This window comes from Nocardioides humilatus (assembly GCF_008373755.1).
Lineage (GTDB): Bacteria > Actinomycetota > Actinomycetes > Propionibacteriales > Nocardioidaceae > Nocardioides > Nocardioides humilatus.
The window spans coordinates 963497-1019537 of record NZ_VUJV01000001.1 but is presented as its reverse complement, the minus strand read 5'-3'; the positions used below and the strand labels follow the sequence as shown (position 1 = coordinate 1019537).

Sequence of the window (56041 nt, the reverse complement as noted above, 5' to 3'; positions counted from 1 at the left end):
CGCGTCGGCGAGGAGCTGACGCTGCTCCGTGGTGAGCGCGGCGAGACCCGGCGGCAGCGGCCCGCCGTACTCCTGGGCCAGGGTGTCGGCCGACTCGCTCATCCATACTCCTCAGGTCTGACGAAAATTGGCCAAAGTTGAGTGGAACAGACTCAACTTTCGACGCGTTGGATTGAATGATTCCAACCACCGTCCCAACATGCCAGGGGGAGCGCCGCAGATGAGCCAGTTCGGGGCCGACAAGTTCACCACTCGTAGCCGTCAGGCGATCGAGGCTGCCCAGCTCGCGGCCACCACCGCGGGCAACAGCAGCACCGAGCCGATCCACCTCCTGGTGTCCTTGCTCCTCCAGGAGGGCGGCACCGCTGCATCGATGATCCAGAAGGCCGGCGCCGAGCCGTCCGTGCTGGTCCGGGGGGCGGCTGAGAAGCGAGACGCCCTCCCGTCGGCGAGCGGCGCCACCGTCCAGCAGCCGGTCGGGTCCGCAGCGCTGACCCGGGTGCTCGCGCAGGCGCTCGACCTCGCGACCTCGTTGAAGGACGACTACGTCGCCACCGAGCACCTGCTCATCGCGCTCGCCACGGTCGAGAGCAGCGCCAAGGACGTGCTGACCGACGCCGGCCTCAGTGAGGCCGGGCTGCGCGACGTGCTGACCGCCGTGCGCGGCAACCGTCGGGTGACCTCGCAGGAGGCGGAGTCGACCTACGAGGCGCTGGAGAAGTACTCCGTCGACCTGACCACCGCGGCCGAGGAGGGCCGACTCGACCCGGTGATCGGGCGTGATCAGGAGATCCGTCGCGTCGTACAGGTGCTGTCGCGCCGTACGAAGAACAACCCGGTACTCATCGGCGAGCCCGGTGTCGGCAAGACCGCGGTCGTCGAGGGGCTCGCCCAGCGGGTCGTCGACGGCGACGTGCCCGACTCGTTGAAGGGGCGCCGCGTGCTGTCCCTCGACCTGGCGGCGATGGTCGCCGGCGCGAAGTACCGCGGCGAGTTCGAGGAGCGGCTCAAGGCCGTCCTCGAGGAGATCAAGGACGCCGGCGGTCAGGTCATCACCTTCATCGACGAGCTCCACACGGTCGTCGGCGCGGGAGCCGGGGGCGACTCCGCGATGGACGCCGGCAACATGCTCAAGCCGATGCTCGCTCGCGGTGAGCTGCACATGATCGGTGCGACGACGCTCGACGAATACCGGGAGCGCATCGAGAAGGACCCCGCGCTGGAGCGGCGCTTCCAGCAGGTCTTCGTCGGTGAGCCGTCGGTCGAGGACACCATCCAGATCCTGCGCGGGATCCAGGAGAAGTACGAAGCGCACCACGGCGTGCGGATCACCGACGCTGCTCTGGTGGCGGCCGCGAGCCTGTCCGACCGCTACATCACCGGCCGCCAGCTGCCCGACAAGGCGATCGACCTCATCGACGAGGCTGCCTCGCGACTCCGGATGGAGATCGAGTCCTCGCCCGAGGAGATCGATCAGCTCCGGCGCCAGGTCGACCGCCTGAAGATGGAGGAGTTCGCGCTCGCCAAGGAGAGCGACGACGCGTCGCGCGAGCGCCTCGACGCGCTGCGCCAGGACCTCGCCGACAAGGAGGAGTCACTGCGCGGGCTCGAGGTGCGCTGGGAGCGGGAGAAGGCCTCTCTCGAGGGGGAGGGCGAGCTGCGCCGTCAGCTCGACCAGCTGCGCATGGAGGCCGACAAGCTGCTGCGCGAGGGTGACCTCGCCGGCGCCTCCAAGATCAACTACGAGTCGATCCCTGCGCTGGAGAAGCAGATCGTGGTCGCCGAGACCACCCAGGAGGAGGTCGTCGACAAGCTGGTCGGCGAGGAGGTCGGCGCCGAGCAGGTCGCGGAGGTCGTCGAGGCCTGGACCGGCATCCCCACCGGACGGATGCTGCAGGGCGAGACCGAGAAGCTCCTGCGGATGGAAGAGGTCATCGGGGCGCGCCTCATCGGCCAGGCAGACGCCGTACGAGCAGTCAGTGACGCCGTACGCCGGGCCCGGGCCGGCATCGCCGACCCCCACCGCCCGACGGGCTCCTTCCTCTTCCTCGGACCGACCGGCGTCGGCAAGACCGAGCTCGCCAAGTCGCTCGCCGACTTCCTGTTCGACGACGAGCGGGCGATGGTCCGCATCGACATGAGCGAGTACGGCGAGAAGCACGCCGTCGCCCGTCTCGTCGGTGCGCCTCCGGGCTACGTCGGCTACGAGGAGGGTGGTCAGCTCACCGAGGCCGTACGGCGCCGGCCCTACTCGGTCGTGCTGCTCGACGAGGTCGAGAAGGCCCACCCGGAGGTCTTCGACGTGCTGCTGCAGGTACTCGACGACGGCCGGCTCACCGACGGCCAGGGCCGCACGGTCGACTTCCGCAACACGATCCTGATCCTGACCTCCAACCTCGGGTCGCACTACCTGGTCGACCCGACGCTGGAGCCCGACAAGCAGCGCGAGTCCGTGCTCGCCCTGGTGCGGCAGAGTTTCAAGCCGGAGTTCCTCAACCGGCTCGACGAGATCGTCACCTTCGACGCGCTGTCGAAGGACGACCTCGGCCACATCGTCGACATCCAGCTCGGCCTGCTCGAAGAGCGCCTGGCGGTGCGCCGGATCACCATCGAGGTCACCGCTGCTGCGAAGGCTTGGTTGGCCGAGACCGGCTACGACCCGGCCTACGGCGCCCGGCCGCTGCGTCGCCTGATCCAGACGGCGATCGGCGACCGGCTCGCCAAGGCGATCCTGGCCGGCACGGTCACCGACGGTGGTCAGGTCGTGGTCGACACCGCGGCCGAGGCGGACGGCGGGCTGGAGCTCAGGATCGGCTGACTCGCGGGCCGATCATCAGCGTCAGCAGCTCCTCGCCGACGTCGGCCACGTGGTCGGCGTCGATCGAGGGCTTGGCGAGCTCACGCACCATCAGCTCGTGGATTGCACCGACGAAGGCGACCGCCATGTCCTCGCTCAGGGGTCGAAGCTCGGGGTGCGCGACCCGCAACCGGTCGACGCCTTGCCGGATGGCGTCGACGAACGCCTGGTGAGCGGCGTCGCGCGCCGCCAATGAGAGCGGTCCGGTCGCCGCCAGCTCGACCAGGATGGTGCGGGCGAGGCCGGGGTAGGCGGCGAGGCCCTCGACGAACGCGAGGACCGCACGGCGGAGCCGTTCCTCCCAGGTCTTCGGGCGCCGGCCGGCGTCGGCGAACCAGGTGTTGAGGTTGCCCACGGCGAGCGCGTAGAGCGCGCGCAGGGCGTCGTCCTTGCTGGAGAAGTGCTCGTAGAAGGTCCGCTTCGACACCCGGGCGTGGCGCACGATGTCGAGGACGGTCGTGGCGGCATAGCCGCGTTCCTCGATGGAGAGGAGCATCCCCTGGACCAGCCGGTCGCGCGCGCGGACGTCGGTGCGCTCACGCTCGGCCGTTGACCCGGTCATGAGCGGTACGTTAGCGTACCGCCCACATCGGTACGAACACGTACCAATCGGGAGGGGTTTCGCCATGGTCCACGGTCGTCTGCGTTCGTTCCTGGGAAGTGCTGCGGTGATCACCGCGGCGGTCGCGTCCGTCGGAGTGCCGGCGCCGGCGCAGACCGCGACCGAGAACAACCGCTACGTGGCCCTCGGCGACTCCTACTCGGCCGACTCCGGGGTGTTCCCGCTGACGCCGGGGGTCAACCCGGCGTGCCTCCAGTCCGCACGGAATTACCCCAAGCAGGTTGCCGCCCAGCTCGGTCTCGACCTGACCGACGTGACCTGCGGCGGAGCCAACGTCGGCCACATGACCAAGGCGCAGTACAAGAACACGCCCCCGCAGCTCGACGCCCTCGACGGCACCGAGGCAGTGGTCACCATCGGCATCGGCGGCAACGACAACAACCTGTTCGCCAGCGCCATCTTGATGTGCGGTGCGTTCGCGCCGGTCGCGGTGCTCGACAAGGGCGCGCCCTGCCAGCAGGCCTACGGCGACCGGTTCGACCAGCTCGTCGACGCCGATGCCGCCAACATCGGTGCTGCTCTGCAGGCGATCCACGACCGCTCGCCCGACGCCGAGGTCTACGTCGTCAACTACCCGACGATCACGCCCGCCTCGGGGCGTTGCTTCGGGAAGCTGCCGCTCACGACCGGCGACACCGCCTATCTGCACGCTCTCCAGGTGCACCTCAACGACATGCTCGCCGCTCAGGCCGCCGCGCACGACGCGACCGTCATCGACGTCTTCTCGCAGTCGATCGGCCACGACGCGTGCAAGGCGCGCGGCGTCCGGTGGGTCGAACCGCCGCTCTCGGGCCAGCCCGTGCACCCCGGCCTGGTCGGCGCGACCGCGCAAGCGCAGATCGTCGCGGCTGCCTTGTCGCACTGACCCGCGGCCGCCTGCGGCACGTCACGGTACGTCTGATCCAATGGAGGCATGAGCGAGAAGGAGGCGCCGCGCCCGGGACAGGTCACCTTCGCCGGGTGGCTGATCATCGGCGGCTCGGTGATCTTGGTCGCGACAGCCTGGCAGCGCATCTCGACGCTCCACACCCTGGAGTTCCAGGAGCAGCTGCAGAAGGTGCTCTCCGAGCAGCCGTTCGAGGGCACCGGGCTCGGCACCAACACCCTCGAGACGACGATCCGGGTCCTCTGCATGATCGCCGCCGGAGCGGCGACCGCGTCGACCATCCTGGGCTTCCAGGCACTGCGCCGCTCGACCAGCGCTCGGCTCGCCCTCACCCTGCTCGCGCCGCTGGTCCTGATCGGTGGCTTCGCCACCGCCGGGTTCTTCGCGCCGATGGTGATCGCCGGCATCGTGATGCTCTGGCTGCAGCCCTCGCGTGACTGGTTCGCCGGGCGGCCGTGGGTGCCTCGGCCGCTGGTGCGCACCGGCCCGCCGGCGCCGCGTCGACCCGACCCGTTCGCACCCCAGCCGCCCGCCGCGTCGGCCCCGCCGCCGCCTCCGCCCGCTCCGGCGCCGCCCGCTCTTGCGCCGCCCGTCTCCGCTGAGCCCGGCCCCTACGGCCAGCCCTTCGGTGCGCCCCCGCCGGTCTATCCGATGCCGCCCGCAGCTGCCGTCCGCGTGCGACGGCCGGGCGCGTTGATCGGCGCCTGCATCACGGTCTGGGTGCTCTGCTCGCTCGTCGCGGGATCGATGCTGGTCACCTCGCTGGTGATGGCCTTCGCCCAGGACGAGCTCTTCGACATGATCGAGGAACAGCAGCCCGACTTCGACTACGCCGGGCTCAGCCGCGGCGAGCTCGCGACCAGCGTCTACATCACCACCGCAGTCGTCGTGGTGTGGTGCCTCGCTGCGATCGTCCTGGCCGTCCTCGCGTTCCGCCGCGTCGGTTGGGCGCGCATCGCCCTTGCCGTCTGCACCGGGGTGACGGCGGTCCTTGTCCTCGCCGCGACCCTGGTCAACCCGGTCCTGGTGGTGCTGCTGGTCGCCACCGCCACCACGCTGTGGCTGTTGCTCCGCGCCGACGTCGCGGCCTGGTTCAAGCGCTAGGTCTGTGTGAGCTGACCTTGTTCGGGGCGATGGCCGCGCCCCGGGGCTGTAGCCCGTTGTGCGGCATTAGCGTGCGACACCGCGCACACCGAGCGGCAATAGCGTGCGGTTACTGCTCGCAATGTCAATCCGGTTCCCCTCGACCGCCCTCCCGAAGAAGAACCTGGAACCCGCACCGAACCAATGGCGTCCCAGGGAGCATCTGAGTGTCAGAGCACCGAAGGGCCAGAGGCAAGGAGTGGGCGGTGGCAGAGCAGGAGGCCGACTTCGTGGCGTTCTACGCCGCGACCTGGACGCGCCTGTTCCGCACCGTCTATGGCGTCGCAGGAGATCGACAGCTCACCGAGGATGCCTTGCAGACCGCCTATGCACAGGCCTGGTCGCGGTGGCCGAAGGTCTCTGCTGCCGATGACCGACTTGCCTACTTACGCCGGATGGCCGTCAACGCCGCACTCGCACGGCACCGCAAGGCGTCGAGCCGGCGCGAGTCGAGCGTGCCCGTCGTTCAGGACGCTCCTACTTCAGACGACGACTGGCTCGAGCGGGATGCGACCTGGCAGGCCGTCCGCGCGCTCCCACCGCGCCAGCGCGCCGTGGTGGTGCTCCGTTACTACGAGGGCCTAAGCGAGCGGGAGATCGCCGAGGTGCTCGGATGCCGACCAGGGACGGTCAAGTCGCAGGCCGCGGCCGCCCTGGCCACTCTCCGCACCACGTTCGAGACGGAAGGGACACGACGATGAATCTCGAGGAACGGCTGACCACCGCCCTGCGTGAAGACCTCGACCGCCTCGACGCCAGCCCGGGCGACCCCCATCCGGCATTGGTGGCCGGTAGCAGGATCATCCGACGCCGCACAACGCTGCGGGTGGTCACCACCGTTGCGGCCGTCGGTGCCGTCACACTCACCACCGGCATCGCGCTGCGCCCCGGGGACCGCTCGGACGACCAGGAGCCAGCACCCGCGCCGCGAGTGGGTGGCTGGACGAAGGCGGCAAGATCGCCGCTCACTCCCCGCTACGCGCCCCTCATGGCGTGGACGGGTGACGACGTGCTCGTCATTGGTGGACATCAAGACACCCCGTGCCCCCCGACCGCCGACTGCGCCCAAGCGAGCGACCCGCTGTCGGACGCTGCGGCCTACAACCCCCACACCGACACCTGGCGGACGATCGCCGCACCACCGCTCCGGGTCGACAGCGGCACCCCGGCCGTTGTGAGCGACGGCGTCGTCGTGACCGGCAACGCCCGCGACTGGTGGACCTACGACCCCGGCGCCGATCGATGGAACGAGCTCTACACCCCCGCGACCGTCAACGCCGGACCCTGGACCGAGCTCGACGGCAAGGTCTACGCGGTCAACAGCGCCCGGACCGTGTCCGTCCTGGACGTGGCGACCGGTTCATGGTCGACCCTCCCCTCTGACGACCTCGCCCCTGCCCTGACGGTCGATGGCCTCTTCGCCACTCCAGCTGGCATCGTGCTGGCAGGCGTGAACTACGACGAGGCGGCCCCCGACGAGCCGACCCTCACCCAGGCCGACATCTGGGACGGAGAATCCTGGTCCCGCCTTCCGCGCACCGGCATGATCGGCTGGCTCTACTACTGGACCGGCGAACGCATCATAGGAATCGAGCCGGGCAGCGCCGATGGAGGACAGACCAACAACTGGGGCCGGTCCTACCCAGCCGCGGGGGCGCTCGACCCGGCCACCGGCAAGTGGGAGCCTGTGCCCGGCCTCGACTACGAGGACCGGGCCACGGGTCCGGCGTGGAGCGTCGAGGCAGCCGACGGCCCCCTCGTCGCCACGCAAGGCCGGGTCTTTGACGACACCACACGGACCTGGACCGAACCCGGCATCCCCGATTCCGCGGTCGACAGCAACCTCACCGCGACCTGGGCCGACGGCCGGCTGGTGTTCTTCGGCGGCTACGACCTCGACGCCCAGCAGTTGTCGAGCGAAACCTGGATCTGGACCCCCGGAGCCGAACCACAGTCCTCCCCGCCCACGACCGCAGCGCAGGAAGCCCCTGTGGGCGTCATCGAGGACCTCAGCGGCCAGTGGCGCCTTCTCGAAGCCGAGATCGACGGCGAGCAGTACTCACCAGCGCGAAACGCGGGCGTCGAGCTGGTCGTTCACGCCAGGGCATCCCAAGCGTTCGTCGGCTGCGAACTCGTTGGCCTTCGTCCACGGGTGGATGGGGACGAAGTGTCCCTCAGACCAGCAGCCAAGTCAGGGTTCATGCTCAGCTGCCCACCGTTCTTCGAGGACTCGCCAGTGTCATCGGGCCTCTACTTCGACGCATTGCGATCAGTCGAGCGTGGAGAGCGGGACGGTCGGACACTCGTTCTCACAGGCCGCGACATCGTTCTCACCTTTCAGAAGCATCGCTAGACCTGAAGGTGTGTGCGTCCCGGAATCGGCACGGCCGCGCCCTTCGAGCGGCATTAGCGTGCGACACCGCGCACGCCGAGCGGCATTAGCGGACGACACCGCGCACGGCCCTAAACGATGGGCGCGCCGATCCAGAGCGCGAAGAGGATGAACGCGCCGAAAACCCCGTGAACAGCGACGGCAGTTACACCTCCGCGCCGGACTGCTAGAGCGACCTCCCCGCAATATGAGAAGACCAAGAAGATCGCGGCCAACCTCGCGCGCAGTCTGTCGCTGGTAGTAGGGCTGCAACCGCCCATGCACTCATCGCCTAGCGCGGGGCCAATCAGCACGAACAACAGGATGAGCGAGAGAAGAGTGAGAGCGATCTCCGCGCCTGTGGCACCCGCGCGTGCCTGGAGATCAGGATCGTGGGTCTCGCCGTCGGTCATCACACGAGGATGCCACGTCGTCGCCAGTCCAACCGGCCTAACTGCGAGCCGGACTTGCATCGCCGCGCACGCCGAGCGGCAGTAGCGTGCGACACCGCGCACCTGTGAGGTTGCGGCCAAGTACGCATATACCTTTACGCCGTTTCCGATGCCCCGCCAACGGGATGCCCTTGTGCGAGCATCGAGCATGAGCAGACGGATCGCGGTTGTGATGGGTCTCCTCACGGCCGCACTTGTTGTCACGACCGTCGGGTGGATCCGGTCGTCGGACAGCGTCCGGTTGGGCGAGGACAAACCGGCGAGATTCGACAGTTGCACGTTCGATGGCAGTCTTCTCGTACTGCGTTGGACCTACGGCGTGAGCGAACTGGTGGCACCGTCCGTCGATACCCGTCCAAGGGGCAAGGTTGTCGTCGAGCTTGTCGAGAAGACTCAGGACGAGCCGACGATCTCTATTGGTCTCCTCGGAGAGGCTGAGTTCACGATCTACGGTGGCGACGAGGGCACCACGTTTGAATACGCCGACGGCAAGCGCCTGGAATGCGCGCGCCCGCCCCGACATCAGCTCACGAACCTGCGTCCGCCAAGGCCATAGCGTGCGACACCGCGGGACTCTGCCAACGCGCTGGTTGTGTCAGTTCGGCACAGTGAGCAGAGTTGGGTCATGGCCAACGATCCGCGTGCGACAGAGCACTGCCGTGACCTGATCCCTCGGATCGCGTCGGCGCTCAACGATCACCTCAGCGCGTGCCTGGCGGACGCCCCGCCAACCGAGGTCGTGGCGCGTGGTGAGGAGCTGACCGAGCTGGTCCTCCAGTACGAAGAGGCCCTCACGCGTGCGACCGGGTGGTCTCTTCCGGTGAGGCATCTTCCTCCGGCCCTGGCGACACGCGGCAGGTAGGAGGCGGCACCGCGACCGCCGAGCGGCTACTTGTTCCATTGCCGTAGGACCGGTGTCTGGCGAGGCTCGGTCTAGGCGTCCGGTCCGTCGCTCTCGGTTGCGGCTGCCCACGACCCGTCGTGTGGCTCTCTAGTGGCATGCGCGGGCCGGTCGTCGCCAGGGCCAGGAGAGGCTCAAGAGGGGACTGCCCAGCTCTAAGTAGCGTTGCCCTCCCGGCTCGACAACCCATTGGTTCGAGCATCGGAGAAGCGCAGTGAACGAGACGACGACGCGGGTCGTGATCGGGATGGATCCGCACAAACGGTCGGTCACGATCGAGGTGATGGAGGCCGACGAGACGGTCCTTTGCGGTGAGCGGTTCGGCACCGATGAGGCCGGTTTCGCCGCGTTGATGGATTACGTCAGCCAGTTCGAGGACCGCGTCTGGGCGATCGAGGGCTGCAACGGGATCGGCCGCCATGTGGCGGTCCGACTGGTTGACCGAGGTGAGGAGGTGGTTGATGTTCCGCCAAAGCTCAGTGCTCGGGCGCGGGTCTTCACGACCGGCCAGGGTCGCAAGACCGACGCGACCGATGCTCACTCGATCGCCTTGGTCGGGACCCGGATGACGGGCCTGCGGCCGGTGGCCAACGACCAGGACCTGGCGGTGCTGCGCCTGCTGGTCGACCGCCGACGATCCCTCGGGGAGGAGCACACCCGCAAGGTCAGCCAACTGCACGCATTACTGCTGGAACTGATCCCGGGCGGGGCGAAGAAGGACCTCTCCGCTGCTCAAGCCAAAGCGCTGCTGGCCACGGTCCGCCCACGTGACCTGGCCGGCAAGACCCGACGCCGCGTCGCTGCGGAACTGGTCGGCGACCTCGAGCGGATCTACACCCGGAAGAAGGCCGCGAACAAGGAGCTCGTCGAGCTGGTCGCTGCCAGCGGCAGCACCCTGCTCGACCTGCCCGGCATCGGGCCCTCCGGTGCCGCTCGACTTCTGGTCGAGGTCGGCGACATCACCCGGTTCCCCACTCGCGGCCACTTCGCGTCCTGGAACGGCACCGCACCCATCGACGCCTCCTCCGGCGACCATGTCCGGCATCGGCTGTCGCGCAAGGGCAACCGGCAGATCAACAAGACCCTGCACATCATGGCCACCGTGCAGCTGCGCCGGCCCAGCGAAGGCCGTTCCTACTTCGACCGCAAGACCGCAGCCGGGAAGAGCAACATAGAAGCGATGCGATGCCTCAAACGCAGGCTGTCCGACCTGGTCTACAAGACCATGCTCGACGACCTCGTCACCATCAAGGCGACGGGTCCGGGAGGACACCGGGGCAACGTCTCTCAATCCAGCGCGACCGGCTCACAACCCCACACCGGCTCTTCGGATCAGTCACTTCCCGAACCCGCCACCACCAAGCCTAAACCCGCACTTCCCGCTGCGTCTTGACACAGAGGGGTGCCATTAGCGTGCGACACCGCGCACGCCGAGCGGCAATTTCGGGCGCTTGCGAAGCAGCCCCGCGGGTTACTGGCGGCGATCCGATCAACCTGGTTGATTCGATCAGCGCCGATCAGCTCGACACGCACCGAGCGTGCTCTCGGCAGTCGGCTGCGGGCGTCTCGATACGTCCTCGCGCCAGAGCGCTCGGACTACTCGACGAGCGGAAGTCGGCATTAGCGCGCGTTCGGGCATGCCTGTAACCCCGCTGGTGGGCGGGGTGTCGGGCTGTGGCGCCTACTTGGATTCGAGTTGGTCGGTGCCGGGTCGGCTGGTCAACGGGTAGGTGCCGGTGGGGTCGACGAGGTAGGTGCCGGAGGGGGTGGTCCAGTAGTAGACGCCGGGTCTGAGGATCCGGACTTGTGCGTGGCCGCTGGTTTTGAACCTGTGGTGGCCTCGGCATTCGGGGCAGAGGTTGCAGGCACAGGTCGGACCGCCCTCGCCGTAGGGGACGGCGTGGTCGAGGTCGCAGGCTTCGGCTGGTCGGGTGCAGTAGGGGTAGCCGCAGTGGTGCCTGGCCAGTTCGACTTGGCGGCGGAGCCGGTCAGGGATCTCGTAGGAATCGACCGGTTGGCATCCGGCGAGGTCCTGGACCGGGCGCACGATCACAGTGCCGGAGGGCCCGCGGTCCTGGGTGAGCCAGGTCTTGATGGTGTCGACGGTGAGTGGGGTGCGGGTGTTGCCGCAGCGGGCGACGACGCCGTCCTCGGACAGGTGGAAGACGAGCTCGGTTTTGCGGGCAGGGATCTTGCGGGTGATCTCGCCGGTGTCGGGGTCGATGACCTCGAGGTCGAGGGCCAGGTCTTCGCGGGCGATCTCGCCGAGGGCTTTGGCGCGGCGGACGTCGAGGGTGTCGTCGTCGCCGAGCTGGCCGAGGAGCTTGGCGCGGCGTTGGACGGCATTCTCGAGGTCGAGGGCGTCGGGGAGGTTAAGGGCGGTGGTGCCGTGCGCGATGCCGATGGGCCCGACGTCGGTGATGCCGAGGTCGACGTGGCGGGTCTCGGCGTCCTCGGCGGCCTTCGCGGCGGCGGCGTCGGGGTCGAACCGGATCAGCGCTTCGTCGACGAGGCGTTCGATCTGGGCCCAGGAGCAGGAGTGCGCGAACGGTGCGAGCTGGGCGTCGACGTAGGCAGCGGCGTCGGCAGGCAACGAGCGGGTGTGGTCGGCGATCCGCAGTGCCTTGTAGACCGGGACAGCGCCGGCCAGGACGCGCTCCCAGGTCTGGGGGAGACGCCAGCACAGTTCGACGACCTGGCCGACGTAGTTGCGGCCGGAATCCACGGACCGGCCCAGCACGGTGGCGAGGTCCATGACCGCGAAGTCACTGACCAGGGGTGCGCCGGGTCCGGCGACGGGGAGGCCGGTGTCGAGACCTCGTTCGGTCAGGGTGGCGGCCATGGTCTCGTCGGTGACGGTGTGGAGCTCGGCGTAGTGGGCGATGCAGGCGAGTTCGCGGATCGCGGCGTTGGTCGCGAGCACGCGGATGTCGCGGAGGTCGTCCAGCAGGGTGTTGCTGGTCGTGGTCCCGAGGTTCATGTTCTGTATTAAACACGGGACCACCGACAGAACCCCTGGATCGGCGTCAGGGCTGTGGAGAAGGCCGTGGGCCGGTGCGGGCGTCTCGATACGCGGCTCGCTTCGCTCGCCGGCTACTCGACGAACCAGCAGTGAAACGGCTACTCGACGAACCAGCGGCGGGCTCGCTGGAGTCAAGCCTGCAGGTCGGCTGATGCGAGGCGGCGCAGCGCCTCGTCGATCACCGCGGTCTCCTTGCAGAAGGCCCAGCGGACCAGCTGCCGCCCGGCGCCCGGGGCGTCGGGGTCGTCGTAGAACACCTCGAGAGGTACGGCGACCACGCCCGCCCGCTCCGGCAGGGCCCAGCAGAAGTCGCGACTGCTCGCCCAGCCGAGGTGGGAGATGTCGGTCGTGGCGAAGTAGGTGCCTTGCGGGACGTTGGCTGGGAGCCCGGCCGCCGTCAGGCCGGCGACGAGGTGGTCGCGCCGCTCCTGGAGGCTGCGGGCCAGCTCGGCGGGGAAGTCGGGGCAGTCGTCGAGTGCGGTCGCGACTGCCGGCTGGAGCGGAGCGCCTGAGGTGAAGGTCAGCCACTGCTTCGCGCCGAGCAGCGCCCGCACGAGCGGTGCCGGGCCGGTCGCCCAGCCGACCTTCCAGCCGGTGAACGAGTAGGACTTGCCGGCGCTCGACAGGGTCAGCGTGCGCTCGCCCATCCCGGGGAGCGTCGCGAGCGGCACGTGCTCGCTGCCGTCGAAGGTGAGGTGCTCGTAGACCTCGTCGGTGACCACGACGAGGTCGTGCTCGATCGCGACGGCGGCGACCGCGTCGAGCTCGGCGCGGGTCAACACGGTGCCGGTCGGGTTGTGCGGGGTGTTGAGCAGGATCAGCTTCGTCCGCGGACCCACGGCCGCGCGCAGGGCATCGGCGTCGAGCCGGAAGTCGGGCGCCCGGAGGGTGACGGGTCGTCGTACTCCTCCGGCGAAGGTGATCATCGCCGTGTAGGAGTCGTAGTAGGGCTCGAGCACGACGACTTCGTCGCCCGGGTCGACCAGGCCGAGCAGCGCGGCGGCGATGCCCTCGGTGCAGCCGGTGGTCACGACGACCTCGGTGTCGGGGTCGAGGTCGATGCCGTAGTGGCGCTGCTGGTGGCGGGCGATCGCCTGGCGCAGGGCCGGGATGCCGGGGCCGGGTGCGTACTGGTTGGCGCCCTGCTGGAGGGCCGCGACCGCGCGTTCGATGACCGCGGGCGGGCCGTCCTGGTCGGGGAATCCCTGGCCGAGGTTGACCGCTCCGGTGCGCACCGCGAGCGCCGACATCTCCGTGAAGATCGTGGTCCCGATGCCGTCGAGGCGACGCGCGGCGCGCGAGCGCGGGGAGTCGGTCATCTGGCCATCCAACACCACTTGTGGGCGCTCCAAGTCGACCCCAAGTCGTTCCGAAGTGCGCGCGGGCAAGGTCTGGTCAACCAAAGAAGCAGACCAAGGAGCACCACGATGACCACGAATCGCACCCGCCGTATCGTCGCCGGCGCACTGCCGCTCGCCACGGCGCTCTCGGGAGCGTTCCTCGCGACCGCGGCGCCCACCCACGCAGCCCCGTCGGCCCCTACGGCTTCCCTCGCGGGCGCCACCAACGGCGTGATCGCCTTCTCCGACGACCGCGACGGCAACCGGGAGATCTACACCGTCCACGCCGACGGCACGGGTATCACCCGGCTGACCAACGACGCCGCCCCCGACGTCCAGCCGCGCTGGTCGCCCAACGGGCGCCAGATCGCCTACCTGCACGCCTCCCAGCTCTGGGTGATGGACGCCGACGGCACCGACGCGCACCAAGTGACCGGCTACGCCGACGACGCCCAGCTGTCCTGGTCGCCGGACGGCACCCGCCTCGCCTACGCCAAGAACGGCTCGATCTGGGTCGTCGATGCTGACGGCACCGACGCCCACGTCGTCGTCGTCCAGGTCAACCCGGGCTACTCCCTCGAGTCGCCCGACTGGAGCCCCAACGGCAACCGGATCGCCTACCTCCGCGGCACGGGCCCGGGCGCGGCCACGGTCCACAGCGTCCGCCCCGACGGCACCGGTGACGTCGAGGTCAGCGCCAGCTTCGGCCACACGCCGCGCTGGTCGCCCGACGGCAAGCAGATCGCCTTCGAGGAGCTGGGCCTGACCGTCCAGACCCCGGGCGTCGACGACGCCGACCGCGTCTACTTCCTCCAGGGCAGCGACGGGATCCTCCGCGGCCTCACCTGGAGCCCGGACCAGACCCGCTTCGCCTTCGCCCAGAACGCCTGGACCGGGTCGACGTGGACCCACCCGGCGATCAGCACCATCGCCGTCGATGGCACCGGGCTGACCCCCGTGACCCAGGGCTGGACGCCGGACTGGCAGCCGGTCCTCCCGGTGACCCGACCCGGCGCCCCGACCGGAGTGACCGCGGTCGGTGCGACGTCGACCTCGGCCCGGGTGTCCTTCGCCCCGCCGGCGCGTGACGGCAACAGCGAGATCACGTCCTACCTCGCCCGGTGCCAGTCGCCCGACGGCGGTGTGGTCCGGACCAAGAGCGGTACGACGTCGCCGGTCACCGTGCCCAACCTGACCCTCGGCAAGACCTACCAGTGCCAGGTCCGGGCCATCAACGGTGTGGGTGGGGGAGCCTTCTCCGCGCTGACCGCGGCGTTCCCGCTCGCCGCCAGCGCGCCGACGGCGCCGCGCACCGTCACGGCCACCCCGACCGGGACCACCGCGAAGGTGTCGTTCCTGGCGCCCGCCTCCAACGGCGGCAGCCCGGTCACGTCGTACCTCGTGCACTGCGTCTCCACCGACGGTGGCGTCACCCGGTCGGTCTCGGGCGCGGCCTCGCCGCTCACCGTGACCGGCCTGACCTCGGGCAAGAGCTACCGCTGCGAGGTCCGTGCGACCAACGCGGCCGGCACGAGCCCCTTCTCCACCTTCAGCGCCACCTTCAGCGTGGCCTGACCTTTCCAACCCGAAAGGGCAAGCGGGCGTCCTCTCCGGAGGGCGCCCGCGCCCGACTCCCTCTCCGCCCTCGCGAAAGGCACTCCCGATGAATCGCCCGTTCCTCCGCCGCCTGCTCAGCATCCCGGCGGCCGCCGCCGCGGCACTCGCCGCCGTCGCGCTCTCGCCGGCTCCTGCCGCCCATGCGGCGGACGGCTGGATCTCCGGTCCCCTCCAGGAGTCCTGGATCACCAACTGCTCGTCGATCATCCTCGGCAACCCCTACCAGGAGTTCGGCATCGGCGCCTACGCCTCCTACTACGGCGACCGGACGGCCAGCCCGATCTCGCCGCGCACCGGTGACTCGACCTACCTCGACGTCTACGCAGAGCTGGTGGGCAACCACTGCAGCACGCCCTTCATCTTCCCGAAGTTCGTGCTGCCGGCCGGGGTGGAGTTCGACAAGACCGCGCCGATCAAGTGCTACTACACGCCACCGGCCGGGACCCAGTACGAGATCACCCACGCCCAGCAGTGCCCCCAGTGGGCCAACGTCGCCGCCGACGGCCGCTACTCCAACTCCTACTCGGGCTGGTACTCCGGCTGGCCGCTGCCGTCGGGCCCCAACTTCACCTTCGGGTCTGCGTGGGAGTTCCTGGTCCCGATCAAGTCGACGACGCAGCAGAACGGCTCGCAACTGCGGGTGCAGCTCGACCTCGCCGACGGCAACGGCAGCGCTCCGCTCAACCTGAGCGTGCCGTTCTGGACCGGAGCGCCGCGGACGACCCTGCCCGGCACGGCGACCAACGTGACCGCGACCCCCACCTCGCCGACCACGGCCAACGTCGGCTTCACGGCCCCCGGCAACGGTGGCACCCCGATCACGTCGTACGTCGCCCAGTGCATCTCGGGCGATGGCGGGACCACCCGCGCGGCGACCGGGACCGCCGCGCCGATCGCGGTCCGCAACCTGACGCCGGGCAAGTCCTACCGCTGCAAGGTCCGCGCGACCAACGCCGTCGGCAACGGTGCCTTCTCGCCGCTGTCGGCATCGTTCACGCAGCCGGCGTCCCGACCCGGCGTCCCGACCGGCGTCACCGCCAGCAGTACCACCGCGGGGCGCGGACAGGTCGGGTTCGCGGCGCCGGCGTCGAACGGGGGGAGTGCAATCACGTCGTACTTCACCCGGTGCGACTCGACGAACGGCGGGGTCACCCGATCGCGGTCGGGGGCCACCTCGCCGCTCCTCGTGACCGGGCTGACGTCAGGCAAGACCTACCACTGCCAGGTCAGGGCGACCAACGCTGCGGGGACCAGCCCGATGTCCGCCTACAGCGCCACCTTCGTGGCGGCGTAGTCGCCTCGCTAGCCTGTCGGCGTGACCTCCACGGACCCGGATCTCGCCGCTGACATCGATGCCACCTGCCGCCTGACCGGAGAGTTCACCCTCCGGTCAGGCCAGGTGAGCAACGAGTACTTCGACAAGTACCTCTTCGAGGCGGAGCCCCTGCTCCTCGCCCGGGTGGCCCGGGAGATGGCGCAGCTGCTGCCGGCCGACACCGAGCTGCTCGGTGGCCTAGAGATGGGCGGCATCCCGATTGCCACGGTCGTCAGCCAGCTCCTCGGCATGCCGGTGCTCTTCGTGCGCAAGGAGGCCAAGAAGTACGGCACCTGCAAGCTCGCCGAGGGCTCGGCCTACGAAGGCAAGCGGGTCACGCTCATCGAGGACGTCATCACCACCGGCGGCGCGGTCCGTGACGCGACCAACGCGCTGCGGGCCGGCGGGGCGATCGTCGAGACGGTCGTGTGCGCCATCGACCGCAGCCCCGAGGGCGTCAACCCGCTCGCGGACGTGGGCCTCGAGGTGCGGGCCGTCCTGACGAAGGCCGACCTCGACGCCGTACGGGCTGCCGCGACCGCCTAACTCGGACCTGTTCGGTCTAGTTCGCGTCGGCGGCTTCGGCCGGCTCCGCAGCAGCGGCGGCCTGGGCCTTCTTGCTCTTCGCACCGGGGCGCTTGTGGCGCCACCACTCCCAGGCGACCGGGATGGCCGAGAAGGCCAGGATCGCGAGCGTGACGTAGTCGATGTTCTCGCCGAGGGCGGGGATCGCGCTGCCGAGGAAGTAGCCGAGCAGCGTGATCGACACGACCCACAGCACGGCGCCCACCGCGCTCCAGATGAAGAAGCGGCGGCGCTCCATCATCGTCACGCCGGCAACGACGGTGATGTAGGTGCGGACGAACGGCACGAACCGGCCGATCACGAGCGCTTTGTTGCCGTGCTTCTCGAAGAAGGCGCCGGTGTTGTCGAAGTACTTCTTCTTCAGGATCCGGCCGTCGCGCTGATAGAGGGGCGGGCCGATCTTGCGCCCGATCTCCTCGCCTGCGACGTTGCCGGCGAAGGCGGCGACCGTGAGCAGGGTGATGGCGATCATGAGCTCGGTGCCCTCGTGCTCGATGCCGATCACGGAGTAGCCGGTCGTGTCACTGCCGGCGATGAAGAGGCCGAGAGCGAAGAGCAGCGTGTCACCGGGCAGGAACGGGAAGAACAGGCCGCACTCGACGAAGACCATCGCGATCGCGATCCAGATGAAGGCGGCGCCGTATTCGTGCTGCAGCCATTCGGGGTCGAGCCACTTGATGCCGAGCAGGAGCGGGACGACGGCCGGGGTCGCGACCAGCGAGTTCACGGCGCCACGCTACCGGCCGGTCCCTAGCCACCGAGGGCGGTCCACCGATCTGGGTGCGCCCTAGAGTTCCGCCGTGAGCGAAGAGGAGCCCCGGGCGCCGTACGACCCGATGCCGCACGGCCCCGCCGAGGTCGGCGTCGGACCGTGGGAGGGACCGCTGCCCGAGGGCCCGCAGTACGACGAGCAGCTGCTCGCCGAGGGCGACCGACGCAACGTCGTCGACCGCTACCGCTACTGGACGATGGCGGCGATCGTCGCCGATCTCGACGCCCGCCGGCACTCCTTCCACGTCGCGATCGAGAACTGGCAGCACGACTTCAACATCGGCACGATCGTGCGCTCCGCGAACGCGTTCCTCGCCCGCGAGGTCCACATCGTCGGCAACCGCCGCTGGAACCGGCGCGGGGCGATGGTGACCGACCGCTACCAGCACGTGCGGCACCACCCGACCGTCGCCGACCTGCACGCCTACCTCGCCGAGCAGGCTGACGAGTCGGGCGGGCCGGTGCCCCTGCTGGGGATCGACAACCTGCCGGGGTCGCAGCACCTGGAGACGATGGAGATCCCGAGGCAGGTCTGCTTCCTCTTCGGGCAGGAGGGGCCGGGGTTGTCGGACGCCGCACGGGACGTCTGCGACGGGACCTTCTCGATCGCCCAGTTCGGGTCGACCAGGTCGATCAACGCCTCCGCAGCCGCAGCCATCGCGATGCACGCCTGGATCCGCACCCACGCCGACCTGTCCGACGAGTCCGCCTGGCGCGGCTGACCAACCACGGCGGCGCCGACGCAGAAACCGGCGCCGCCGCGGTCGTTGTACGGCGTCGCGACCACCTGCCTTGGTGAGCCGGCCCGTCGCGTGCGGCCTTCGAGTGCTGCGGCGTGGGGGTGGGCGCCTGAGGGAGGTCCGAGCCGTTCCCTGCACTCAGAAGTGAAACGTGTTCCTGAGTGCGGAGGTTACGGGTTGTGGGTCGGGCGACCCGTTCAGTTGCTGGTCTTCTTGAGGCAGATGGCAGTCCGGAACCCGGCCCGCCACGAGGTCTTCAGCGGCCACTCGTAATAGAACGCCTGCCGAGGAATCCGCTGGCGGCACTTCTTGAGCGCGTAGGCCTGGGCGTCCTTGGCGCCCGGGAACGTCGACTGCGGGTAGCTGATCGAGGCGACGGCACGGTAGCGGTGACCCCGATCGCACACCGTGAGGTTGTAGTCCGCATCGGAGCCGTTGCGGCAGCGGGCCAACGAGTCGGGCAAGGGCAGGGCGGGCAGCGCGAGATCCTGGGGCAGCCAGGCCGGGCGGTTGCCGCCAGCGAGCTCGATGTCGCACCGGACCCAGGTCGCCCCCGCGAGTCGCTGCTCCGTCGTCGGGAGGAACGTCTTCGCGAAGTAGGCCGATCGCCAGATCAGCTTGGTGTTCCCGCCGAGCGTCTCGATGTATTTCGGGATGCAGTACTTGCTCTCGATGTCGTTGATCGCGTCGTCGTCCCACCAGTTCGGAGCCTCGTCGAGCACCACGACCTCATAGGTGTAGGTCGAGTGCCGGTGGCTGCACGCGACCGGCGGCTCATCATCGGTGTCGGCGTAGGCAGCGCTGAGGTGCAGGTCGTGGCAGGTCCCGACCTCGGGTGGGGTGATGTCAGGTTCGGTCCCGGCACTCGCTGCTGGGCTCGCGGTCGCCGTCGTCAGCGAAGCGAGCACCGTCATCAGTCCGGCGGCGGCGACGCGGAGCTTCATCGTGCGGCCCCGAGTCAGTCGTCGAGCGGGAGGCAGACGGCGTTGCGGAGCCCGGCGCGCCAGTAGAACTTGTTAGGGACCCACTCGTAGACGAACGGGGCGCCGCCGATCAGGTCGTTGCACTTCCGGCCAGCGAACCGCTTGGCCGCGCGCTCCCCGGGATAGCGGTCGTCGCGCATGTGAGCGGTCGTGTAGGCGACGTACTTGTGTCGACGCGTGCACACGGTCAGCTCGTAGTCCGCGGCCGAGCCGAGGCGGCACTTGCGCACGTTGGCCGGCGGCCGCAGGCCCGTGAGAACGACGTCCTGGGGGATCGGGGCGAGGGTCTCATGACCGCCCCGGAGCACCACGTCGCATCGCAGCCACGCGGCTCCGGCCTGCTGCTGAGCGCGCGTGGGGCGGTAGAAGGTGATGCTGTAGGAGGTCATCTGGTACTGCGCCGCGTCGCCCCCGGTCGCCGTGACGGCGTCCTTCAGGCACGGGGTGTAGTCGTCGGTGATGACCTGGCCCCAGTCGTCCGGCACGGACTCGTACTGCGTGACGCGGACCGTCAGCGAGGTGTGGCGGGTCGCGCAGTCGATTGCCGCCTCCGGCTCGAACTTCGCGTAGTACTCCTCCCACGTCAGGTCGTGGCAGGTCCCCACCTCGGGCGGGGTGACGTCGGTGCCGGGGCCGGCGGTGGCCGGCGCGGCGGTGGTGAATGCGGTCGTCGAGATGAGTGCAGCGGAAAGTACGGCGGCGCCGAGTCGCAGCTTCAAGGAGGTTCCCCCAGGGTCGAGATGTCGAGCAGCGAAGGTAAAGCCTCGGGCCGACACTTCGCTCGGGAACGGCAAAGAATTCGTCAGCCGGTCTCACTGGGTTCGAGCGTGCCGCGGAGTGCGGCCAGGCCGCGGGAGGTGTGGCTCTTGACCGTGCCCTCGCTGATCCCGAGCTCGGCAGCGGTGTCGGCGACCGACAGCCCGAGCCAGTGGCGCAGCACGACGGTCGCGCGTTGCTGCGGCGGCAGGGCCTGGAGGGCGGCGAAGAGCTCCGACCGGTCCTCTGGGCTGGTCGGCTCGGCCGCCGGTCGGTCAGGGAGTGTGTCGGTCGGTCGCTCGCGGCGCCACGGGCGCCGCGACTCGTCGATGCTCGCGCGCACGAGGATCCGGCGCACGTAGGCGTCCTCGCTGCCGGTGCGCCGTACGCGCGGCCAGGCGACGTAGAGCTTCACCAGCGCGGTCTGCAGCAGGTCGTCGGCGCGGTGCCAGTCGCCGCACAGGGCATAGGCCACCCGCCGCAGGTGCTCACGGCGGGCGGTGACGTAGTCGACGTAGGACGTCTCGCGGGCGGAACGGCTCACAGGAGCCCACCGCCGCCCTCGGCGTAACGCTCCTGGGCGAAGGCGATGAAGCCGGCGAGGTCGGTGATGCCGTAGCGCCGCTCGGCGACATCGGTTGCTACGGCGATGAAGTCGGCGGGGCGGCGCGCGACGACGTACCAGCTCTGGTCGCCCTTGCGGACCTCGGCGGCGCCGGTCCTCGACGAGGGCGCGAACGACTCCCCGAGATCGGGGTTGAAGACCTGGTCGACGACCGTGACGTCACTGCTGACCGGTTCGAGGCCGCGGGCTGATGAGATGAAGCGCGGGATGAAGCGGACCAGGTCGTCGCGCGGCTCGCCCGGCCAGCCGCCCGCGTTGTCGCCTTGGCCACCGCCGCGCTTGCCCTCGATGAGCGGCCCGTTGACGTCGACCCACTCGTCGAAGGTGGCGTAGCCCTCGGAGGGGGCGTGGAGGCTGGAGATGGTCATGGCCTTGCCGAACAGGAACCACTGGCGTCGTTCGCCCCTGACGACCTCGACTGCCAGCGTGCCGGGGCCGTTGATCTCGTCGATCTGTTCGGTGACCGTCCAACCCGGCTTGACCAGCAACCCTCCTGCTTCGTCGAGCATCACAGCGTCCTGGCCGGGCCAGTCGGGCAGCTCGGGCAGGAGGTCGTTGGGCGTGGGCGACGTCGGCGCCGGTGTGGGCGCGGCTGATGTCGCGCTCCCGAACCCGGGGGCGTCGCTCCGGCTCGACCCGCCGTCGCCGGGCGAGACCGCCCACGCCGTACCGCCGATGACGACGGCCGTCGCGACGGCGCCGATCGCAACGCTCAGCCGGCGCCGGCCCAGGGCGCGACGGCCCTCGGCAATCGTGCGATCGAGCGCTGGCGCCGGGCCGGGCGCGATGCCGATGGCCGCATCGAGCTGCTCGGCGATGTCGGGCATGGGTTCCTCCGTGGGTCGAGTGTGGCTCACCCGTGGATACGGAGCGACCGTCTGATCGGTTGCCCGAGGTCGGCGTCCATCTGGTACGGCATTAGGGTGATCGAGGAAGTGACCCCCGTGTGAGCAGGAGCAGCGGAGCAATGCCGATCGCCACCCCCGACAAGTACGCCGAGATGCTGGACGCCGCGAAGGCCGGAGCCTTCGCCTTCCCGGCCATCAACGTGTCGTCGTCGCAGACCCTCAACGCGGCCCTTAAGGGCTTCGCCGACGCCGGCTCTGACGGCATCATCCAGATCTCGACCGGCGGCGCCGAGTATCTCTCCGGCCCGTCGATCAAGAACATGGTCACCGGCTCGCTCGCCTTCGCGGCCTACGCCGCCGAGGTGGCCAAGAGCTACTCGGTCAACATCGCCCTCCACACCGACCACTGCCCCAAGGACAAGCTCGACGGCTTCGTCCGCCCGCTGCTCGCCGCCTCGGCCGAGCGCGTGGCCCGCGGTGAGGACCCGCTCTTCCAGTCGCACATGTGGGACGGCTCGGCCGTGCCGCTCGACGAGAACCTCCAGATCGCCGAGGAGCTGCTCGCCAAGTCGGCGGCCGCCAAGGTGATCCTCGAGATCGAGGTCGGCGTCGTCGGTGGCGAGGAGGACGGCATCGTCGGCGCGATCGACGAGAAGCTCTACACGACCCCCGAGGACGCTCTGGCTACCGTGCGCGCGCTCGGCATCGGCGAGAAGGGCCGCTACATGACGGCCCTCACCTTCGGCAACGTCCACGGCGTCTACAAGCCTGGCAACGTCAAGCTCCGTCCCGAGATCCTCAAGGCCGCCCAGGAGGCGGTCATCAAGGAGCTCGGCCTCGCGGCCGACGCGAAGCCCTTCGACCTGGTCTTCCACGGCGGCTCGGGCTCGACCGCCGAGGAGATCGGCGCGGCCGTCGACTACGGCGTCGTGAAGATGAACGTCGACACCGACACCCAGTACGCCTTCACCCGCCCCGCCGCCGCCCACATGTTCAACAACTACGACGGCGTCCTGAAGGTCGACGGCGAGGTCGGAGACAAGAAGGCCTACGACCCGCGTGCCTGGGGCAAGGCCGCCGAGGCCGGCATGGCCGCCCGCGTCGTCGAGGCCTGCGAGAACCTGCGCTCCGCCGGTACGACGATCGGCTGACGTCTGCTCGTCGCGGGGTCCGCTGACCGAGTCTTCCCGGGGTTGGTGGATAGACGGCGCGAGCCTTGATTCTAATTGGGACTTGCCCGTAGGGTGTGCGCACATCCTCGGGAGGTTCCAAATGAAGCGTCTGATTGTTGTCCTGGCTGTTGTCGGAACGTGCGGAGTCGTCCTGCTGGCGGTCCTTGTCGCGGGAGGCGAGGCCAGGCGCGACCCCCTCGTCGGCGGCGTCGTCAGCTCCGCCACCGTCGATGCGACCGCAATCCTGCGCGGCACGGCGCCCGCTGGTGCGACAACGATCCGAGCGTTCGCCCGCGCCGCTGAGGCGGAAGTCGGCGAGGTCGTCGAGACGGTCGAGCTGCCAGTGGTGATCGTGGACCGTTCCTCGCAGTTCGAGGTGCAGGCGAACCTCACTGCGCTGCCCGCGGGCTTTCTCTCCTCAGACAGGTGGGTCGACATCCAGGTCCGGGCGGAGACCGCCAACGGCATCCTGTGGGTCAGTCGCACCTCAGTAGAGGCTGGCGGCAAGGAACCGGTCGACGTCGGATCTCTCACGCGCGTCGGCCGCCCACCCATTGCTCAGGACGTCAGTTAGCAGCGCCGTAGTAGAGGTAGGACGCGAACTTCGGGCCGGGGGAGTAACCCTCGTCAAGCTCGGCGATCTCGAAGGACTGTCCGATCAGCCCGGAGATGTCGCGGTTGATGTTGCAGCCACCGCCCACCCGGTTCTGGATCGGGTTGAGGCGGCGCTGCCACTTCTGGACGTCGGCGTCGGGCGCTGCGCCGTGCTCGCAGAACAGCAGTTCGCCGCCCGGCTTGAGCACGCGCCGCATCTCGGCGAGTGCCGTTGTCGGGTCGGGGATCGTGCACAGCGTGAACGTCATGACCACGGTGTCGACCTCGTCGTCATCGAGCGGGATGGTCTCGGCCGGCAGGCCGAGCACCCGTACGTCGATCCCGGACTCCGCCGCGCGCGCCCGCGCCCGCCGGTGCATCTGCTCAGCGGGGTCGAGGGCGATCACCTCGCTCACCCGGTCGGCGTCGTAGAAGGGCAGGTTGTGCCCGGTCCCGACGCCGACCTCGAGCACGCGCCCGTGGGCGCGCGGCACGAGCGTGCTCCGCTTCTTCTGGATCGGACCGGTGCCGCAGGCCTTGTCGATGATCCACGGCAGGAGGTAGCGGTCGTAGGGGTTCACGACGGGTCACTCCGCGGGCGCTGCCGGCACCGCGGACGCGGCGGTCGGAGCCTCGTGGCCGAAACCGGCATGGCGTGGCCGCTCGAACATCAGCACCGCGGCAAGGCCGAGGAGGATCACCGCCGGCGCGATCAGGATCGACTGGCCCATCGCCGTACTGAACGGGTCGAAGGCCTGCGGCGGCAGCCCGGACGCCGCGCCCTCCGGCGCTGCCGACGGGTCGAAGGTCAGTCCGTTGGCGGCGAGCCGGCTGTCCATCAGCACTGCGATCGCGGCAGCGCCGATCACTGCGCCCACCTGGCGAGCCGCGTTGTAGACACCCGAGCCTGCGCCGGCCAGGTCGAGCGGCAGGTTGCGGGTCGCGGTGGCCGTCAGCGGCGCCCAGATCGCCGCGCTGCCGGCACCCATCAGTGCCATCGGAGCCACGATCTGCCACGCCGCCGAGTCGGGCGTGACGCCCTGGACCAGCCACAAGAAGCTCACGCCCACGACGGCGAACCCGGCGCCGATGAGGAAGCGCGGATGGACCTGGTCGGTCAGCTTGCCGACGATCGGCGCCAGGATGATCGACATCAGCGCCATGGGCACCATCAGCAGTGCTGCCTCGGTGGGCGTGAGCCCCCGCACCAGCTGGGCGTAGAGCATCAGCGGGAAGCCGAGTGCGGTGAACGTGAAGCTGATGACGGTGATGCCGATGTTGGCCAGCGAGAAGTTGCGGTCACGGAAGAGCCGCAACGGCACCAGCGGCTCCTGCTTGTTGAAGTGCTGCCAGACCACGAAGGCCGTCAGCACGACGAGGCCACCGCCGATGAGCTCGGGCACGGTGATGCCGCCGGTGACGGTGCCCCAGTCGTACTGGTGGCCCTCCTGGATGCCGAACACCAGCAAGAACATGCCGACGCCGCTCAGCACGACACCGAGCCAGTCGAAGGCGTGCTGGTGCTTCTCGAGGGCGGGCAGCAGCCGCACGCCCATCCCGAAGGCGATGATGCCGACGGGGATGTTGACGAAGAAGATCCACTCCCAGCTGAGCGAGTCGACCAGGATGCCGCCGAGCAGCGGTCCGACCAGGATCGCGACGCCGGCGGTCGCGCCCCACAGCGCCATCGCCTGGCCGCGACGCTCGGCCGGGAAGATCCGGGTGATGATCGCCATCGTCTGCGGGGTGATGCAGGAGGCACCGAGGCCCTGGACCACCCGCGCGATGATCAGGCCCTCGATCGTCGACGTCAGGCCGCACGCGAGGCTGGCGAGGGTGAACACCACCATGCCGACGAGGTAGAGGTTCTTGGGACCGAAGCGGTCACCGAGCCGACCCGTGATGAGCACCGGCACGGCGTAGGCGAGCAGGTAGGCGCTGGTCACCCAGACCACCGAGTTGACCTCGGCATGGAGGTCTTCGATGATCGCCGGCGTCGCGACGGTCACGATCGTCGTGTCGACCATGATCATGAAGAACCCGAGGACCAGGGCCCACAGTGCCGGCCACGGGTCCTTCTCGGTCGGCGGCGCGGCGTTGCTCTCGCTGGTGGTCACGGGACGAGTCAACCACTCGGCCACGACAGTGATTCCACTGATTTCCTCTGCGGGGGCGTCTGGCAGGGTGGAGGCATGAGTCACGTGGACCTGATGGCCGGCCCGCCCCCCACCCACCTTCCCGTCGATCCCGCCACGGAAGCGGTGACTGCGGGGGAGGACCCGGCCGCCGTCGTACGCCGCTTCCCGGCCTCGCCCCTCGCGTGGGCGACCTTCGCCGACGCCGCGGTCGCCGCCGGCGCCGACGACGTCACGGTCTACGCCTACGCCCGCGTGGGCTACCACCGCTCGCTCGACACGCTGCGGCGCAACGGGTGGAAGGGCAACGGCCCGGTGCCGTGGGAGCACGAGCCCAACCGCGGCTTCCTCCGCTGCCTCGCCCTCCTCGCCAAGGCGGCTCGCGCCATCGGCGAGACCGACGAGTGGGAGCGCTGCTCGACCTTCCTCCGCGACTCCAGCGCGACCGCGGCGGAAGAGCTTCTCGGCTGACTCAGGTCGAGGGCGTGAGCAGCGCCCGGATCTTCTCCGGCCCGAGGGCGGCGAAGAGCGTCGGGAGCCGCGGACCGCGCTCGGCGGCGACGAGGAGCTCGTAGAGGAGCTTGAAGAAGGCCTTCTGGCCGGCCTTCACCTCGTCGGTCGGCGCGTCATCCAGGCCGAGTCCGAGGGCGAGCTTGGGCACGCCGTAGATGACCGAGGTGAGCGCATCGCCGTCAGAGAAGTCGGCGGGCAGGTGCTCGAGCAGCAGCGTGAGCCAGCCGCTCTCCTCCGCCGAAAGCGCACCGAGACGCGCGGCGTCGGCCGCGTCGCGCACGGTGGTGCGGTCCTCGGGGTCGACGTAGTCGGTGATCCAGGTGGCGGCCTTGGCGAGCCGGGGCTCCAGGTCGGCCTCGCTGGCGCCGACGGTGCGCGCGGTGATCTCCCGCGAACCGGCGGTCACGTCGGCGACCGAGGAGAGCATCCGGAACGGCACGACGACGGCCGGCACGGGCAGGGCGCCGGCAGCAGCGGTCGAGGAAGCGCGCTCCCAGGCCAGGACGGCGGCGTCGCGCTTCTCGGGGATGGCCGCCTTCTTGGTGAGTGCGTCCCACTCGTCGTAGAGGCGCAGCACCTCTTGGCCGAAGTCGACGTTGAACGCCTGCTTGGGCTGGCGCCGTACGTAGAGCCACCGCAGGATCGGCGCCTCGAGGATCCGCAGCGCCTCAGCCGCGGTTGGCACGCCGCCCTTCGACGACGACATCTTGGGCATGCCCGCGACGCCCACGAAGGAGTAGCCGACGAAGGACGGAGCCGAGCCGCCGAAGATCGGGCCGACGATCTCCTTGCCGACCGTGTAGGACGAGCCAGGGCTGGCGTGGTCGACGCCGCCGGGCTCGAAGTGCACGCCCTCGAAGGTCCAGCGCATCGGCCAGTCGACCTTCCAGACCAGCTTGCCCTCGTCCTGCGTCGCCAGGTTGGTCACGTGGGACTCACCGCAGACGTCACAGGTGTAGGCGAGGTCGGTCGTGTCGTCGTCGTACGACGTCAGGGTCACCGTGTCGCGACCGCAGCCGCGGCAGTAGGGCTTGAAGGGGAACCGCGCGAGGTCCTCGGTGGCACCGTGGCCCTCGTCCTCGGCGTCGTCTGCCTCGTCGGGCTCCGCGCCCTCGACCTTCTTGGTCCGGTAGCGCGCCATGACGGTGTCGATCTCGCCGCGCTTGCGGACTGCGGTGAGGACCTGCTCGCGGTAGGTGCCCGCGCGGTACATCTCGGTCTGGTCGACCTCGACCATCTCGCAGCCCAGCTCGGTGAGCGCGGCGCGCAGCGGCGCCTTGAAGCGTTCGGCCCAGCTCGGGAACTCGCCGGTCGGGTCGGGCACGGCCGACAGCGGGCGACCGATGTGCTCGCTCCACGCGGGGTCGATGCCGACCGGCACCTTGCGGAAGCGGTCGTAGTCGTCCCAGCTGTGCAGGTGACGTACGGCGATGCCGCGGCGGCGGATCTCCTCCGCGACGAAGTGCACGGTCAGGAACTCGCGCAGGTTGCCCAGGTGGATCGGGCCCGACGGGCTGATGCCCGAGGCACAGGTCACCAGCTCGGGCAGGGTGCCGCCGTTGACCGTCTCCGCGTGCCGGAGCGCCAGGTCGGCGGTCCGGGTCACCCAGTCGATCGGGTCTGCTCCCGCTGCATCGCCGCGCGCTCCTCGTGCCACGACGCGAAACTTTAGTGCGCGATCAGCCCGGGACGATCATCGAGTAGGCCGCGGGCTCGAGCCGCCAGCTGCGGTGCCGCTCCGGGCCGTAGATCTCGCCGTCGGCGCTGCACCAGAACTCGGTGCCGCTCACGATGACCGTGGTGGCCTGCCGGGTGATCACGTCGCGGTGGTCCGCGTGGTTGCCGACCCCCAGCCGGGCGACGTAGCCGAGGCGCGCCAGCGGGCTCCGGGGGCGCGCGATCATCACGTCGATCCGACCGTCGCCGGGGTCGGCGTCGGGGGTGAGCTCAAGACCGCCACCGACCGTCGCCCCATTGCCCAGGGCCACCATCAGGACCGGGTGGTCGACGTCGGCGACGACGTCTCCGTCGACCTCCACGCGCAGCCGGAGGGACGGTGGGTTGATCGCCGACAGCGCCGCGCCGATCGGGTAGCCGAGGCGGCCGAGGTTGACCGGGCCGAAACCGATCGAGCCGAGGCGCTCCTTCCACGGCTCGCCCCGCTTGCCGGCCTCGGCACCGGCTCCGAGGTGGACCTGGTTGACCACGATCTGGCCGACCTCGTCGACGAGGAGGTCCATCGGACGGACCCGGCCCTCCAGGAGCGAGGTCGCGGCCTCGATCGGGTCGAGCGGGATGCCGAGGGTGCGGGCGAAGTCGTTGCCGGTGCCGAGCGGCAGCAGACCGAGGACCCGGTCGGGCCCGAGCTCGTGCCGCCGGTGCAGGGCGGACACGACCGCGTGCAGGCTCCCGTCGCCGCCCGCGACGACGACGCGTCGGCTGCCGGCGCGGTGCAGGGCGCCGTCGAGCTCGCCGGGGTCGGACGTCGCCGCGACCTCGACCGACGTCGCGCCCCGCAGCACCCCGAGAGCGGCCGTCAGCGCAGTCTCGTCGGCGGAGCCGGCATCGCTGTTGGTGATGACCAGCAGGGGCTCGGGAGTGGGCATCTGTCCACCCTATGCGGCGACCAGTGGTTGGATTTCACCCCATGGGGATGAGGCGCTGGACCGCACGTGAGCTGATCGACCTCGTGCTCGATCCCGACTCCTTCGAGCCGTGGGACGAGCCGGTCGACATCAGCAGCCACCCGCCGGCCTACCAGGACGAGCTCCGAGCGGCTGAAGAGAAGGCCGGCACCGACGAGTCGGTGCTGACGGGACGCGGCACGGTCAGCGGCCGGCCGGTCGCCTTCATCGTCAACGAGTTCGCGTTCCTCGCCGGGTCCATCGGGGTGGCGGCGGCGGAGCGGATCTCCGCAGCCGTACGGCGAGCGACGGCCGAGGGCATCCCGGTGGTCGCGAGCACCTCCTCCGGGGGCACCCGGATGCAGGAGGGCACCCGGGCCTTCGTGCACATGATCGAGATCTCCCGCGCCCTGATGGAGCATCGCGCCTCGGGCCTGGCCTACATCGTCCACCTGCGCCACCCGACGACCGGCGGCGTCTTCGCCTCGTGGGGATCGCTCGGACACGTGACGGTCGCCGAGCCCGGCGCGCTGGTCGGCTTCCTCGGCCCCAAGGTCTTCGAAGCCCTCAACGGGCGCCCGTTCCCCGAGGGCGTGCAGACGGCTGAGAACCTGGCGGCCAAGGGCGTGATCGACGCGGTCGCGGCGGCCGAGGACCTCCGGTGGCTCCTCGACCAAGCGCTCGCCGTCGTCGTCGACCCGCAGACAGTCGGCCACCTCGAGCGCCGCACGCCGTTGGCGCCCGGCACGCCCGGTCCACCGGCGTGGGAGTCGATCACCCGCACGCGCGCCGAGGGGCGGGTCGGCGTACGCGATCTCTTGAAGTACGGCGCCGAGGGCACCCTCCGGCTCCGTGGCACCGACGAGGGCGAGCGGGACGAGACGGTGATCGTGGCGCTCACGCGCCTCGACGGGGTGCCGTGCGTCCTCGTGGGGCAGGACCACACCCGGCAGTCGCCCGAGACGCCGATGGGGCCGGGCGCACTGCGCGAGGCGCGGCGGGCGATGCGGCTGGCGTCCGAGCTGAGGTTGCCTCTGGTCACGGTGGTGGACACCCCGGGCGCGGAGCTGTCGCCGAAGGCCGAGGAGGGTGCCATCGCCGGAGAGATCGCCCGCTGCATCGCGACCCTGGTGACCATGGATGTCGCCACGGTGTCGGTGATCCTCGGCCAGGGCTGCGGCGGCGGTGCGTTGGCGCTGCTGCCCGCGACGACGGTGATCGCCACCGAGCACGCGTGGCTCTCCCCGCTGCCGCCCGAGGGGGCGAGCGTGATCCGCTACGGCAGCATCGACCGGGCTGCGGAGATGGCGGAGTCCCAGGGCGTGCGCGCCTTGGACCTGCTCGCCGGGGGAGACGTGCACGTCGTCGTACCGGAGCACGATGACGACACCCCCGCCGACCTGGCTCGCGCTGTCGCCGCCGAGATCGCCCACCACCTCCGTTTTTGGTAGCGTTACGCCGCAAGAGCCCCGGTCTTGCGACCGGGGCTTTCGCGTTCACATCCAACTTGATCAGCAACAAGTGGTGCGTCGAGCAGCCGGCCCGAGGAGTGGTCGGAGGGACTCCGTCCCCGTAGCGAAGGAGCACACCGATGCCAGCGATCGTGATCGTCGGCGCCCAATGGGGCGACGAGGGCAAGGGCAAGGCCACCGACCACCTCGGCAGCCGGGTCGACTACGTGGTGAAGTTCAACGGCGGCAACAACGCCGGCCACACCGTCGTCATTCGCCAAGAAGACGGCACCCTCGAGAAGTACGCCCTCCACCTGCTGCCGAGCGGCATTCTCACGCCGGGCTGCACGCCCGTCATCGGCAACGGCGTGGTCGTCGACCTCGACGTGCTGTTCAAGGAGATCGACGGCCTCGAGGCCCGCGGCACCGACACGTCCTCGCTCAAGGTCAGCTCCAACGCCCACGTCATCGCCGACTACAACCGCACCCTCGACAAGGTCGCCGAGCGCTTCCTCGGCAGCCGCAAGATCGGCACGACCGGTCGCGGCATCGGCCCGACCTACGCCGACAAGATGAACCGCATCGGCATCCGGATCCAGGACCTCTTCGACGAGAAGATCCTCACCCAGAAGGTCGAGGGGGCTCTCGAGCTCAAGAGCCAGGTCCTCGCCAAGGTCTACAACCGCCGCGCACCCTCGGTCGACCAGACCGTCGAGGAGCTGCTGGCCCACGCCGACCGCCTGGCGCCGTACGTCTGCGACACCACGCTGCTGCTCGGCCAGGCCCTCGACCGCGGCGAGACCGTGCTGCTGGAGGCCGGGCAGGCCACGCTGCTCGACGTCGACCACGGCACCTACCCGTTCGTGACGTCGTCGTCGGCGACCGCGGGCGGCGCCTGCACGGGCTCCGGCATCCCCCCGACCCGCATCGACCAGGTCATCGCCATCGTGAAGGCCTACACGACGCGCGTGGGCGAGGGTCCGTTCCCGACCGAGCTGCACGACGCCAACGGCGACTTCCTGCGCAACACCGGCTTCGAGTTCGGTACGACGACGGGCCGCCCGCGTCGCTGCGGTTGGTACGACGCCGTGATCGCCCGCTACGCCGCGCGGATCAACGGCGTGACGGACTTCGTGCTCACCAAGCTCGACGTGCTCACCGGACTGGAGGAGATCCCGGTGTGCGTCGCCTACGACGTCGACGGCCAGCGCTACGACGAGATGCCGGCCAACCAGACCGACTTCCACCACGCGGTGCCGATCTACGAGTACTTCCCCGGCTGGACCGAGGACATCTCCGGCGCTCGCACGCTCGACGACCTGCCCGCCAACGCCCAGGCCTACGTCAAGGCGCTCGAGGGCATGTCGGGAGCGCGGATGTCGGTGGTCGGCGTCGGTCCGGAGCGCGAGCAGGCGGTCGTCCTCCACCCGCTGCGCTGACGCAGGGAAGGCCCTACGCTCGGCTGGTGCCCCGCGTCATCGCCTACCTCCTGTTGATCGGTGCGGGCATCGTCAGCCTGCCCGTCGCCGCCTACTTCCTCGACGGGCAGGGCACCGAGAACTGGATCCTGCCGGCCCAGCTCGCCACGATGGCGGTGATCGGCGCGCTGGTCGGTCAGGTCACGCCGGCGTTGGTCGGCGCGGGCGCGTCCGCGCGCAAGCGGGCCGCGCTCGGGGCGTTGCTCGGCATCGGTGCGGCGGTGGTGGGGGTCGTGCTGTTCTTCTTGCTGATCAACGGCTTCTCAGGCGCCTGACCGGCTGACGCGAGGGGGTGCGCGGGCCCCTAGGATCGTGGCCCGTGAAGACCCTCGTCATCGGCACCGGAGGCCGCGAGCACGCGCTCGGCCTGGCCCTCTCCCGCGACCCCGGCGTCACCGAGGTGCATGCCGCTCCGGGCAACCCCGGTCTGGGGGTGTTCGCCACACTGCACGACGTCGACCCGATGGATGGTGCCGCTGTCGCCGAGCTGGCCGTGCGCGTCGGCGCCGACCTCGTGGTGATCGGGCCGGAGGCGCCGCTGGTCGCCGGGGTCGCCGACGCCGTACGTGATCGCGGGATCGCGGTCTTCGGGCCGTCCGGCGCTGCCGCGCAGCTCGAGGGGTCGAAGGCCTTCTCGAAGGAGGTCATGGCGGCCGCGGGCGTGCCGACGGCCGGCTCACGCACCTGTACGACGGCCGACGAGGTCGCCGCGGCTCTCGACGAGTTCGGGGCGCCCTACGTCGTGAAGGACGACGCCCTCGCCGCGGGCAAGGGTGTCGTCGTCACCAACGACCGCGCCGAGGCGGTTGCCCACGCGGCGTCGTGCGACCGGGTCGTGATCGAGGAGTTCCTCGACGGCCCCGAGGTGTCGCTCTTCGCGGTCTGCGACGGCAGCACCGCCCACGCCCTGCAGCCCGCGCAGGACTTCAAGCGGATCTTCGACGGCGGTCGCGGCCCCAACACGGGCGGGATGGGCTCCTACACCCCGCTGACGTGGGCGCAGCCCGACCTGGCTGCCGTGGTGATGGAGACCGTCGTACAGCCCACGCTCGACGAGATGAACCGTCGCGGCGCGCCCTTCGTCGGCTGCCTCTACGTCGGCCTCGCGCTCACCGACGCCGGCCCGCGGGTCATCGAGTTCAACTGCCGCTTCGGCGACCCCGACATCCAGCCCGTGCTGGCGGTGCTCGAGTCGCCGCTGGGCTCGCTGCTGCACGCTGCAGCCGAGGGTCGGCTGGCCGATGAGCCCGCCCCCGTGTTCTCCGACGGCGCCTCCGTCACCGTCGTGCTCGCCTCGGCGGGCTACCCCGAGTCGTCCTCGAAGGGCGACGTCATCAGGGGGGTCGGCAACGCCAACGGCGTCAACGACGTCGACGTGATCCACGCCGGCACGGCGATCATCGCCGCTCCCGAGCCGGGCGACCCCGACCACAAGCACCTGGTCACGGCGGGCGGGCGGGTGCTCGCCGTACGTGCGGTCGGTTACGACGTCGCCGACGCCCGAGCCCGCGCCTACGCCGCCGCCGGCCTGATCTCGTTCGACGGACTGCAGCGGCGCTCGGACATCGCAGCCGAGCCGCTGGGCGTCATCGAGGGCGCTTCGGTCAAGGAGGCCTGACGTGCTGCCGCTCTGGGACGCGACGGTGGTGCAGGCGCTGCGGACCGGGGAGCGGCTCGAGGGCTGGCACCCGTCCTTCCCGCGCGACGACGACGTCGACGCCACGGGCGTGTGGCGCGAGAACGACCCGTGGGGGCCGCGCTCGATCCTCGTCGACGGCCTCGTCTGCGGCTCGATCGGTTTCTTCGGGCCGCCCGAGCCCGCGGCCGACGGTGTGCCCGAGGTCGAGATCGGCTACGGGCTGGTCGAGGAGGTCCGGGGCCGAGGCGTCGGGACCCGTGCGGTGCTGTGGGCGCTGACCCACTGCGACCGCGAGGGTGTCCGGGTCCGCGCGAGTATCGCGCCCGACAACGCCGCCAGCCTGGCGCTGGCCGCCAAGGCTGGTTTCACCACCGTCCGCGGCACCAACGACCAGGGCGAACTGGTGCTCGTCCGGCCGGTCGCGCAGGTTCAGCGGTAGCCGCTCGCCGTGGGAGAATGAGGCACGTGACCGTCCCGAACGTCCTCGCCACCCGCTACGCCGCGGCCGACCTCGCTGAGATCTGGTCGCCCGAGCACAAGATCGTGCTGGAGCGGCAGCTGTGGATCGCCGTACTGAAGGCCCAGCGCGACCTCGGCATCGACGTGCCCGACGGCGTCGTCGAGGCCTACGAGGACGTCGTCGAGAAGGTCGACCTCGCCTCCATTGCCGCGCGTGAGCGGATCACCCGTCACGACGTGAAGGCGCGGATCGAGGAGTTCTCGGCGCTCGCGGGCCACGAGCACATCCACAAGGGCATGACGTCGCGCGACCTGACCGAGAACGTCGAGCAGCTCCAGGTGAAGCAGTCGCTCGAGCTGCTCCGCGACCGCACGGTCGCGACCTTGGCCCGGCTCGCGCGGCTGGCCTCCGAGCACGAGCTCACGGTGATGGCGGGTCGGTCGCACAACGTGGCCGCGCAGGCGACCACGCTCGGCAAGCGCTTCGCGACGGTGGCCGACGAGCTGCTCATCGCGCTCGACCGGATCGAGGACCTCCTCGGTCGCTACCCCCTCCGCGGCATCAAGGGTCCGATGGGCACCGCCCAGGACATGCTCGACCTGCTCGGCGGCGACGAGGACAAGCTGACCGAGCTCGAGCAGCGCGTGGCGGGCCACCTCGGCTTCGAGCGGGTCCTCACGAGCGTCGGTCAGGTCTACCCGCGCAGCCTCGACTTCGACGTCCTCTCGGCGCTGGTCCAGCTGACGGCCGCACCGTCCAACCTGGCCACGACGATCCGGCTGATGGCCGGCAACGAGATCGTGACCGAGGGCTTCCAGGAGGGCCAGGTCGGCTCGTCCGCGATGCCCCACAAGATGAACACCCGCTCCTGCGAGCGGGTCAACGGCCTCGCCGTTGTCACCCGTGGCTACCTCTCGATGGTGGGCGAGCTCGCGGGCGACCAGTGGAACGAGGGCGACGTCTCCTGCTCCGTCGTACGACGGGTGGCACTGCCCGACGCGTTCTTCGCCGTCGACGGGCTCTTCCAGACCTTCCTCACGGTGCTCGACGAGTTCGGCGCCTTCCCGGCGGTCATCCAGCGCGAGCTCGACCGCTACCTGCCGTTCCTCGCGACGACCAAGGTCCTGATGGCCGCGGTCCGCAACGGCGTCGGCCGTGAGGCCGCGCACGAGGCGATCAAGGAGGCCGCCGTCGGCACCGCGCTCGCGATGCGCAAGGGCCAGGCCGACAACGACGTCTTCGCCAAGCTCGCCGCCGACGAGCGGCTCGGGCTCACGGCCGAGCAGCTGACCACGCTGGTCGCCGACCCGATCACGTTCACCGGTGCCGCGGTCGCTCAGACCCAGGCGGTCTGCCGGCAGGTCGCGGCCGTCGTCGAGCGCTACCCGGCTGCTGCGTCGTACGCTCCTGGAGCGATCCTCTAGGGGGAGTGTGACGCTCGATGCCGAGACGGACATGGAAGGGCATGAGCCCTCATTCCGTCGCGGACGAGCACGACCCGGAGCAGCAGTTCCGGGCGTTGTACGACGGCAACTTCGCCGCCGTGCTCGGCTACGCCCTGCGCCGGGTCGATCAGCCGGCCGACGCGGCCGACGTGGTCAGCGAGGTGTTCCTGGTGGCCTGGCGTCGGCTCGACGAGGCGCCTCCGGGGGACGGCCGGCCGTGGCTGTTCGGCATCGCCCGGCACCTGCTCGCCAACTACCACCGAGGTCAGCGGCGCCGACAGCGCTTGGGCGGTCGGCTGCGCGACGTACTGGCCCGTGACGTCGCGCCGGATCCGGCGACCGGGGTGGCGGAGTGGGACCGGATCCGCCGGCTGCTGCTGAAGCTGCGCCCCGACGACCGTGAGCTCCTCATGCTCGTCGGGTGGGACGGCCTGACGCCGACCGAGGCGGCGGAGGTCGTCGGCATCGCTCCCGGCACCGCGCGGATGCGGCTCGCGCGGGCGAGGCAGCGGTTCAAGGAGCTGGTCGAGCCCGGGTGTGACGCTCCCGCCGCGACCGGACATGTCCAGGCAGTCCCGTTCGAGCACGTGATCGGGGAGAGCCGATGATCGACCACCCTGACCCCTACCCGCGGGAGCAGATCGACGTCTGGCCCCTCCACGAAGCGCGCCAAGAGCTCCTGGAGGAGATCGTGTCCCAGCCCGGCCAGCCCACGTCCACCCGTCGGATCATGGTGCCCGTCGGCATCGCCGCCGCCCTGCTGCTCGTCGTGGGCGGTGCGTGGGCGGCGATCAGCGCTGGCGGCGACAGCGACCGCAAGGAGGACTCGACGGTCGCTGCGGCCTCGGTCGACCCGACCGCGAGCGACCCGACCGCGCCGACGTCGGACGCGACCACCGCGCCGACGACGGAGCCCACGAAGAAGCCGCGGCACCCGCGCGGCATCCGGCTCAACGGGGTCCGTATCGGCAAGGTCAATAGCCTCGACGAGTGCCTCCGGACGCTTCGCCAGCTCGACGGCCGCCAGGCGAAGCGCTACGTGCAGCTCCGCAAGCTCACCGAGCGTGGCCGGGACGGGCAGATGCGCCTCTACGTGGTGCGCGAGGACCGCAAGCTCTTCGCGGTCGACGAGCACTGCCGGTGGATCAAGGTCAAGGGCAGCCGGTTCGGCCGCCACTGACCTGACCGGTGGAGCCGGGTCAGGCCGGCTTCACGTCCAGCACGACCTCGAACTCCAGCAGGTCGGCACCGGTCGAGACCGGCTTCTGCGGCGCCTCGCCCGGCTTCTGGGCGTGGGCGGCCATGCCGGAGCCGTCGCGCCAGGCCTCGAAGGAGGTCTGGTCCTCCCAGTGGGTGACGACGAAGTAGCGGTCGTCGCCCGCGACCGGGCGGAGCAGCTGGAAGCCGAGGAAGCCGGGGGAGCCGTCGATGGTGCCGGCGCGAGCGGCGAACCGCTCCTCGAGCTGGGCACCGGCTGCCGGCGGCACGTGGATGGCGTTGATCTTCACGACGGACATGGCTCGAGCCTAGGCCGCAGCCGCTACTGCGAGACGATCCGGCCCCGCCCGACGCCGGGCCGGCAGCGGTAGTCGAAGGTGCCCGTGATGCTGAAGCGGAGGTTGAACACGCTGTTGGCCGGCACGCGTACGTCGCCGCGTCCGTCAAAGCTCAGGGTGGCCTCGTTGTCCTGGGTGTTGCGGAACCTGACCGTCGTGCCGACGGGGACCTCGAGCAGTGCGGGCCGGGGTCGGCAACCCGAGGTCAGCCGGACGACGTCATCGGCCGGCGGCGGGGGCGGCGGCTCCTCGTCGCCGTCGCGTTCGCAGCTGCGGAGCGAGTCGCCGGCCTGCCCGCCCCCGTCGCAGGTGTCGCGGGCTTCGCCACCGTTGAGGCGGTCGGCGCCGCCGTTGCCCGAGAGGTCGTCGCGGTCGTCGCCGCCCTGGAGCCGGTCGTCGCCCGGTCCGCCCTCAAGGAGGTCGGTGCCCGGGCCGCCGTTCGCCTGGTCGCCACCGCCGCCACCGAAGAGCCTGTCGGCGCCGACGTCGCCGTCGAGACCATCCTCTCCGTCGCCGCCGGAGAGGGTGTCGTCGCCGCCGGAGCCGAGCAGTACGTCGATCCCGGCACCGCCGCCGAGCTCGTCGTTGTCGGCCTGCCCGTCGAGTGCGTCGTTGCCGTCGTTGCCGATCAACTTGTCGGTGCCGCCGCCGCCGAACAGGTCGTCCTCGCCGGCGTCGCCGATGAGCCGGTCGGCGCCGCGGCCGCCCCGGATCGTTCCGCCGTCGGCGCGGGGCTCGAAGTCCTCGTCGGCGCAGATGACGTCAGCGCCGCCGCCACCGTCGATCGTGTCGACGCCGCCGAGACCGATGATGACGTCGGGACCGGAGGTGCCGGTGAGCGTCTCGGGCTCGTCCGAACCGAGGACGGTCGGGGCCTCGCCGTTGCAGGTCGGGAGCACGCCGGCCGGTGCGGGGGCGCCCGGTGCGACGAGGGTCAGACCAGCGGCGAGCACGACGCTGCCGACGAGTCGCGCGACCGGGTTGTGGGTGGTCATCGGCATGGTCGAAACCTCCGTGTGGAGAGGCCCGTGTCGAGCCTCCGTCAGCAGCCGACGTCGACGATATCGAGGTCTTCCCGCACGTGGCCCGAAATGTCGAGACTGTAGGCGGAGCAGTAGCGCGTGCTGAGGAGTGCGTCGCGGGTGAGCGTGACCTTCTTCCACCGCCCGTGCCCGACCGGCTCGAGGTAGCGGAACCGGGCCGCCAGCAGTGCCCGCGCGGGCGTGGTGCCCTGGAGGTAGTGGCCGAGCCAGGTCTGCGTGTAGACGCTGCTCAGGGCCTGGCCCCACCGGCTGGCCGGCAGGACCAGCGGGATGTCGGTGAAGTCCAGGTGGGTGCTGGCGTGCGGCACGACGAGCATCGTGTCGAGTCCGTGTGCCCGCCAGCCGTCGAACCCGCTCGCCCGCTCGCGCATCGGGTCCGGGTTGCCGGCTGCGGGCACCAGCGAGGACCCGCCGGAGAGGAACGAGGGGGTGACGGTGAAGCCGTACTCCGCCTGGAGCGCGAGCGCCGGGACCACCGGGGTCGTCGCCACGCTGCCCGCCACGCCGTTGGGCGCCTGCTGGAGCTTGTCCAGTGCGACCACGGTGGCGACCCGGTCGTCGTAGCCCTGGACGTAGGAGACGGCCGCGGCGCCCATCGAGTGTCCGATGATCGCGAGCCGGGTCGTGCGCCCCGGGGTGATCGGGTGAGGGATCGGCGAGCTGTCCCACAGGCCGAGCCAGGGGTTGGCGTCGGAGAGGAAGAAGTCGATCGCGTCGACGGTGCCGGTCGTGAAGTTGGCGAGCTGCTGGAAGGGCACGCCCGGGCAGGGCGTCATCTGGTTCGTCCCGAGCGCGGGGTCGCCGTCGGCGGGGGCGAACGGGTTGCAGAACGGGAAGAGCGGGTCGCCGGTGTGGGGCAACGTCTCGCTGGTGCCCTCGCCCTGGACGTCGAAGAGCAGCACGAGGTAGCCGCGCTCGGCGAGGTCCTCGGCCAGCCACTGGTACATCCCCTGGGAGCCGCCGACCGAGCCCGGCGTGATGATCACGCCCGGGTAGGGCCCGGTCAGGCGCGCACCCGTGTAGGGGTCGCGCGCTCCGGGGAGCGGTGCGTAGAGCGTGCCGCGCAGGAGGGCACCGAAGCGGTTGGTGAAGGAGACCTGCTGCATCCGGCCGCGGGTGCCGGCCCAGCCGGCGCGCAGCGGGTTGCCGACGTTCCAGCCGGGCACCGCGACCGCGGGCGTGACCGCGAGGTGGGTCGGGTCGGCTACCTGCTGCAGCAGCTGTGCGGTCGTGACGACCGTCGACTCCTTGACGAGGGCAGGGAGGTAGGCGGGGTTCTGGAGCTGGCCGCCCGAGTCGATGATCCGCCCATAGGCGTCGCGCATCGCGGCCAGATCCGCCACGGCGTCGTACCCCGGCGGTGCCGGGTCGGCGGGGTCAGCGGTCGCGCTGGTGGTGCCGGCTGCGACGACGGTCAGCGCGCAGAGCGCGGCGAGAAGGACACGGCGGGGGCTCCAGGTCACGTGACCTCAACGGCCCCCGGCGGCGCGGGCTACGCCCGAGCGTCCCCGCCCCAGTTGGCAAGCTTGGTCGCGATCAGGTGGAGGTCGGCCGCGCCATCACCTGCGGCGGGTGCGAAGAACCAGGTGTGGAAGTGGCCGCGGTCGGCGCCGTAGCGGCTGACGTCGACGTATTCAGCCTGGGGCGTGCTCTCGATGATCCGCACCAGCCGGTTGGAGATCCGCCCGAACTGCGAGGCCAGGTCGTCGTCGAGCTGACCGACCTTGCTGTGCTCGCGCGTCTGCAGGAGCAGGGCCGCGGCGACGTTCGCGTCGTGATCGGCGTGCGTGAGGATCCAGTACTCGTCCTCCCAGACGATCCGGTCCGTCGTTGCCCGCAGGCACTCCGGGCAACCGTCCTGCAGCGCGGGACGGGTCGCAGAAACGATCTGTTCGTAGGCCTCTGCGGGCGAGAGCGGCATGACGACAACTGTGCCACCCGGCTCGGGCGAGGAAACGCCCACCCCCTGTCGCCCCTGTCGACCGCGTCGAGCGATCGCTGTGCAAGGTCGTTCCGATTTAACTGTAGTGAGTTTGTGCACTAAAGTGGGCGAAGTCGTTCCGCGACCTGCAGCGTCCGTCGTACCTGACGTTTCAGTCCTGAATTCACGCAAATCAGGACGCAAACGTCAGGTACGACGACGCGGGACCCGCCCTCTAGGCTGACCCCGTGACGCTCGCGAACATCCCGGCCGCTCCCGTGATCCCCGGCGCCCGCCATGTCCACTCGGGCAAGGTGCGCGACCTCTACGAGCTCACCGAGGGCCCGCACGCGGGCAAGCTCTTGATGGTCGCCAGTGACCGGCTGTCGATCTTCGACTTCGTGCTGGAGACGACCATCCCCGACAAAGGCGAGATCCTCACCCGTACGTCGCTGTGGTGGTTCGACCAGCTCAAGGACCTGGTGCCTCACCACATCGTCAGCACGGACGTGCCGGCCGAGGTCGCCGGCCGTGCGGTCATCTGCGACAACCTCGCGATGTATCCCGTCGAGTGCGTCGCGCGGGGCTACCTGACCGGCTCCGGCCTGCTCGACTACAACGCCTCCGGTGAGGTGTGCGGGATCGCGCTGCCTCCCGGCCTGGTCGACGGCAGTCGGCTCCCCGCGCCGATCTTCACCCCGGCCACGAAGGCCGACCTGGGCGACCACGACGAGAACGTCTCGTACGACGCCGTGGTGACCACCGTCGGCCCCGAGATCGCCGCGCAGCTGCGTGACCTGACCCTTGCGGTCTACGGCCGGGCCGAGCAGATCGCGCGGGAGCGGGGCATCATCTTGGCCGACACGAAGTTCGAGTTCGGCGACCGCGGCGGGGAGATGGTGCTGGCCGACGAGGTCCTCACCCCCGACTCCTCGCGCTACTGGCCCGCCGACCAGTGGGAGCCCGGTCGGACCCAGCCGTCCTACGACAAGCAGATCGTGCGCAACTGGGCGCTCTCGGCCGAGTCGGGCTGGGACAAGGCGTCCGGGGAGGCCCCGCCGCCGCTCCCGCAGGAGGTCATCGACCGCACCCGGTCTCGCTACGTCGAGGCCTATGAGCTGCTCACGGGGGAGACCTTCTAGAATCGGGCCGTGGCCCGAGTCGTTGTTGCCGTCATGCCGAAGCCCGAGATCCTCGACCCGCAGGGCAAGGCGGTGCTGGGGGCTCTCCCGCGGCTCGGCTTCGCCGGCGTCGCCGACGTCCGTCAGGGGAAGCGCTTCGAGCTCGAGTTCGAGGGTGAAGTGACGCCCGCCGTCCTCGCCGAGGTGGAGCAGATGGCCGAGACCCTGCTCTCCAACCCGGTCATCGAGAACTACGTCGTGAGCGTCGAGCAGTGAAGGTCGGGGTCGTCACCTTCCCCGGCTCGCTCGACGACGTCGACGCCCAGCGCGCCGTCCGCATCGGCGGCAACGAGGCGGTCGCCCTCTGGCACGCCGACGCCGACCTCAGGGGTGTCGACGCGGTAGTGCTGCCCGGCGGCTTCTCCTACGGCGACTACCTGCGCTGCGGCGCCATCTCCCGCTTCGCGCCGGTGATGACCGAGGTCGTGCGCGCGGCCGGAGCCGGCATGCCGGTGCTCGGCATCTGCAACGGCTTCCAGATCCTGTGCGAGTCCCACCTGCTGCCGGGCGCGCTGATCCGCAACGACCACCGCAAGTTCGTGTGTCGCGACCAGAAGCTGCGGATCGAGAACAACCGCACGCCGTGGACGTCCTCCTACGACCAGGGCGCCGAGATCACGATCGTGCTCAAGAACGGCGAGGGCGGATTCGTCGCCGACGCCGAGACCCTCGCGCGGATCGAGGGCGAGGGCCAGGTCGTGGCCCGCTACCTCGAGGTCAACCCCAACGGGTCCCTCAATGACATCGCTGGCATCACCAACGAGCGCGGCAACGTCGTCGGCCTGATGCCCCACCCCGAGCACGCGGTCGAGGAGCTCACCGGCTCTGGTGTCGACGGTCTCGGTTTCTTCACGTCGCTCGCTGCGGCGACCTTCGCCTGAGCTGCCTGAGTCTGACGTGCTGACTCCGCGCAACGTCTTCCGCTTCCTGGCGATCACCGAAGCGATCACCTGGCTCTGCCTGCTCGCCGGCATGTTCGTGAAGTACGGCGTCGGCACCACCGAGCTCGGGGTGCAGATCGCCGGGCCGATCCACGGTGTCGCGTTCATCAGCTATTGCCTCGCGACGTTCGTCGTCGGCATCGACCAGGGCTGGTCCCGCGGCCGGCTCGTGCTCGGTCTGTTCTCTGCGGTTCCGCCGCTGATGACGGTCTGGTTCGAGCGTCGGGTCGAGCGGCTCGGCGGGCTGGACGACGCCTGGCACTCGCGCCACGACAGTCCGACGGCAGCGCAGCGCGCAGTGTGCTGGCTGCTGCGTCACCACCGGCAGGCGATTGTCGGTTTCGTGGTCGCTGTCGCCGCGCTCACCGGGCTCGCGCTGCTCGTGGGCCCGCCCGCCAGCAGCTGAACCTGGCTCTCCGGCCGCTCAGACCCGCCCGGCGCGCAGCTTCGCCCAGGTCGCGGGGTTGACGATGCCGGTCGCCGTCAGGCCCGAGCGGTTCTGGTAGGCCCGGACGTCCTTGGCGGTCTGGCGGCTGTAGATGCCGTCGACGGTCCGCTGAAGTGTCGGGTCGGCGGCGTTGAGCGCCCGCTGCACACGGCGCACGTGGAAGCCGGTCGACCCGACCTTCTGGGCGTAGTCCATGCCCTGCGCGAAGGCCGCGACCCAGTTGGCCGGGCTCCACGTCGTCGACACGGGGAAGCCGCGGTCGGCCTGCCAGGCTGCGACCGCCGCGATCGTGGCGGCGTTGTAGCGACCGGTGAGCGGGCCGTCGTACGCACTGCGCTCCTGGAGCACGCACTGCAGCGCCTTCACCTTGTTGGCCGCCGGCGTGTAGCCGTCGGCCGCGGGGCGGAGTGCGGGGAACCGCGAGAAGTCGAGGTTGGCTCCACCGCAGTGCTCCTCGGGTGCGGCCACGCGACCCTGGCCGACGTCGAGGAAGTTGCGGTCGATGTTGATCGTGACGCCGCCCCACGTCTCGTTGTGGCCGCCCTCGTACTGCTTCACGCGGCCGCCGGGCACCCATCCGTCGTCGCGGATGTAGGGCGTCGAGGTGTTCGCGATGCCGTCCCACCGGGCGATCCACACCATGTCGGGCATCGTGTAGGCGTCGGGCCGCTCGACGCGCGCGTCGTCGAGGACCGCGATGCCGGAGCCGGCGCTGGAGTAGACACCGGAGATGTAGTCGAGGTCGTGGAGCTTGTTGGTCCATGCGCTGAGGAACGCCAGGGCGGACTCGCGGCAGCGGGTGTTGCTGTCGTCGAACGCTTCGATGTCGTACCAGAGCGTGCTGCGCTCGACGATGCCGAGCGCCTGGGCGGCCGTGACCGCCTTCTGCGCCTCCGCACGAGCCATCCGGCGCGCGTAGGGATAGTTGCCGTCCCGTCCAGGGCGCCCGTCGATCACCGGGTCGTCGTCGTACTTCGGGTAGCGGTCGCTGCAGGAGGCCTGCGGACCGAGCGTGATCGGGAGCAGTCGCCACCCCTTGCGCAGCTGCGTCGCGATCCACTTCGGGGTCAGGTTCGGTTGGCTGCGGCAGGCGCGTGAATTGCCCGAGATGTAGATGCCGACCGACAGGAAGGGCGACTGGTTGAGCCAGACGTCCATCGCCTTCTGGGTCGGTGCCAGGCACTGGTCGAAGCCGTAGCCCTTGAAGTCGCCGGGCGTGACCGGGTTGGTCTCCGCGGCGGCGGGGCGGAAGGGCGACAGGGCCGTCACGATCGCCAGGCAGGCGACCGCAGCGGTGGACCGGGCAGACATCTCGACTCCAGGGGAAGGGGTTGCTCGTGCACGAGCGGGCGAATCACGATAACCCCATCTTTCACATCAGTAACAGTGGTCACGAAGAACTACAAATCTGTAGTTCACGCGGCGGCAGCGCCTAGGGTCGGGCCCGTGGCCAGGATCATCAGCGTCCTCGCCTCTGCAGCGGCCGGGGCCTGCTGGCTCGTGGCGCTCTTCTTGCCGTGGCGCGACCACGGCGTGCTCTCGTCGGCCTCCCTGCTCGACGCGGTCGAGCTGGTCCGGCGCGGCGCGGTCGACGCACTGGTGCCGCCGGGCGCAGCGGCGCTGATGCTGGTGCCGGCTGCTGCCGGGATCGTCCTCATCGGCGTCGTCGGGTTCGGCGGGCGGATCGTCGACACCGTCCGCCTCGGCGCGCTCGTCGTCGGGACCGTCGTGACGCTGGGGCTCTGCTGGCAGCTGACCGACGGCGACGTCGGAGTCGCGGGGCCTGGGACCTGGGTGGCTCTGGTCGGTGTGCTCGCCGCGTTTGCGGCTGTCGCGGGGTTTGTCGCCAGCGGTGGAAGAACGGACCCGTGACCGTCGACGAGCCATTAGGCTGCGCGATCTGTGCTGGTCGACTACGGGGGACAATCGATGGCGTTCTGCACGACCTGCGGTGCTCAGCAGACCAGTGACCACGAGGCCTTCTGTCCCTCGTGCGGCAACCGCCACACTGCAGCCGCCGGCCAGCAGCCGCCGTCGTGGGGCGTCGTACCTCCGCCGCCCCCGCCGCCTGCGGCGCCGCCGACGATGATGCCTCCGGCAATGCAGCAGCCGCCGAGCATGCCGCCCCCGGGCATGTCGCCCCCGGGTCTGGCTCCCGCCGGGTGGCAGCCTCCCGTGAGCGGGTCCGGAGGAGGGAAGGGCACGTGGCTGCGCGTCGGCGGGATCGTCGGGCTGGTCCTCGCGATCAGTGCGGTCGGCATCGTCGGCTGGCGGGTCTTCTCGCCTCATGGCGGCGCCGGCTCGCCGGAGGACGCGGTCGAGAACCTCATGAACGCGGCGGCCGACCAGGATCCGGTCGGGGTGCTCGACATGGTCAGTCCGGCCGAGATCGAAGGCATGGACGACGTCTACGACGCCGCGCGAGAACGCGCCAAGGACGAGGACCTCGTCGATGGTGACGGCGTCACCGATGCGGTCGAGCTGGAATTCTCGGACCTCTCGTTCGACGTGGACGAGCTCAGCGACGACATCGCCCGGGTGACCCTCGACGGAGGTCGCTACAAGGTCAGCTGGGACCCGGCGAAGCTGCCGGACCGGCTCGACTTCCTGAAGGACGAGAGCACCGGGGAGTCGGAGTCGGGCGACATCGCCGATCTCTTCTACGACGAGCAGCCTTCCGTCATGACGGTGAAGGTCGACGGCCGGTGGTACGTCAGCCTCATCGGGACGTCGGCCGACTACACCTACCGCTCGGCCGAGCGGGAGGCGGACTACAGCGACTACGACCTCGCCTCCCCCGACTGGGACCTGGCCGCGGCCGACGTCGACCCGATCACCGGGGACACGCCCGAGGACGTCATCGCCAACCTCGTCGATGCGGTCAACAGCGGGAAGTCCGAGCAGTTGCTGGCCAACCTTCCCGAAGACCTGGTGAAGCCGCTGCGGCCCTACGTGCCGGTGATCGACGAGCTGCAGCGCGAGGGCGGGTGGGCCGAGGGTGAGATCGGGCTCTCCGTGTCCGCGGATGACCTCGACCTGTCCACCGAGGATCTCGACGACGACCTGGTCAAGGTGGTCATCGAGAGCGGGACCTTCACCGGCACCGCTTTCGAGGAGGGCTACGACAACGACACGGGATCCCTCGCGGTCGAGGGTGACTGCGTCGACGTGTTCGAGGAGGACTATCTCGGCGACAGCGGTTGCGCGAGCGACATCCCGATCGTCAAGGACCTCGGTCTCACTGATCTTTTCTTCGTCGTCGCCAAGGTCGACGACGGCTACCAGCTCGACCCGGGGGCGACCCTCGTCGAGTACGCGTCGACGGCGATCGACGGCCTGAGCAGCGACGTGGTCGAGAAGATCCTCGACGAGCTCCGGGACGAGGTCGAGGGGGACGGCGACTACTACGACTACTGACCCCGGACGAAGGGGTCAGGGTCGATGGGGAGATGGACCCATCGACAGGGCTGGGCGGCGACCCTAACGTTTCGCCCAGATCTCGGGACGACAAGCAGCTCGGGGACAACAGACACAGATCGAGGAGATCGTCATGGCAATGGTGGGAATGGATGTCGAGCAGGTTCGGGGCCTTGGTAGCCAGCTGAACTCGCAGGCCGACCAGATCGGTTCGGTCATCTCCGCGATCGAGGGGATCGTCGGGAGTCTTTCGGCCGCGTGGACCGGCACGGACGCCACCCAGTTCGCGGACTGGTGGAACAGCCAGCACCGCCCGGCCCTCCAGGCCGCGCAGGACGCGATCGCCGGCCTCGGCCAGTCGGCCCTCAACAACGCCGACGCGCAGGAGCAGGTCTCCGGCGCCTGACGCGCCGACAACTCTCGGGGCCCTGTGTCGGCGTGTGGGGTACGCCGACGCAGGGCCCTGATCTCCCTTCTTTTCGACCGCTAACCGACGTAGGTGAGTGATGACGTTCGTAGGAATGGACCTCGACCAGGTCCGAGCGCACGCCGACGGTCTCGGTGTCGAGGCGCAGCGGCTGGAGTCGCTCATCCAGCAGGTCGACGCGGCAGTCGACCAGGCTGGCTGGGCATGGCCCGGTCCGGACGCCGACGCCTTCCGTGACGCGTGGTTCTCGTCGTACCGCTCGTCTCTCAACGCCGCCGCCGTCCAGCTCGGCGACGCGGTCATGGTGCTCTACCGGCAGATCGAGGAACAGGCCCTCGCCAGTGGCGAGCCGGTGCCGGGTGGCTCCTTCTCGATCGGTGGCTTCTCGTGGACCGTCGGCCCTGACGGCAGCGGTTTCCCTTCGATCTCGGATCTCCTGCTCGCCGGCTTCTCGGGTTTCGAGATCGGTACGTCGATCGCCAGTTTCGTCGGCGACTTCGCCGAGACCTGGAAGGACGCGTGGAAGCTGGAGAACTTCCCGGGCGGGAAATGGCTGGGCAACGGGCTGAAGGGCATCGGCCTCGGCTTCGCGCTCAGCGACCTCTACGCGGCCGGTCAGCGGGGCGACCTCGCGGGAGGCGTGAAAAGTGCCCTCGACGTGGGCATGACGGTTGCGTCGGCGCCGCTCAGCCTGCTGTGGACAGGCCTCAGCACGGAGGTGGGTTTCTTCCTGCCACTGAACTCCCAGGAGGCCGACAACCTCTACTCCTACATGCAGAACAACCGGGGCCTGACGCCCGAGCAGATCAATGAGCGTTGGTCGGGCTGGCAGGGATTCATCAACTACGGCAACGACAACGTCGCCCGCAAGGCACCGTGGCTCGTTGAGGGGGCTGACAAGCTGATGGAGAAGCCGGCGGAATGGCTCTACAACATGGGGATCAAGCTGTGAGCGCGCAGCTACGAGTCGAAGGGCTCCTGCTGCCCTCGCTGTCGATGGCGCTCCTTGGCGGAGGCGCGGAAGGTGCCGATCTGCTCGCCGAGCTCCGGCTGTCCTCCGACAATTTCGAGCGAGATCTCGCAGAGATGCTCGAGGCGCTCGACGGGATCGCCGATCCGGAGGCGCCTCGGAAGCGAGCGGTCTCGGAGCGACTGGCCGAGCTCGCCAGCGGTGTGACGGGATGGCTCGCGGTCACTTCGCTGACGAACGACGTCTATCCCAGCTATGTGCTGCGACGTGGCGACTTGGCGGTGGTCGTGCGTCCGATCGGGCCGGTCGCCGAGTGGCTCATGATCGGCGTGGCCGACGTTGTCGAGGTTGTGCAGGCCGCGATCGACGACTTCCCCGACGACGTGCTCCTCTCCGCTCGTCGTGGAGGAGAACCTTGCGGGTCCGTCCTGATCCGCGACGGCGAAGCCGGCGTGGCCGCCAAGGACCAGGCAACGTTGGACGCACTGTCCGAGGGTGCTCGTCACGGGCTTGCCGGTGCTGTGGGTGCTCTGATGGAGCTGATCGACGGTCCGTCATGACCTTCGTCGGGATGGACCTGGTCCAGGTCCAGCGCGGCGCCGACTCGATGTCGATGCAGGCAGGCGAGCTGACCGGGCTGCTCGGCCAGCTCGACGGCGTGATCGCGAACCTGACAGCCCTGTGGCCCGGCCCGGACTGCGATGCCTTCCAAACCACGTGGTTCGAGCACCACAGGCCCGCGCTGCTGGCCGCATCGGACGAGCTGATCCAACGTGCGGAGTGGCTGATGCGTCAGATCGAGGACCAGGCCGAGGTCAGCGGTATGACCGTGGATCAGGTCCGCGGGATCATGCTCGCACCCTGCCTGGAGCCGGGCGACACCTCGGCCCAGACCCTGCTGCAGCTCTCCCAGGCCGCCTACTCCGACAGCGGTGACGTCGGTGACTGGCACCGCCTTTCCGATGAGGAGCTCCTGGCGTTGGGCATCGACCCATCCCTTGTGCGCGACCCGGCCAGCGGCTTCTCTGCGTCGATCTTCCAGAACTCCGACGGTCAGATCGTCGTCGCCTACTGCGGTACGACGGAGTGGTTCGACGGCATCGCGCCGGGCGCCGACCTCGTGGCCGATGCGCAAGGCTCGGTCTACCTCTCGCAACAGAGCGAGCAGGCGGTCGCCCTCGCACTGGCCATCCGCAACCAGGTCGGCGTCGACAATGTCGTCTTCACGGGCCACTCGCTCGGTGGGCGGTTGGCCGCGGTGTCCTCGATCGCGACCGGTGCGCACGCCGAGACCTACAACGCGGCAGGCGTGAGCCCGAGCGAGATGATGTATGCCCACATCGCCGGCGGGGGCGAGGGTCCCGGGTTCTTCCAGTGGATCGGCACCCACAACCCGGTGCTCCCCGATCAGTACGACGCCGCGATCCTGGGCATCGACACCAGCAACATCGTCAACCACCAGGCGCCCAACGACATCCTCGGCGGCCTGCAGAGCCTGACCAACGTCGAGGACGCCGCCGGCAGCCAGCAGTACACCGGCTACGACACCTGGAACCCGATCGAGGCGCACAGCCTCGACAGCCTCGACGAGTCGATCTAGCCCTAGCCCGGGCTTGCGCGGTTATCTGCCAGCAGATCCTGGTAGCCCATCACCGCACAAGGCCTGCCAAGGTCACTCCTCGACCAGCGGCAGCTGGACCTTGGCGACAGCGCCGCCCTTGACCCAGAAGCCCCGCCCGGCAGGGAAGTCGGCGCGACGGATCCTCGGGAGCGCTGTGCGCAGCAGGGACTCGCCGTCGGCCTGGTCGGGCTGCAGGAGCAGGCCGGTGCGACCGTTGCGGATCTCCATCGTCAGTGGCCAGGAGCTCGTCCAGGCGGGTGTCTCGGCCTCGGCGATGACGGGGCAACCTGCTCGGCGCATCGCCTGGATGCGCTTGAGCAGCGGCTGCTCGACGCCGCTTCCGACGAAGTCGGGGAGGTACTCCACGACGAGTGCCATGGGCGGGGCCGCGTCAGGACTGGCCGCGGGCGTGATCGGACCGAGCGCGTCGAGCGACTCGAGCACTGCCTTCACGGCCTCCTCGTGGTCGGCGCTCTGCGTCCAGAGGTCAAGGCCTGACAGCGGCGACCGGCGGGTGCTGAGGTGCACGATCCGAAGGTCGGGCCACCGGCGCCGTAGCGAGGTGGCGAGCCACCGAACGGCGTTGGTCCGGCCGGACTGAGGAGGTCCGGCGACCATGATCACGCCGGCCGGGTCGAAGCCGATCGGCGCGAGCGTGGTGTCGGCGATGCCGAGCGCCGGACGACCGCGGACCTCGGTGGGCAGTGCGGCCGCGTTGACGAGCGACGGCAGCGACTGGACCGCAGGCGGCCGGGTGTGGTGCTCGGCCAGGCGGACGCCGAGCTGGTCGATGGCCGCGACCTGGGCGGCGGCCGAGGCGATCGCTGCCTTCACGTGCTCGTCGGACAGGAGGACCGCGATCTGCATCTCCTGGCCGGTCTCCTCCCAGATCGCGCGTCCTGCAGGACTCGTGGCGTTGAGGACGTCGCGGGGCACGCCCATGGAGAGGTAGGCGTCCTCGTCGGCCTGTCGGAGCACGATGCGGCGCTGGAAGGCCGACATGACCGATCCGGGTACGGCGGCAGGACGGTCGGCCGTCATGGCCACGTGCACGCCCACGGCGCGCCCGTCGAGCAGGATCCGCTGGAAGCGCTGGTAGAGCCAAGCGCCCGTGGTCGTCTCGTAAGCCGTGCGGAAGTTGCTGAAGCCGTCGAGCAGGATCAAAAGCCGGGGTTCCTGCGGCTGGTTGGCGAGCCGGCGGTAGTCGTCGAGATTGGCGGCAGCGACGCCGGCGTAGCGGCCAGCGCGCTCCTCGATCACCTCGCCGAGGTAGGAGATGAGGCGCTGGATCCGCTCCTCGTCCTCGCCGTTGATGATGCTGCCGACGTTGGGGAGCGCCTCGAGCGAGGCCAGGGCGCCGGTGCCGAAGTCGAGGCCGTAGACGTGGACCACGCCACCGCCCGGCGTGATCGCGGACGCGGCCGCGAGGGTGCGGAGCGCGGTGGTCTTGCCCGAGCCGCCGGTGCCCACGATCAGCAGGTTGCCGTCGGAGTCGGGTCGGTAGTACTCGATCACCTGCGACTGGTGGTCAGGCACGTCCACGACGCCGATCGGGATCCGGATGTCGCGCCGGGGCTGGAGCGCTCGGAGGCTGTAGATCGCCGCGAGCGAGTCGAGCCACGGCTTGCGCGGGGCGGGGATCTCGGCACGGGCGCACGCGGCGCGGATCGTGGTGACGACCCGGTCGATGTCCTTGGCGACGGACTGACCGATGCTCGGCCGCTCGGGCAGCTTCCACTGCCGACCGCCACCGAAGTCGAGGTCGGTGACCTCGATCGGCGGAGTCTCCAGCTCGGGCGCGGTGCGGGCGCCCGGGAAGGCCGACTGGAAGGAGGTGATCCGGCCCGGCCCAGTCTTGGCCGCGCCTCGGCCCGGGATCGACGTCGGGAAGTGGGCCGCCATCGAGCTGCCGAGGACGTCGAGCGAGTCGCTCTCATCGGCCATGCGCAGGGCGATCCGCAGGTTGGTGTTGGCGCGGATGTTGTCCTTGATGACGCCCGCGGGCCGCTGCGTGGCGAGGACGAGGTGGAGGCCGAGGGACCGACCACGCTGAGCCACGTCGACGACGCCCTCGACGAAGTCCGGCACCTCCGAGGCCAGCGCGGCAAACTCGTCGACGACGATGATGAGGCTCGGCGGGCAGTCGGGATCGCCGGACTTCTCCAGGTCGATGAGGTCCTTCTTGCCCTTCTCGTTGAGGAGGCGCTCCCGGTAGTGGAGCTCGGCGCGCAGGCTGCGCAGTGCTCGCCTCACGAGGTACGGCGACAGGTCGGTCACCATCCCAACGCAGTGGGGCAGCTCCACGCAGTTGGCGAACGCGGCGCCGCCCTTGTAGTCGACGAAGAGGAACGTCACCCGGTCGGGGCTGTAGGCGTGCGCCAGCCCGAGGACCCAGGCCTGGAGGAACTCCGACTTGCCGGCGCCCGTCGTTCCGCCGATGAGGGCGTGGGGGCCCTGAGAGCGCAGGTCGATCGCGAACGGCTCGGACCCGGCGTGCCCGACGATCGCGCGCAGACCGCTCGCGTGTTCGCGCACGACCGGCGGCGAGCCGTCGCGGACCACGAGCGACTGGTTCTCGCGCCAGCGTGCGATGACGACATCGGCGTCGTCGCTGGCTTCCTGGCCGAGGAGGCTGACCACGGAGACCGAGCGGGGGAGGTCGGACTCGTCCTCGACCGGGCGACCGGCGTCGACGAGCGGAGCCAGGCGGCGGGCGAGCATCGCCGCGTCGGATGCCTCGAGCACCTCCATGGCGACGGCGTCGACCCGCACCTCCTCGCGAACCATGCCGACCGAACCGCTGCCGCCGTCGACGACGGCGAAGGTGCGACACGACGCCGGCAAGCCGGAAGCAGCATCGGCGATCCAGAGCACGAAGACTCCGACGTCAGGGCCGAGCTCGGCGACACGCGTCAGGCGAGCGATGTCCACAGCGGTGTCGTCGACGATGACGATCACCGACGGGACCGCCGGGAGGTCGGGCTTGTCGGAGTCGTCGATCGGGCCGCGCAGCCGCGCGGCTGCGCCGCCGGAGCGGGTCGTGATGAGCTGCTCGATCTCGTTGAGGAGCACGGTCCCCGTGCCGGGGTCGGCGGACAGGTGGTTGGGCAGGGGGGAGTGGGCCGACGAGGTGTGGGGGAGCCACTCGACCCAGTCCCAGGTGCGGCGGTTGGTCGAGGAGGTCAGGCAGGCGAGCACGACCTCGGCCGGCGAGTGGAGCATCGCGATCTGGGCGACGGCCGCGCGGGCGACGCCCTCGCGCCGCTGTGGCGGCCCGGCGATGCCCAAGCCGCCCACGACGCGCAGGTTGCCGACCACGGGGGCGTTCTGGAGCAGCGCGTATTCGGCAGCCAATGCCTCCGAGCGCTGCCGGAACTCGGGCAGCCCTCCGGCGCGCGGAAGGACGGCTTGGTGGTGCGGCGGGATGTTGCCGAGGCCGAACCGGACGTTGAGGAACTCCGGGTGCTCGGGGCGTCGGCTCCACAGCACCTCGGCGTGCCGGTCGACGGCGTCGAGGCACGCGGCCAGCGACGGGTGCATCTCGCCGAGCTGGTGGCGCTCCTGCTCGTGCCCGTCGGCCAGCTGTCGACGACAGGTGTCGAGCGCGCTCTCGAACTCGGCGATCTCCTCCTTCATCGTGATCGATCGCTGCCGCCGCTGCTCGATGAAATTCGCGACCATGAGCAGCGGCGTCATCAGGATGAAGATGAGCGAGAACGTCGAGCTGCCGCGGCTGTTGGCCGAGGTCTGGAGCCGCCAGAACAAGATGCCGCCCATGAGGAGCGGCACCATCAGCATCAGCCACGGGAACCGGACTCCCTGGCGCGGTCGGGGTGGCTGGGGGAGTTCGATCGGCGTCGGGACGGGCCGGCGCAGCACCCGCGGCGATCGGACGAACGCGACGTCGGTCGACGCGCTCGGGCCGCTGGCGGCGAGCGAGACGACCGAGACCGTGGTGTCACCGAGCTCGATGACGTCGCCGACTGCCACGGCGAGCCGGCTCACCTGGACGCCTCCTACGACCACGCCGTTGGAGGATCCGATGTCGACGACCTCGACCCGGGCGCCCACGATGATCCGCGCGTGCTGCTTTGACACCGACGGGTCCTTGAGCCGGACCTCGCAGTCGGCAGCACGGCCGATGGTCGAGCTGCCGAGGCGGAGCGGGAACTCCATGCCGGCGTCGCGACCTTCGAGCACGCGGAGCACGGCCACGGTCGGAGCACCGGCTCGCGTCGCCGCGACGGTGTCGGCGTAGGCGATCGTGAGCGTGCTGCCGGACTGGATGCCGGAGTCGATGAGCGTCTGCTCCGGGTCGAGCGGTTGCGGGGTGGTGCCGTGGCCCGCCCGGGCCAGGGTCACTCCGCGCTCGGTCTGGAACTGACCCTGGCGACGGTCCGACCCGGCGAGCGCGCCGGCGACGTCGCCGACCGTCGCCGTCGCGTCAGCGACGATCTGGATGTTGTCCGGTGGGGCGGCGTGCTGGGGCTGGACGAGCCCGACCTTGACCTTCACTCGTCGTCCTCGGGCGCCGTGGACTGGGGCAGGTCGAGCAAGGGGAGGTCCTCCGGTGTCACGAGAAGGGTCGAGACGGCGTACTCCACCAGGTGGAGCCGACGGTTTGAGGCCATGCGGACGCCCGCACCGCGAAGACCGCGTACGCCGGCGGCCGTGAGCTTGTCGCAGACGTTCTCGATCTTCTTGTCGAAGCGCTTGGTGGACCACCCGAGGCGGCCTGCGGCCAGGCTGGTGCTGGGGATCTCGCCGGCACCCGACCCACTCCGCCGGAGCACCGGCTCGGCGAGCGCGAGGATCGCGAGCAGCTGCGACTCGGTGAACTGTCCCGGAACGATCGTGGTGGTGCCTCCGCCCGAACCGGCCTTGCGGACCGACTCGTAGGGCGTGTCCGGGATGTCGACGATCAGCTCGTAGAGCGTGTCGCCCGCGGCGAAGGTGATCAGCGTGCGCGGGAAGACCAGCGGCAGCCGGGCGCTGGGCGCGAGGGTGCTGCGCATCAACCCCTGCGCGTCGGTGAGGTAGGCGGCCATCCGGCTGCCGACGTTGACGATCCACCACATGGACTCGCGGTGCTCGAAGCGCAGGAAGTCGCGGTGCAGGTAGGGGTTGTCGTCGATCTCGAGGTCGCCGGACCGCCCCACGGTCAGCTCCTGGCCGGGCTCGGCCGTGAGCAGCTCACCAGCGAAGTCGAGGGTGATCGAGGGCTGCTTGTCGTCGGTCATCAGTTGGCACACCCCCACTTCTCTTTCGAACGATGGGTGCCGCGTACTGACCAGACCGCTGCGCAGGTCTCGTCGGTCGTGAGGACGGTCGTCGTGCCCGTGATCGGGGTCGCGCCGCCGTGCACCGCCAGCACGTAATCGGGGTCGGACTGATCGGTGCGGTCAAGGGGCTGCACGATGTATCGGTCTCCCGACTCGGCGAACGGCGCAGTCCAGGAAACGCTGATCTGACCGCGTCCGTCGGTTCGCACCGTGACCTTGTCGGGCGCTGCCGGTGTGTCGTCACCGTTGTCGATCGGGTCCTGCGGGCCGTTCTTGGGGGCCACGTTGTCGTTGCCGGTGGTGGCGTCCGGCGAACCGCGGCCGAGCAGGACGACGCCGACGATGACGGCGGCAACGACCACGGCGGCCGCGATCATGGCCGGGGAGATCGATCGCGCTCCGCCGGCAGGCGGCTCGGCTGTTGGCACCGCGGGCGTGATCGTCGCCGGGGGGCTGGCCGACGGCCTCGCCGTGAGGTCGCTCTGCGACTCGAGGTGGAGCACGGGCTCGGGTTGCGGGACGAACGGCGCAGCGGGCGCGGTGGGGGCCCACGCGGCGGGCGGCGGCGGCAGGGTCGGCGCGGGGAAGGCAGCGGGTCGCAGAGGAGCAGGAGCCGGTTCGGGATCGATCGAGACGAACCCGCTCAGGCGAGTGCCGCCGCCGTCCTCCGGCGCCCCCACGTCGATGACCTGTTCGTCGAGCACGTCGATCGTGGTGACCGGGTGGTGGAGCTCCGCCTGGATCGCCTGGAGCGCCCGCGCGAGCACGAGCGCGCTCTCGTAGCGCTCATGGGGCGCCTTGGCCATCGCGGTCCGCAAGGTCCGCTCGAGCGAGTCGGGGACGTCGGGGCGCCGGGTCGGCGGGAGCGGCATGGTGCGCACCCGGGGTGCCATCGCGACGGCGTCGTTGGCGCCGCCGGGGACGTTGAACGGAGCCCGGCCGACGAGGGCGGTGTAGAGGGTCGCCGCGAGCGAGTAGACGTCGCCGCTCGGCCCCATCGGCGCACCGACCGCCAGCTGCTCGGGTGGTGCCCACGGCACCGACATGCCGAAGCCCTCACCCGACTGCGCACCCGCCGTCGTCACCGAGATGCCGAAGTCGGTGAGCGCGGCGCGGCCGAACTCGGTGAACAAGATGTTGGCGGGCTTGATGTCGCGGTGCAGGATCCCGAGCCGGTGCGCGGTCTCCACGGCGCCGCAGAGCTGGATCGCGACCTCGAGTCCCTTCGTCACCGTGAGTGGCCGAGCACGCAGGCGCAGGGCCAGGTGCGGCGGCGGGCAGTACTCCATCACAAGGAACGGTCGACCGTCCGGCGTGATCCCGGCCTGGTAGATGCTCACGATCGAGGGATGGTTGGAGAGCTTGGCCATCACGCTCGACTCGACCTCGAACGAGGCCTGGACGTCGGCGTCGATGTCGCTCAGCAACACCTTGACGGCGACCTTGCGGCCGAGGCCGAGCTGCTCGTACTGGAAGACGTCGGCGAATCCGCCCGTGCCGAGGAGCTCGAGGTAACGGAAGCCCGGCAGTTCGGGTGGGGGCGCTGGCACGCGCGTGCTCACGGCAGCTCCTCGAAGCGGAGGTGGACGCCGTGGCCGAGGTCGATGACGTCACCTTCGACGAGGAGCTGGGGCTGGTCGAGGATCCGAAACGGTGGCTGGCCGTTGCGGCGCAGGAAGGTCCCGTTGGTCGAGCTGAGGTCGACCGCGAGCACGCTCCATCCCTCGACCCGCAATGCCAGGTGGCTGCCCGAGATGTGCGGGTGGTGCAGCGTGACGAGGCGCGGGACGGACGTGCCTTGGAACCGCGACGCCCGCGGTGCGCGGCCGATGATCACCGGGCCCGCGAGCTCGGCCTCCTCGCCGCTGCTGACGATGACGCGGCCGAGC

General features: G+C 70.1%; 56 protein-coding genes (2 of these 56 cut by a window edge). 33 read left to right on the top strand and 23 right to left on the bottom strand.

The features are described from left to right. A protein-coding gene (locus tag F0U44_RS04760; RefSeq protein WP_149727055.1) for a hypothetical protein crosses the window boundary here: on the bottom strand, nt 1–102 show its 5' end (the start). The gene continues 114 nt to the left of window position 1, outside the view; 102 of the gene's 216 nt are visible here — the first part of the coding sequence; it begins with the start codon at nt 100–102; its stop codon lies off the left edge, out of view. A gap of 118 nt (nt 103–220) precedes the next feature. Between F0U44_RS04760 and clpB the strand changes: the two genes are divergently transcribed. Beyond that, nucleotides 221–2818: an ATP-dependent chaperone ClpB gene (gene clpB / locus F0U44_RS04755; RefSeq protein ID WP_149727054.1), complete on the top strand. Its 2598-nt coding sequence runs from the start codon at nt 221–223 to the stop codon at nt 2816–2818. Here clpB and F0U44_RS04750 read toward each other — a convergent pair. After that, nucleotides 2805–3419: a TetR/AcrR family transcriptional regulator gene (locus tag F0U44_RS04750; RefSeq protein WP_188113322.1), complete on the bottom strand. Its 615-nt coding sequence runs from the start codon at nt 3417–3419 to the stop codon at nt 2805–2807. The two genes, clpB and F0U44_RS04750, sit on opposite strands and share 14 nt — an antisense overlap. Before the next feature lie 64 nt (nt 3420–3483). Between F0U44_RS04750 and F0U44_RS04745 the strand changes: the two genes are divergently transcribed. From F0U44_RS04745 to F0U44_RS04730, 4 genes are all read left to right on the top strand, one after another. Beyond that, a complete protein-coding gene (locus tag F0U44_RS04745) occupies nt 3484–4344 on the top strand; it encodes an SGNH/GDSL hydrolase family protein (RefSeq protein ID WP_188113321.1) in 861 nt (286 codons plus the stop codon). A gap of 48 nt (nt 4345–4392) precedes the next feature. Beyond that, nucleotides 4393–5469, top strand: coding sequence for a hypothetical protein (locus F0U44_RS04740; RefSeq protein ID WP_149727051.1), 1077 nt, complete (start codon nt 4393–4395; stop codon nt 5467–5469). A 245-nt stretch (nt 5470–5714) separates the two neighbouring features. Beyond that, a complete protein-coding gene (locus tag F0U44_RS04735; RefSeq protein ID WP_149727050.1) occupies nt 5715–6209 on the top strand; it encodes a SigE family RNA polymerase sigma factor in 495 nt (164 codons plus the stop codon). Continuing rightward, the gene (locus F0U44_RS04730) at nt 6206–7861 is read left to right on the top strand and encodes a hypothetical protein (protein WP_149727049.1); all 1656 of its coding nucleotides are present in this window, start codon (nt 6206–6208) and stop codon (nt 7859–7861) included. The genes F0U44_RS04735 and F0U44_RS04730 overlap by 4 nt, the downstream gene beginning before the upstream one ends. Before the next feature lie 110 nt (nt 7862–7971). Here F0U44_RS04730 and F0U44_RS04725 read toward each other — a convergent pair whose 3' ends face one another. Continuing rightward, nucleotides 7972–8292, bottom strand: a complete 321-nt coding sequence (locus F0U44_RS04725; protein ID WP_149727048.1) for a hypothetical protein — start codon at nt 8290–8292, stop codon at nt 7972–7974. Nucleotides 8293–8479: 187 nt separating this feature from the next. On the opposite strand from F0U44_RS04725, the gene F0U44_RS04720 reads away from it, so the two are divergent. From F0U44_RS04720 to F0U44_RS04710, 3 genes are all read left to right on the top strand, one after another. Next, the gene (locus F0U44_RS04720) at nt 8480–8887 is read left to right on the top strand and encodes a hypothetical protein (RefSeq protein WP_149727047.1); all 408 of its coding nucleotides are present in this window, start codon (nt 8480–8482) and stop codon (nt 8885–8887) included. Nucleotides 8888–8956: 69 nt separating this feature from the next. Next, nucleotides 8957–9193 carry a hypothetical protein gene (locus F0U44_RS04715; protein WP_149727046.1) on the top strand — a complete coding sequence of 79 codons (237 nt, stop codon included), beginning with the start codon at nt 8957–8959 and terminating at the stop codon, nt 9191–9193. A gap of 253 nt (nt 9194–9446) precedes the next feature. Then, complete coding sequence (locus tag F0U44_RS04710; protein ID WP_223163573.1) at nt 9447–10625, top strand: IS110 family RNA-guided transposase; 1179 nt, start codon at nt 9447–9449, stop codon at nt 10623–10625. Nucleotides 10626–10913: 288 nt separating this feature from the next. On the opposite strand, the gene F0U44_RS22915 is transcribed toward F0U44_RS04710, so the two are convergent. Next, on the bottom strand, nt 10914–12212 hold the full coding sequence (locus tag F0U44_RS22915; RefSeq protein ID WP_188113320.1) for an HNH endonuclease signature motif containing protein: 1299 nt from the start codon (nt 12210–12212) through the stop codon (nt 10914–10916). 173 nt (nt 12213–12385) lie between these two features. Next, nucleotides 12386–13573: a pyridoxal phosphate-dependent aminotransferase gene (locus F0U44_RS04700; RefSeq protein ID WP_149727045.1), complete on the bottom strand. Its 1188-nt coding sequence runs from the start codon at nt 13571–13573 to the stop codon at nt 12386–12388. A gap of 108 nt (nt 13574–13681) precedes the next feature. Between F0U44_RS04700 and F0U44_RS04695 the strand changes: the two genes are divergently transcribed. The 3 genes from F0U44_RS04695 to pyrE all read left to right on the top strand — a co-directional run bounded on the left by F0U44_RS04695 (nt 13682) and on the right by pyrE (nt 17072). Continuing rightward, on the top strand, nt 13682–15169 hold the full coding sequence (locus F0U44_RS04695; protein WP_149727044.1) for a fibronectin type III domain-containing protein: 1488 nt from the start codon (nt 13682–13684) through the stop codon (nt 15167–15169). Between the two features lie 88 nt (nt 15170–15257). Further along, nucleotides 15258–16505, top strand: coding sequence for a fibronectin type III domain-containing protein (locus F0U44_RS04690; RefSeq protein WP_149727043.1), 1248 nt, complete (start codon nt 15258–15260; stop codon nt 16503–16505). Between the two features lie 21 nt (nt 16506–16526). After that, nucleotides 16527–17072: an orotate phosphoribosyltransferase gene (pyrE, locus tag F0U44_RS04685; RefSeq protein WP_223163572.1), complete on the top strand. Its 546-nt coding sequence runs from the start codon at nt 16527–16529 to the stop codon at nt 17070–17072. Between the two features lie 16 nt (nt 17073–17088). On the opposite strand, the gene F0U44_RS04680 is transcribed toward pyrE, so the two are convergent. After that, nucleotides 17089–17838 (bottom strand): DedA family protein, encoded by a 750-nt coding sequence (locus F0U44_RS04680; RefSeq protein WP_246160302.1) that lies wholly within the window; start codon nt 17836–17838, stop codon nt 17089–17091. A gap of 109 nt (nt 17839–17947) precedes the next feature. Here F0U44_RS04680 and F0U44_RS04675 point away from each other — a divergent pair, with 109 nt between their 5' ends. Then, nucleotides 17948–18604, top strand: coding sequence for a TrmH family RNA methyltransferase (locus F0U44_RS04675; protein ID WP_149727550.1), 657 nt, complete (start codon nt 17948–17950; stop codon nt 18602–18604). 215 nt (nt 18605–18819) lie between these two features. Here the strand turns inward: F0U44_RS04675 and F0U44_RS04670 are convergent, their stop codons facing one another. The 4 genes from F0U44_RS04670 to F0U44_RS04655 all read right to left on the bottom strand — a co-directional run bounded on the left by F0U44_RS04670 (nt 18820) and on the right by F0U44_RS04655 (nt 21813). Next, nucleotides 18820–19566 carry a septum formation family protein gene (locus F0U44_RS04670; RefSeq protein WP_149727042.1) on the bottom strand — a complete coding sequence of 249 codons (747 nt, stop codon included), beginning with the start codon at nt 19564–19566 and terminating at the stop codon, nt 18820–18822. 14 nt (nt 19567–19580) lie between these two features. Then, a complete protein-coding gene (locus F0U44_RS04665) occupies nt 19581–20324 on the bottom strand; it encodes a septum formation family protein (protein ID WP_188113319.1) in 744 nt (247 codons plus the stop codon). An 83-nt stretch (nt 20325–20407) separates the two neighbouring features. Next, a complete protein-coding gene (locus F0U44_RS04660) occupies nt 20408–20905 on the bottom strand; it encodes a SigE family RNA polymerase sigma factor (RefSeq protein WP_149727040.1) in 498 nt (165 codons plus the stop codon). Beyond that, on the bottom strand, nt 20902–21813 hold the full coding sequence (locus tag F0U44_RS04655; RefSeq protein WP_149727039.1) for a hypothetical protein: 912 nt from the start codon (nt 21811–21813) through the stop codon (nt 20902–20904). Before F0U44_RS04655 ends, F0U44_RS04660 begins: the two co-directional genes overlap by 4 nt. A 140-nt stretch (nt 21814–21953) precedes the next feature. Between F0U44_RS04655 and fbaA the strand changes: the two genes are divergently transcribed. Beyond that, on the top strand, nt 21954–22985 hold the full coding sequence (gene fbaA, locus F0U44_RS04650; RefSeq protein ID WP_149727038.1) for a class II fructose-bisphosphate aldolase: 1032 nt from the start codon (nt 21954–21956) through the stop codon (nt 22983–22985). Between the two features lie 121 nt (nt 22986–23106). Next, nucleotides 23107–23580, top strand: coding sequence for a hypothetical protein (locus F0U44_RS04645; RefSeq protein WP_149727037.1), 474 nt, complete (start codon nt 23107–23109; stop codon nt 23578–23580). Here the strand turns inward: F0U44_RS04645 and F0U44_RS04640 are convergent. After that, nucleotides 23573–24181, bottom strand: coding sequence for a class I SAM-dependent methyltransferase (locus tag F0U44_RS04640; RefSeq protein WP_149727036.1), 609 nt, complete (start codon nt 24179–24181; stop codon nt 23573–23575). The two genes, F0U44_RS04645 and F0U44_RS04640, sit on opposite strands and share 8 nt — an antisense overlap. 6 nt (nt 24182–24187) lie before the next feature. Next, on the bottom strand, nt 24188–25717 hold the full coding sequence (locus tag F0U44_RS04635) for a DHA2 family efflux MFS transporter permease subunit (protein WP_246160301.1): 1530 nt from the start codon (nt 25715–25717) through the stop codon (nt 24188–24190). A 75-nt stretch (nt 25718–25792) separates the two neighbouring features. Here F0U44_RS04635 and F0U44_RS04630 point away from each other — a divergent pair, with 75 nt between their 5' ends. Beyond that, nucleotides 25793–26206, top strand: a complete 414-nt coding sequence (locus tag F0U44_RS04630) for a DUF3151 domain-containing protein (RefSeq protein WP_149727035.1) — start codon at nt 25793–25795, stop codon at nt 26204–26206. 1 nt (nt 26207) lies between these two features. Here F0U44_RS04630 and lysS read toward each other — a convergent pair whose 3' ends face one another. Both lysS and F0U44_RS04620 read right to left on the bottom strand, forming a co-directional pair. Then, complete coding sequence (gene lysS / locus F0U44_RS04625; RefSeq protein WP_149727034.1) at nt 26208–27905, bottom strand: lysine--tRNA ligase; 1698 nt, start codon at nt 27903–27905, stop codon at nt 26208–26210. A 22-nt stretch (nt 27906–27927) separates the two neighbouring features. Further along, nucleotides 27928–28854 (bottom strand): diacylglycerol/lipid kinase family protein, encoded by a 927-nt coding sequence (locus F0U44_RS04620; protein WP_149727033.1) that lies wholly within the window; start codon nt 28852–28854, stop codon nt 27928–27930. Nucleotides 28855–28895: 41 nt separating this feature from the next. Between F0U44_RS04620 and F0U44_RS04615 the strand changes: the two genes are divergently transcribed. From F0U44_RS04615 to F0U44_RS04580, 8 genes are all read left to right on the top strand, one after another. Next, nucleotides 28896–30323 (top strand): carboxyl transferase domain-containing protein, encoded by a 1428-nt coding sequence (locus F0U44_RS04615; protein WP_149727032.1) that lies wholly within the window; start codon nt 28896–28898, stop codon nt 30321–30323. Between the two features lie 140 nt (nt 30324–30463). After that, nucleotides 30464–31762, top strand: coding sequence for an adenylosuccinate synthase (locus tag F0U44_RS04610; protein ID WP_149727031.1), 1299 nt, complete (start codon nt 30464–30466; stop codon nt 31760–31762). 26 nt (nt 31763–31788) lie between these two features. Then, nucleotides 31789–32076, top strand: a complete 288-nt coding sequence (locus tag F0U44_RS04605) for a hypothetical protein (protein WP_149727030.1) — start codon at nt 31789–31791, stop codon at nt 32074–32076. A gap of 44 nt (nt 32077–32120) precedes the next feature. Next, nucleotides 32121–33419, top strand: coding sequence for a phosphoribosylamine--glycine ligase (gene purD / locus F0U44_RS04600; RefSeq protein ID WP_149727029.1), 1299 nt, complete (start codon nt 32121–32123; stop codon nt 33417–33419). A gap of 1 nt (nt 33420) precedes the next feature. Continuing rightward, nucleotides 33421–33879, top strand: coding sequence for a GNAT family N-acetyltransferase (locus tag F0U44_RS04595; RefSeq protein WP_149727028.1), 459 nt, complete (start codon nt 33421–33423; stop codon nt 33877–33879). 26 nt (nt 33880–33905) lie between these two features. Then, nucleotides 33906–35324: an adenylosuccinate lyase gene (gene purB / locus F0U44_RS04590; RefSeq protein ID WP_438616479.1), complete on the top strand. Its 1419-nt coding sequence runs from the start codon at nt 33906–33908 to the stop codon at nt 35322–35324. Between the two features lie 41 nt (nt 35325–35365). Continuing rightward, the gene (locus F0U44_RS04585; protein ID WP_149727026.1) at nt 35366–35953 is read left to right on the top strand and encodes an RNA polymerase sigma factor; all 588 of its coding nucleotides are present in this window, start codon (nt 35366–35368) and stop codon (nt 35951–35953) included. After that, nucleotides 35950–36525 (top strand): hypothetical protein, encoded by a 576-nt coding sequence (locus F0U44_RS04580; protein ID WP_149727025.1) that lies wholly within the window; start codon nt 35950–35952, stop codon nt 36523–36525. The genes F0U44_RS04585 and F0U44_RS04580 overlap by 4 nt, the downstream gene beginning before the upstream one ends. Nucleotides 36526–36544: 19 nt before the next feature. Here the strand turns inward: F0U44_RS04580 and F0U44_RS04575 are convergent, their stop codons facing one another. Genes F0U44_RS04575 through F0U44_RS04560 form a run of 4 tightly spaced genes read right to left on the bottom strand, consistent with a single transcriptional unit; the run spans nt 36545 to nt 39865 of the window. After that, nucleotides 36545–36862 (bottom strand): antibiotic biosynthesis monooxygenase family protein, encoded by a 318-nt coding sequence (locus F0U44_RS04575; protein WP_149727024.1) that lies wholly within the window; start codon nt 36860–36862, stop codon nt 36545–36547. Nucleotides 36863–36885: 23 nt separating this feature from the next. After that, on the bottom strand, nt 36886–37902 hold the full coding sequence (locus tag F0U44_RS04570) for a hypothetical protein (RefSeq protein WP_149727023.1): 1017 nt from the start codon (nt 37900–37902) through the stop codon (nt 36886–36888). A gap of 41 nt (nt 37903–37943) precedes the next feature. After that, nucleotides 37944–39407, bottom strand: coding sequence for an alpha/beta hydrolase (locus F0U44_RS04565; RefSeq protein ID WP_149727022.1), 1464 nt, complete (start codon nt 39405–39407; stop codon nt 37944–37946). 29 nt (nt 39408–39436) lie between these two features. Beyond that, nucleotides 39437–39865 carry a hypothetical protein gene (locus F0U44_RS04560; protein WP_149727021.1) on the bottom strand — a complete coding sequence of 143 codons (429 nt, stop codon included), beginning with the start codon at nt 39863–39865 and terminating at the stop codon, nt 39437–39439. 248 nt (nt 39866–40113) lie between these two features. Here F0U44_RS04560 and F0U44_RS04555 point away from each other — a divergent pair, with 248 nt between their 5' ends. Genes F0U44_RS04555 through F0U44_RS04540 form a run of 4 tightly spaced genes read left to right on the top strand, consistent with a single transcriptional unit; the run spans nt 40114 to nt 42393 of the window. Next, the gene (locus tag F0U44_RS04555; RefSeq protein ID WP_188113318.1) at nt 40114–41007 is read left to right on the top strand and encodes a phosphoribosylaminoimidazolesuccinocarboxamide synthase; all 894 of its coding nucleotides are present in this window, start codon (nt 40114–40116) and stop codon (nt 41005–41007) included. A gap of 9 nt (nt 41008–41016) precedes the next feature. After that, nucleotides 41017–41262, top strand: coding sequence for a phosphoribosylformylglycinamidine synthase subunit PurS (gene purS / locus F0U44_RS04550; protein WP_149727020.1), 246 nt, complete (start codon nt 41017–41019; stop codon nt 41260–41262). Next, nucleotides 41259–41927, top strand: a complete 669-nt coding sequence (gene purQ / locus F0U44_RS04545) for a phosphoribosylformylglycinamidine synthase subunit PurQ (protein WP_149727019.1) — start codon at nt 41259–41261, stop codon at nt 41925–41927. The genes purS and purQ overlap by 4 nt, the downstream gene beginning before the upstream one ends. A 16-nt stretch (nt 41928–41943) precedes the next feature. After that, nucleotides 41944–42393 (top strand): DUF3817 domain-containing protein, encoded by a 450-nt coding sequence (locus F0U44_RS04540; RefSeq protein ID WP_246160300.1) that lies wholly within the window; start codon nt 41944–41946, stop codon nt 42391–42393. A gap of 18 nt (nt 42394–42411) precedes the next feature. Here F0U44_RS04540 and F0U44_RS04535 read toward each other — a convergent pair whose 3' ends face one another. After that, a complete protein-coding gene (locus F0U44_RS04535; RefSeq protein WP_149727018.1) occupies nt 42412–43746 on the bottom strand; it encodes a glycoside hydrolase domain-containing protein in 1335 nt (444 codons plus the stop codon). Nucleotides 43747–43881: 135 nt separating this feature from the next. On the opposite strand from F0U44_RS04535, the gene F0U44_RS04530 reads away from it, so the two are divergent. The 6 genes from F0U44_RS04530 (at nt 43882) to F0U44_RS04505 (ending at nt 48849) form a co-directional block, all read left to right on the top strand. Continuing rightward, entirely contained in the window at nt 43882–44307 is a 426-nt protein-coding gene (locus tag F0U44_RS04530; protein WP_149727017.1) for a hypothetical protein, read from the top strand. A gap of 30 nt (nt 44308–44337) precedes the next feature. After that, entirely contained in the window at nt 44338–45852 is a 1515-nt protein-coding gene (locus tag F0U44_RS04525; RefSeq protein WP_149727016.1) for a zinc ribbon domain-containing protein, read from the top strand. 133 nt (nt 45853–45985) lie between these two features. Continuing rightward, nucleotides 45986–46258, top strand: coding sequence for a WXG100 family type VII secretion target (locus tag F0U44_RS04520; protein WP_188113317.1), 273 nt, complete (start codon nt 45986–45988; stop codon nt 46256–46258). Between the two features lie 100 nt (nt 46259–46358). Further along, nucleotides 46359–47231, top strand: coding sequence for a WXG100 family type VII secretion target (locus tag F0U44_RS04515; RefSeq protein ID WP_149727015.1), 873 nt, complete (start codon nt 46359–46361; stop codon nt 47229–47231). Beyond that, nucleotides 47228–47809: a hypothetical protein gene (locus F0U44_RS04510; RefSeq protein WP_149727014.1), complete on the top strand. Its 582-nt coding sequence runs from the start codon at nt 47228–47230 to the stop codon at nt 47807–47809. The genes F0U44_RS04515 and F0U44_RS04510 overlap by 4 nt, the downstream gene beginning before the upstream one ends. After that, entirely contained in the window at nt 47806–48849 is a 1044-nt protein-coding gene (locus F0U44_RS04505) for a Tle-like phospholipase domain-containing protein (protein ID WP_149727013.1), read from the top strand. The genes F0U44_RS04510 and F0U44_RS04505 overlap by 4 nt, the downstream gene beginning before the upstream one ends. A 72-nt stretch (nt 48850–48921) precedes the next feature. Here the strand turns inward: F0U44_RS04505 and F0U44_RS04500 are convergent, their stop codons facing one another. The 4 genes in view from F0U44_RS04500 to F0U44_RS23690 are tightly spaced (each overlapping or abutting the next) and all read right to left on the bottom strand, a layout consistent with a single transcriptional unit that may run on beyond the window. After that, entirely contained in the window at nt 48922–53385 is a 4464-nt protein-coding gene (locus F0U44_RS04500; RefSeq protein WP_149727012.1) for a type VII secretion EssC family protein, read from the bottom strand. Continuing rightward, nucleotides 53382–54110, bottom strand: a complete 729-nt coding sequence (locus F0U44_RS04495; RefSeq protein WP_149727011.1) for an FHA domain-containing protein — start codon at nt 54108–54110, stop codon at nt 53382–53384. The genes F0U44_RS04500 and F0U44_RS04495 overlap by 4 nt, the downstream gene beginning before the upstream one ends. Further along, on the bottom strand, nt 54110–55714 hold the full coding sequence (locus tag F0U44_RS04490) for a serine/threonine-protein kinase (RefSeq protein WP_149727010.1): 1605 nt from the start codon (nt 55712–55714) through the stop codon (nt 54110–54112). Before F0U44_RS04490 ends, F0U44_RS04495 begins: the two co-directional genes overlap by 1 nt. Beyond that, on the bottom strand, nt 55711–56041 hold the final stretch of the coding sequence (locus tag F0U44_RS23690; RefSeq protein ID WP_149727009.1) for an FHA domain-containing protein. It continues 1292 nt past the right edge of the window; only the last 331 of its 1623 coding nucleotides appear in the window; its start codon lies beyond the right edge, outside the window — the gene reads right to left on this strand; it ends in the stop codon at nt 55711–55713. Before F0U44_RS23690 ends, F0U44_RS04490 begins: the two co-directional genes overlap by 4 nt.

What these genes read in the sequence shown, in the direction of transcription:
- clpB (WP_149727054.1), top strand. Translation starts at nt 221, where the DNA reads ATGAGCCAGTTCGGGGCCGACAAGTTCACCACTCGTAGCCGTCAGGCG.
- F0U44_RS04750 (WP_188113322.1), bottom strand. Translation starts at nt 3,419, where the DNA reads ATGACCGGGTCAACGGCCGAGCGTGAGCGCACCGACGTCCGCGCGCGC.
- F0U44_RS04745 (WP_188113321.1), top strand. Translation starts at nt 3,484, where the DNA reads ATGGTCCACGGTCGTCTGCGTTCGTTCCTGGGAAGTGCTGCGGTGATC.
- F0U44_RS04740 (WP_149727051.1), top strand. Translation starts at nt 4,393, where the DNA reads ATGAGCGAGAAGGAGGCGCCGCGCCCGGGACAGGTCACCTTCGCCGGG.
- F0U44_RS04730 (WP_149727049.1), top strand. Translation starts at nt 6,206, where the DNA reads ATGAATCTCGAGGAACGGCTGACCACCGCCCTGCGTGAAGACCTCGAC.
- F0U44_RS04725 (WP_149727048.1), bottom strand. Translation starts at nt 8,292, where the DNA reads ATGACCGACGGCGAGACCCACGATCCTGATCTCCAGGCACGCGCGGGT.
- F0U44_RS04720 (WP_149727047.1), top strand. Translation starts at nt 8,480, where the DNA reads ATGAGCAGACGGATCGCGGTTGTGATGGGTCTCCTCACGGCCGCACTT.
- F0U44_RS04715 (WP_149727046.1), top strand. Translation starts at nt 8,957, where the DNA reads ATGGCCAACGATCCGCGTGCGACAGAGCACTGCCGTGACCTGATCCCT.
- F0U44_RS22915 (WP_188113320.1), bottom strand. Translation starts at nt 12,212, where the DNA reads ATGAACCTCGGGACCACGACCAGCAACACCCTGCTGGACGACCTCCGC.
- F0U44_RS04700 (WP_149727045.1), bottom strand. Translation starts at nt 13,573, where the DNA reads ATGACCGACTCCCCGCGCTCGCGCGCCGCGCGTCGCCTCGACGGCATC.
- F0U44_RS04695 (WP_149727044.1), top strand. Translation starts at nt 13,682, where the DNA reads ATGACCACGAATCGCACCCGCCGTATCGTCGCCGGCGCACTGCCGCTC.
- F0U44_RS04690 (WP_149727043.1), top strand. Translation starts at nt 15,258, where the DNA reads ATGAATCGCCCGTTCCTCCGCCGCCTGCTCAGCATCCCGGCGGCCGCC.
- F0U44_RS04675 (WP_149727550.1), top strand. Translation starts at nt 17,948, where the DNA reads ATGCCGCACGGCCCCGCCGAGGTCGGCGTCGGACCGTGGGAGGGACCG.
- F0U44_RS04670 (WP_149727042.1), bottom strand. Translation starts at nt 19,566, where the DNA reads ATGAAGCTCCGCGTCGCCGCCGCCGGACTGATGACGGTGCTCGCTTCG.
- F0U44_RS04655 (WP_149727039.1), bottom strand. Translation starts at nt 21,813, where the DNA reads ATGCCCGACATCGCCGAGCAGCTCGATGCGGCCATCGGCATCGCGCCC.
- fbaA (WP_149727038.1), top strand. Translation starts at nt 21,954, where the DNA reads ATGCCGATCGCCACCCCCGACAAGTACGCCGAGATGCTGGACGCCGCG.
- F0U44_RS04645 (WP_149727037.1), top strand. Translation starts at nt 23,107, where the DNA reads ATGAAGCGTCTGATTGTTGTCCTGGCTGTTGTCGGAACGTGCGGAGTC.
- F0U44_RS04630 (WP_149727035.1), top strand. Translation starts at nt 25,793, where the DNA reads ATGAGTCACGTGGACCTGATGGCCGGCCCGCCCCCCACCCACCTTCCC.
- F0U44_RS04620 (WP_149727033.1), bottom strand. Translation starts at nt 28,854, where the DNA reads ATGCCCACTCCCGAGCCCCTGCTGGTCATCACCAACAGCGATGCCGGC.
- F0U44_RS04615 (WP_149727032.1), top strand. Translation starts at nt 28,896, where the DNA reads ATGGGGATGAGGCGCTGGACCGCACGTGAGCTGATCGACCTCGTGCTC.
- F0U44_RS04610 (WP_149727031.1), top strand. Translation starts at nt 30,464, where the DNA reads ATGCCAGCGATCGTGATCGTCGGCGCCCAATGGGGCGACGAGGGCAAG.
- F0U44_RS04585 (WP_149727026.1), top strand. Translation starts at nt 35,366, where the DNA reads ATGAGCCCTCATTCCGTCGCGGACGAGCACGACCCGGAGCAGCAGTTC.
- F0U44_RS04580 (WP_149727025.1), top strand. Translation starts at nt 35,950, where the DNA reads ATGATCGACCACCCTGACCCCTACCCGCGGGAGCAGATCGACGTCTGG.
- F0U44_RS04575 (WP_149727024.1), bottom strand. Translation starts at nt 36,862, where the DNA reads ATGTCCGTCGTGAAGATCAACGCCATCCACGTGCCGCCGGCAGCCGGT.
- F0U44_RS04570 (WP_149727023.1), bottom strand. Translation starts at nt 37,902, where the DNA reads ATGCCGATGACCACCCACAACCCGGTCGCGCGACTCGTCGGCAGCGTC.
- F0U44_RS04560 (WP_149727021.1), bottom strand. Translation starts at nt 39,865, where the DNA reads ATGCCGCTCTCGCCCGCAGAGGCCTACGAACAGATCGTTTCTGCGACC.
- F0U44_RS04535 (WP_149727018.1), bottom strand. Translation starts at nt 43,746, where the DNA reads ATGTCTGCCCGGTCCACCGCTGCGGTCGCCTGCCTGGCGATCGTGACG.
- F0U44_RS04520 (WP_188113317.1), top strand. Translation starts at nt 45,986, where the DNA reads ATGGCAATGGTGGGAATGGATGTCGAGCAGGTTCGGGGCCTTGGTAGC.
- F0U44_RS04515 (WP_149727015.1), top strand. Translation starts at nt 46,359, where the DNA reads ATGACGTTCGTAGGAATGGACCTCGACCAGGTCCGAGCGCACGCCGAC.
- F0U44_RS04505 (WP_149727013.1), top strand. Translation starts at nt 47,806, where the DNA reads ATGACCTTCGTCGGGATGGACCTGGTCCAGGTCCAGCGCGGCGCCGAC.
- F0U44_RS04495 (WP_149727011.1), bottom strand. Translation starts at nt 54,110, where the DNA reads ATGACCGACGACAAGCAGCCCTCGATCACCCTCGACTTCGCTGGTGAG.